Below are 57,671 nucleotides of genomic sequence, written 5' to 3'. Positions count from 1 at the left end.
CAAGCATTTAATGACTAGGGCAGGATTGAAAATGCATCACACGGAATCAAAAAATTGTGGTGGGAGAAATGCAAGAGGGAATTAAGTTTGCCTGAGCATTCTCTAAAATCGGCCATGTCCGAAGCCTAAAATAATCAGTTTTGAAAACCTTCCCCTAGGAAAATGTATTGCTCTTATTGCCTATTTTCACTTTTCATCATGTCAAGGAATCGCTCCATCATCAGGTCATCTCCCTTTTTGAAAGCCGAACGGACGGCGATATTCCCATGAACCGTTCGTAGGTTTTCAAGCAAGACTGGAGCATCCAAATTATTCGACAGGAGAAAATCACTTACCTCCTGCCCTCTCTTTCCCGCTTGGCTTCCTTCAAAAGCAAATGGAGCAGTCACTAAACATCTCAAGCTGTCCTCATTTTTGCGGTGACACAGTTTCCCCGCCAGGGAACGGCATAGGACAGAACCGCTGAATTTCCCAAGCCCTGCGATCAAAAGCACCATGCCTTTTTTTCCCTCCAAAAAATCAACAATCTCCAGATCCAATTCCCGATCCAACTGAAGTTCCGTTTTCAAAAACCTTTTTTCCTCAAAACAATCATAAACTTCCAAGGGAGGATAAAACGAAAAAAAACGTGCATTTTCCGGCATCTGATCAGGTTGTCGGTCAGAAATCAACGTTATCGAAGAAAGATTGTATCCTTGAAGGTGATCAGCCACCCAGCGGGAACCGACCGTCCCCAAACCCACGACATGGATTTCGCGGAGATTATGCTTGGATCTGCTCTTCCCAAATGCTGTCGCAGGAAAAGACAAAGTGAGGGCAAGGGCTTTGAGCAGGTTGCGTCGTTTCATGGTTTTTTGGTGATTTTGTTATTCATTGACAGTTGATCTTTCGAAATAAAAGGGCTGAACTGAAGTCCAAATTATCCAAAAGGACGGGGAAACAGAAGGAATCGAAATATATTGACACCAATTGGCAGAGAATTGATGATTTTGAAAATATGCCTTCCTGACCTATGAAAAAACCTGATGGTGAATGTCAAATTCGAGAGGTCAGGATTGGAGTAATTTTTGATAAATTTTAAGGGTTTTGGCAAAATCACGGGCTTTGGCAGCATTGCTAAAGCTGTACGCTTCCTTCAGGCCTGTTTTGCTTTTGATATTGATATTGCCGTAAAGACAAACCGGGATCTGGTAATTTTCTTTGAACCTTCGGTCGGGGCTGCCATCTTTGTTGGCCTTTGCCCATGATTTCCCAGTGATCTCCGCATCTTCAGGGATTTTTTCTTCTTCTAAAAATTTTTGGGAACTGTACTCAAAGTCAATTTCACGAAGATCCAACAAACCAAAATTCTTCTCAGAATCGACGATGGCCATAAAAAACGGATAAACATACAAATCACCCCCATTGGCATTTTCAAAATGCAAGGCTTCATATTTCGACTTAATGATTTCAAGGTTTCCAAAATCAAAATTCACCTCCACCCGAGTGACAGTTTGAGTTGCTGCAGAACGGCTTCCTGGAAAATTATTGGGAGAAAACGAGGTGATGTCCCAGATTTTAGCACAGGTCAAAAGAGAAGTATATCTGGAAAGCAGTGATGTATACGCCGATTCGATTTCTATGTCCGTTTGCATGTCAATGTTGACAAAGCAGCCAGCAAGTTGCTTTTCCAGGTCGGCTAAATATTCCATCTTTTCATCCCGATTATTTCTGAACCATTTGATAAAAAACCCGATAATCAAAAAGTAAGAAATGACCAAGAGTATTTTGCTCCACTTCAAGCTTGATCCCGCAATTTTGATTTCTTGAATCAATTCGTTTTTTTCTTCGTAACAGTTGACCAAAGTCTCCTGAAGCCTTTTTAACCCTTCCGTGGTGGTGGTGGATAGATTCTCGGCTAAGGGTTGTTGCTCCCCGCGCATTCCATTCCCATCCTCCAAAAAATTGTTTGAAAGATTTCGGCTTGCAGGCGAATGTGGAGTTGTTTTCCCACCGACTCTCTTTCGGTCATAGATCCCGGTACCGGGAATCCCCGTGTTCAAAAATGTTCCCTGCTTGTTAAAATTCAAGCTAGCACCCGGCACTCCGACGGTGGTACTGATTCCTGTCTTGCTAAAATTCAAGGTAACCCCCGGAAACAAGCGTACTCTTCTTCTAAACCTCATGGTCTTCAAGTTTAATGGTTGAAACAATTCCTCCCCAAACCGCCCCTCTCCCAAAATTGCTCAGGAAAAACCTACTGTGGCAAAACATCCGAGATAGGAGAGTATCAAACCAGAGACTGATTCTGAAATGCCCGCTCTACACCACAAGATAGACCGGGCAGGAGTATTTACCAGAGACAAAAGGTAGATGTTTTTTCTAAAACCAACCTTAAAAATCCTGAGGAACAAGTAAACGTGTTTGGCACGAGAAGCTAAAGCCTGTAGTTTTTTTCAGATGAAACTGAATCTTTCCAGAAAAAGGGAAAGAGTAAAATCGTTGGGAATAAGTGTTTTTGGCAGGGGATAAGTTTTGTGGGGACAATGTTAAAGCCAAATAAACATGATTGATCAAAAATGATGTATGGTGACGAATAAAAAACCCCACCTAAATTCTTAATGAGGGAGGAGTGGAAAACTACTTCTCGGGAAATTCCTGATCCGGACTGGGTTCTTTCACCCTATTGTGTGCATAGTCTTATTCAGCATCTTTGTCTTAAGCTTTTGTTCTCCTTTTCAAAATCTTCCCAAGTTTAGGGGACTAAGGGGATGACGGAGGCAATTGCTGTTATTGCGGTCACTATTAATTTTGAGCTCATCATTTTTTTAATTGAAACAAATAAAACAAATAAGATTGGATGAGACGCCTATACTCACTAAAGAATTAAAAATACACCATCCATCCCCTACCTTAAATTCTAGGCACCACTTTTGCAAGCGCAATAAAAAAATTATTCAACAGATTTATGAAGTTTAGAATTGTCTCTGTATTTGCCTTGGTCGCACTTATTTTTTCCTGCGAACAAAAACCCTCCCAAACAGAAATTGCCGAAGTCCTGGAATCCTTGATCGATGTTTCGAAAAATGATTCCAGCTTGGTTGATGCCTATCGTGAAAATGAGTTCCAACCTGTTTGGACCCAAAGCGGCGGGCTAAAGAAAGTAGCTGAAAATTACTTGGAGGCCTTGGATGAAGTGGTTTTTGATGGTTTGGAGAAAACCGACTACCTCACCGAAGAATTGGCTCAGCTTATTGAAGCTTCCAAGAAATCAAAGGATCCTATGGTTTTGGCCACTTTAGATCTTGCGATGAGCAAATCCTTCCTGACACTTGCCTCCGACCTGAACATCGGTAAAATAGATCCGGGAAAGCTCAACATCGAATGGAAAATGGATCGCAAAATCCCCACGGAAAAATACAGCGAGGTATTACTTGCCATCGCTGGTGGTGAATCGCCGGAAAAAAGCTTGGCCAATCTTAGACCCGACAATTCCGAGTACAACAAATTGCGTGAGCAATTGAGGAAATTAATCGCTGAGCCTTTGGTCGACTCCTTGCAAGTGAAAAACTTTGAAGGCAAAATCGAACAAGGCGATCAACATGAGGCCATACCTTCCATCCGGAAAAAACTGGCTTTTTGGCAGGAACTGAAATCCGAAGGGACCGGAAATGTCTATTCGGAAGATATGTTCAAAGCGGTAACCCATTTTCAGAAGCGCCACGGCTTGATCGATGATGGTGTCATCGGTGGGGATTTTATCGAAGCGATCAACTATGGCCAAGCGGATTTGATCACCAAAATCAAAGTGAATTTGGAACGTTGGAGATGGTTGCCTGATTTTACCGAAAACGACAAAGACAAGGTGATTGTCAATATCCCGGATTTTCGTCTTTTCTACATCCAAAAATCTGACACCATCTTGACCTCAAAAGTTATCGTTGGAAAAGATTACAGGCAAACCCCTGTGTTTAAATCAGACATGACCTACTTGGTACTTAGCCCAACATGGACACTTCCGGAAACCATCCTTTGGGAAGATGCAATTCCTTCCATCCAGAAGGATATCAGTTACTTGGACAAACACCAAATGAAAGTATTGGATTTTGACGGAAACGAAGTCAATGCAAAGAAAATCAATTGGAAAAGCCTGAAAAGCAAAGGAGATTTCCCTTATATGATCAGACAGTCACCCGGAAAACTGAACCCATTGGGTCAAGTGAAGTTCATGTTCCCAAATGATTACAGCATTTATATCCACGATTCCCCGGCTCAAAGCCTGTTTTCCCAAGACGAAAGGACTTTCAGTTCTGGCTGTATCCGAATGGAAAAACCCAAGGAATTTGCAGAGCTTTTGTTGGCGGAAACCGATGATTGGGATGCGTCCACGATTTCCGATTCCATGAATTTGGAGCAAGAGAAAAATGTTAGCTTAAAGAAGAGCCAAGAAGTCTGGATCCTTTATGTTTCTGTTTGGGACATCGCTGGAAATGTAGCCGTCAGAAAGGATGTCTATGAAATGGATAAAAAACTGGCCGCTGCCATGTCACTTCCTGTATCCACCTTCTTCTTATAAAATTTAATTCTTTAATTCTCCCTTTTGAAAACGGAGAATAACTGATTCCAAAATTTGATTGGCTTCTGGATATCGCTTTCAAGTGGTATCCAGAAGCCTTTTTTTGAATCAAATGGTACTCCTATTGCTTTTAGTATGCTTACTTTCCCCCTCTTTTTTAAGCGCTCCTTTTTTGGAAAATGCCCGGAAAGCAATTCAATTTTCAATATTTCTTATCCTCCAAATAACCCCGAACCCGACAAATAATTGTTTCCTTCATGGATGAATTTGCTTTCTCATGCAGGGAATTTGCTTTGTGAATTCTCCTTTTTGCTTCAAAATCGGGATTCATTTTTTGATTCCAGACATTTTTCAGCTTTCTTTCCAGAACAACCACGCACTTGAAAAAAGTTAATCCATTATCTCACATGCCAAACTCAAAATCAAACCACCTTTTGTTTGCACTATTAATGTCCATCACCTTACTGGCAAACCTATCGTGCTCATCCACTGCTGAAGAAAACGATTGGATTTCCCTTTTCAATGGCAAAGACTTTGACGATTGGACAGTGAAATTTCACCACCATGACGTGGGGGACAATTATGCCGAGACTTTCAGGGTTGTGGACGGTAACCTTCAAGTGAATTATGACGGTTATCAAAAATTTGAGAACAGATATGGCCATTTGTTTTACAATCAACCTTATGGTTCTTATCATTTCAGCCTTGAATACCGTTTTACCGACCAATGGATGGAGGATGCACCTGATTATACTTATAGAAACAGCGGGATCATGTTTCATTCCCAAGATCCAAAAACAATCCTGAAAGAGCAGGATTGGCCTATTTCTGTAGAATTTCAACTGTTGGCGGGTTTGGGTGACGGGAAACCCCGACCGACAGGCAATATGTGTTCTCCGGGTACTGAAGTGATTTTTGAGGGAAAGATGGATCCCCGACATTGCATTGACTCCTCCTCGGACACCTTTGAATGGGACCAATGGGTCAAGGCCGACCTGATTGTTTTTGGGGATTCCCTCGTAATTCATCTGATCAATGGAGATACGGTCTTAAGATACACACATCCTCAAATCGGTGGTGGTGTGGCCAACAACTATGATACGGCAATCAAGGAGGACGGAAAAATGTTAAAGGAAGGATTTATAGCAATTCAGGCGGAAGGACAAGGAATCGAATTTCGGGAAATAAAAATAAAAATATTAGAGTAATGTTTAACCCTTGTAACACTATCCCGAAAAGTTTGCAAATAGATTTTTGATTATCCAATATTTGCACTTTACCTTATTCTCCGAATAGTCTGATTTTCTTGCAGTTTCAACACCTATTCGGGAACCTAATGTGTATTTGGGTTAAATCATGAACACCCTTTCTATTTTAAGAATGCCACAGGCCAGATTTCTGTAGTTTCATTCGAGATCTACCCAAATCTGTCCAGAGGTCTTTTTGATTTGAGATCCCTTACGACCAAGACCCAGTCCTCCTCCAACTCCAGATACCCATAATCGAAACAGTAGATGTATTTTTTGCTTTGTGAATTCGTGAATTCATGTGTCCTGAATTTAAAATCATACCCTTGTCGAAGCAATCGGTCTTTCGGAATACGAACCGTCTCGACTCCATCCTCCAAGATGTTGTCTAAAATCTTCCAGTTGATATTCAATTGTCTGAGGTAAACTCCCTTTGATGAGTTTTCATCAAATTTTTTCAGGTTGTTGAAAGTATTCCTGCAATAATCATCACAATATTTTTTATCAGACCTTCCCCGGATGATTTTATTACAATTCAGGCAATTTTTATCTTCTATATACATAAAAATGTATTTTAAATAAATAAATTTAAAATGATCAAGTAAATAATGGATTAAATTTAATTGTTACATAAGTCAAAAAAAATACCCAATAGAGGGTATTTTTTAGTGTTTTTGCTGCTATTAAAGGAGATTTTTCTGGATAACTGCCAAAACACAAAAAATTCTCCCTCTTTCAATGAGGAAAATTGAAAAAATTCAAGCGTTAAGATTTTTGATCAATCTACGGCTTTTACTGGTTGGGGGATTTTCGAGACTTTCCCCTTTTCCAATGATTGGAGAATTGCACTGTTTTCAATAGTGGATCATTGACAGAATCTTTCATTTTTTAATGAAATTGAGTTGAAAAAATAAATTCATTGATATAAATCATTCTTTATATTATTACATTTTATTATTTTTATATCAATTTAAAATCAATTAATAAACCTAAAACCAATTTATTATGACCACTTTAATAAAAAGAAGAAACGGGCCGTTTTCCAGCATTCTTCCTGAAGTATTCAATACCGAAAGATTGTTTGGGCCAAGTCTTATGGATTTGGAAAGGACCTTCTGGGATACCGAGAAAAACTTTGATGTCCCTTCTGCAAATGTCAGGGAAACTCCAAAAGAATTTATGGTTGACGTCTCCGCACCAGGATTCGACAAGAAGGATTTCAAAATAGAGTTTTCCGAAGGCATGCTGACCATCCATGCCGAGAAGGAAGAAAAAACTGAAGAAACCAAAAAGGATTACATGCACAAGGAATTTTCCTATTCCTCCATTCGGCGCACCTTCAGCCTTCCCGAAAACATCAAAGAGGATAAAATAGAAGCCAAATACACGAATGGAATTCTACATCTTGTCCTTCCCAAAAAGGAAGAAGGTAGAAATAAAATAACCAAGGAAATCAAGATAGGTTAGCATCCAAAGTTTTCCCAAACGCCGACTTGGAACTGTATTCCAAGTCGGTTTTTTTTTCTTCGCCAAACAATAGCGTTCATCCTAAAAAAAATGAACTCGGTAAAGTTACAATGGCCGTGATTTGCTGAGTATATTTGGCAAATATTTAAACAGCCGCAAATGAAATTTTTAAAGGGTTTTCTTTACCTATTCTTCCCATTTTTTCTACTGAGCTGCAGTGGGCAGACCTTTAGGATTCTTGAAAAACCCATTCAATTCGATGAAGAAAGGGAACGATTGTCCCTAGAATACCTCAAAAACCGACATGGTATTGACAAAACACAAGCCACCATCGCTCCCACAATGGTCGTGGTCCATTGGACCGCGGTGAATACATTGGAAGCTACTTTTGACATCTTTAATCCCGTGAATTTGGGAGGGCGGCCAGAATTGACCACGGCGAGTAACCTGAATGTGTCTGCCCATTTTTTGGTGGACAGAGATGGTACCATTTTCAGATTGTTGCCGGACACTACCTTTGCAAGACATACAATTGGCTTGAATTATACTGCCATCGGCATTGAAAATATTGGGGGGCCGGATGCTCCACTGACCAAAGCACAGCTCGAGGCCAATGCAGCATTGATAAGATACCTGAGCAAAAAACACGCGTTGACTTATTTGATCGGACACCATGAATACCAAGGTTTTCAGGGATCTGCTATCTGGAAGGAAACCGATCCCAATTACCTTACCCAGAAAGTGGATCCCGGACCAAAGTTCATGAAAAGACTGAAAAGAAAATTGGAAGACCTCAACTTGAAAAGCAATCCCTGAAACTGAATGACGCCATTATTTTTGTCCAAATCGATCGTGAACAACAACTTACTAAAAGCCCTTATTCTGGGATTTATTTTCCTTGTATTGGGCGCCTGTGCCTCAAAGCAACCCATTGCAAAGACCGGTGGAGCAACAGCCACCAAACCGATTCCTGTTCCTGCAAAAGAGCCTGCCCCCATTCCTTTGCCTTCTCTTCCTGAAATCCCAAAGAATAAGGGGATTTTCAAGGTTTGGGAAGTCGATATGGTTCCTAGCAAACGGGAATTTCGCGGGATATGGATCGCTACGGTCGGCAACATCGATTGGCCAAGCTCCTCAAGGGATCCTTTTTCGAAACAAAAAACCGATTTTATTAACTTGTTGGATTATTACCAAAAAATGAATTTCAATGCCGTAATCGTCCAAATAAGGACTTCCGGTGATGCTTTTTACCCTTCCCGTTTGGCGCCTTGGTCAAAATACCTGACTGGAAAAGAGGGCCAAAAGCCGCTTACCGATGAGGATCCGCTGGCCTGGATGATCTTGGAAGCACACAAAAGAGGAATGGAATTTCATGCCTGGTTCAATCCCTATCGCGCAACCGTGGACTTGGACCTCAAAAAACTCAGTCCAGAACACGATTATTTCAAGCACCCCGAGTGGATGATCAAATATTCGAACAAGTATTATTACAACCCAGGACTTCCCGCCGTACAGCAGCACCTGACAGAGGTGATACGGGAAGTGGTCCAAAATTACGATGTGGATGCCGTCCATTTCGATGATTATTTTTACCCTTACAAAGTGGACAAACTTGTGTTTGACGATTTGGTCTCCTATAAAAAACATGCCACAACCGGACAGAAACTGGAAGATTGGAGACGGGAAAATGTGAATAAACTGATCAGCGCTGTTCACCAAGCCATCAAGTATGAAAAACCATGGGTCCAGTTTGGCGTAAGTCCATTTGGCGTTTGGAGAAACAATGACAAAGATCCCAATGGCTCCAAAACCAGGGCCACGTCCAATTTTGACGACCTCTATGCTGATCCAATCACTTGGATGAAAAATGGTTGGATTGATTATTTGATCCCACAGCTTTATTGGAGCATGGATTACAATCTGGCTTCCTACCGGGAGCTTGTCCAATGGTGGTCAAAAAATAATCACGCCACCAAAATCTATATCGGCAACAGCCCCTATAAAATTCGGGACAATGCAGACCAAGCCTGGAACGATCCCTTGGAAATCCCAAAACAAATTGACTTGACCAGAACCACCTCCAACATCTCTGGAAATGCTTATTTCAGTGCCAGATCGCTCTTTGTCATCAATAAAGATGTGGCCGAACACATCCGCATAAACCATTACAACAAACCCGCTTCACCTCCCCAATTCACGCCTAGAAACCGAATGCAACTAGAGGATCCCGAAACGCCCACCATCGTCCCGCACAAGGGTGGTTTTGCCCTGCAATACAACGCACGCATCAATGTTTCCTTCAGATATGCCCTCATTCATTCCGCCGCAAACCTCAAAACACTTTCTGAGAGATCGGCACTTATGGAAACAAAAAAAGTCTACCTTGGGTCGGACAACAGGACCTTGATCCCGCTGGAATCTGGGACAAACAAAAAATTTATTGCCATTAGCCTTGTCGATCATTTTGGCAGGGAAAGCACCCCTGCAGTATTTGAAATTTATTGAGTCTTCAAAACTCCCTGCCCAATATGCAAGACATGATCGTCCGATTGGTGGACCTTCCGGAAATCGGCAAAAATGAAAGTGCATTTGCACAGAAAAACATCCTTTTCAGAAGACCGATAGCTCCGGAAAAGTCCATGGTTCAGGACTGGGTTTTTGCAAATTTTGGTCAGTATTGGTCGAATGAGGTGGAAGTTGCTTTTTCCAACATGCCACCTACCTGTTTTATTGCTCAAAAAGAGGGTGAAATCTTGGGTTTCGCTTGCTATGAAACCAGCTCCAGGAATTTTTTTGGCCCCATGGGGACATCGGAATTCTTTAGAGGCCAAGGCATTGGGGAAGTGCTTTTGGTAAAAAGCCTTCTATCCATGAAAGAAATGGGCTATGCCTACGCCATCATCGGTGGAGTCGGACCAGCTGATTTTTATAAAAAGGCAGTTGGAGCGACTATAATAAAGGGTTCGGAAATCAGTATTTACCAACACCTCCTTCCCAAAAAATCATGAGTAAACCCATCAAAAACAATCCCTGGTATTGGGTTCCTCCACTTTACCTGACCGAAGGCATCCCCTATGTCCTGATCATCACGGTTTCTGTGATTATGTTCAAAAACTTGGGTGTGGACAATTCCGATATAGGCTTGTACACCAGTTTCCTATATCTCCCCTGGGTGATCAAACCCTTTTGGAGTCCCTTGGTGGATCTTTATGGGACCAAAAGGAAATGGTTTCTGGTCATGCAATTGATCCTTTCCATTACTTTTTTGGGTATTGGTTTGTCCTTGCCCACCAATTCTTTCTTTCTGCTCAGTTTGGCCTGTTTTTGGGTTGCCGCATTTGCTTCAGCGACCAATGATATTGCCTCCGATGGTTTTTATCTTTTGGCACTCAAGGAGGACCAGCAATCCTTTTTCATCGGCGTTCGCAGCACCTTTTACCGGGTTGCGATGGTCACTGGGCAGGGTTTGTTCGTGATTGTGGCAGGTTATCTCGAACAAAGACTTGGCGACAATACGCAAGCTTGGTCCATTACAATGGTGATGGTGGCAATTTTGATGCTGGTATTGACAGTAGTTAATCTATTGACGACCCCTAAAGTTGAATCACAGAAAGAATATGTGAAAGAGGAAGCGCTCACCTTTGGCAAGGTGTTCCTGAGCTTCTTTCAAAAAAAACAAATCGGAATTGCCTTGGCCTTCATTTTAATGTACCGATTGGGAGAATCCCAGCTGGTCAAGATGGCGGCTCCATTTTTATTGGATGCCCGAACGGAAGGAGGGCTCGCACTGACCACAAGTGAGGTGGGTTTGATTTACGGCACATTTGGCATCATCGCCCTTTCCGTTGGCGGCATCATCGGTGGCATCGTCATTTCCAGAGATGGATTGGGAAAATGGTTGCTCCCCATGATTTTAGCTCTAAACATCCCAAATTTCTTCTATTTTTTATTGGCCTATTGGCAACCCGAATCTGCCATCTTCCCGGCATTGATCGTGATTATTGAGCAATTGGGGTACGGGTTTGGATTTGCTGCCTTTATGATGTACCTGATTTATATCGCAGAAGGAGTTTCCAAAACAGCACATTACGCCATTGCCACAGGTTTTATGGCCCTTGGCATGATGCTTCCGGGAATGATCAGTGGTTTTGTCCAAGAATGGCTAGGCTATTCAGGCTTCTTTCTTTGGGTGGTCATCGCTGCTTTTCCGGGAATATTGCTGGTCAAGTTTGTCAAATTCCCCCAGGAATTTGGAAAGAAAAAACCAAGTCAGGCATCTTTGTAAAAAGATGCCTCCATGAATAAATCTGGATGCAGCGGTTAGAGAGACACTGTTTATCCTCTTATTTATTAAGGCTTTGCCATTTTAATTTTACCAACAACCCAACATATTGAGTGATGCCTTACACAAAACCGGAAAAAATCGGACAGCTTTTTTCACCCGCTGCATTTGTCCACGACAGCGAGGAGCATATTCAGGAAATGGAAAAACTGATTAGGGATTTTCATATTGGCGGCATCACATTTTTTCACAGCCGACAAAGTGCCGCAGCCAATTTCGAAAAAAGACAAGAGGTTCTCGATGTGGAAAACACCTACGAAAGAATGCTTGCATTGATTCACCGCTTTCAGAAAATTTCCAAAACCCCACTGTTGATCAGCATTGATGCGGAGTTTGGCTTGGCGATGCGCATCGAAAAAACGCCCCAATATCCTTATGCGATCTCTATGGGTGCCATTCCACAAACCGAAAAAAAGCTGGTATTCGAAACTGGCTTTAGGATTGGACAAGACCTCAAAAGATCTGGCATCCACATCAATTTCGCTCCTGTTGCAGACATCAATACCAATCCCGAAAACCCAGTGATCGGTTATCGGTCGTTTGGCCCTGACAAAGAAAAAGTGAGTGCATTCGCCTTGGCGATGTACCAAGGAATGGTTGCCGCGGGGATTGCTGCTTGCTACAAGCATTTTCCAGGACATGGCGATACACATGTGGATTCGCATTTGGGTCTGCCTATTATCCCAAAATCGAAGAGACAGCTTTTGGAGGAAGAATTGTACCCTTTTGTAAAAGGCATTGAAGCCGGAGTAGAAATGATCATGGTGGGACATTTGGCTGCCCCAGCACTTACGGGTGGAGAAAACATCCCTGCTTCCATCAGCCATGACATCATCACCGGATTGCTGAAGAATGAAATGGGATTTGAAGGAATCATCGTTTCCGATGCATTGAACATGAAAAGTGTTTCGGCTCTTTTCCCGATTCCCGGTCAGTTGGAGTGGGAAGCCTTCCATGCCGGAAATGATCTGCTGTGTTTCTCGGAAAACGTTCCGGAAGGTATACAATGGATTTCAGAGCGCAGCTCCCCAGAAAGATTGGAGGAAAGTTTTGGGAAGATCATAAAGCTCAAAAATAAATTGGGGATTGCAGAAAATACTCCCGTCCCCAAGCCTGAATTTGAATATGAAGAAATCAATTCCTTCAATATGACTCTGGCTCAAAACTACTTGACTGTCCTGAAAAATCCAGAACCTTTGTCCGCATTGGAAAATACCCAGAGGTCAAGCCAATTGGCAAAAGTGAGTCTGTTTTCCTCCAAGGAAAACGTTTTTTTCAATTCCATAGACCAAACCCTTTCGAGTGATTCCTTCAATGCAAATCAATTGGGATCGGATTGGACTTCCTCGCTGGAATCTTACAGCGAGATTTTGATTGCCATCTTTGTCCCTTCTGCCAAACCACTTAACCATTTCGGAATGGATACTGCCCAATTGGAGAAGTTGTCTGCATTGGCTGTTCAAAAAAACTGTCACCTCTATTTTTTCGGAAACCCTTTGGCAATCCGTAAAATAGAAAAACTGGAACATTTCAAAACAATCGTCTGTGCATTCCAAGGATTTGATGTTAGCCAAAAGGTAGCCGCAAAACAACTACTTGGAAAAATGAAAGCGATAGGGAAATTGCAGGGATCCTTTTAACCCGAATTCCAAGACTTGGAAAAAGTAACGTCATTTAGCTTACTTGAGATGGGTTTGATGGAACTATGCATTAGGGTTCCCAATTAAATTGGAACTAGTTGAAAATCAAATAGTTGGAAGAATGAATCGTCTAACCGATATTATGAATTCATAAACAGAGAACAAGATGCTGATTAAGGGATATTTATAGAACAGAATGGGATTGTTGTTGCATAACACGGGTTAAAATGACCTAGTCAAAACCCTAAATTGATCCATCACCCTGTATGTGGCACGCGTCAAGTCGGATTGAATGTCTGGAGATGTATAGTCGAAAGGTGCAGCGGTGTATCCCTGCCAAACAGTATTTCCTTTTTTATTGTCGATCACAAAAATCACGAGCATACCAGCATTTTGGGTGTATTTGACGTTGTTGTAGTTTTCTTCCTTGGTCCTTTTATCTGGATCCTTCTCCTCCTCTTCTTCTTCTCCCTCGGTTTTCTTTACGGTCTCAAAACCTTGTCGCTGCAGCCAGTTGTCAAAATTGGGTTGCTCATACCCCCTGTACTTCACCTCTTCGTAAAAAATCTTATAATTGACCAAAAGGTCTGGCTTTTCATCCTGAAACCTAAATCCCTGAGACCCCAATCTAGAACTGATGGTTCTTTCGATGGTTTTCAAAAATTGCGTGGAATCGGTGCTTGGATTTTCCACAAACCCGTAGGTTTTGTACCTTTTAAAACCAGCATTGTAGTTAAAATCATATTCAGCGACAAAATCCTTTTGGGTAAAACAACCAGAAACTGATACAACGAATACAATTAAGATGATCGGGGAAATTTTCATATCCTGACTCGATTAATTTTGAATGAAAGGCTTAAAACATTTTAAAATCGTTTGTTGACTTTTGAAAAGCAGAAGTTGCGATAAGCAAAATAAACAAGAAAGGGAGTATTTTGTTTTGACTATATGAATATACTAAACTGAACATCAAATAATTACAATATATTAAAAAAAACCTTAAAAAATTTCAATCCTGAATTCGGCCTCTTTTCAAGGGCTTTTTGCTGTTTTTTGCTTTGTGTTATTGATTAAATCCCATGATAATTATGGTTCAAAAAAATCAAAGGCCAAATAATGAAACTGGATTGAAAACAAAAGTAAAAGATGCACTTCAATCAAAACACACTTTTCCTCACTTCATTCTTTAAACAAAGTCCTCCCCTTTTTCCTTCGCATCGCTGACAAATTCCCTGAATTTTTTTTCGGCATCCAGTTTACAGATGAGGATTACATTCTCGGTCTCATTGATCAGGTAATTGGACAAGCCTTGAACCACTACCAGTTTTTGGGGAGAGACCTTGATGTAACAATCCTTGGTATCGTAAAGCAGGGCATTTGCCTCCACCACATTATTGTCGCTGTCTTTGTTTTGATTTTCATACAGACTCCTCCATGAGCCCAAATCCGACCAGCCAAAATCCCCTAAAATCACATAAACTTCATTCGATTTTTCCATGATTCCATAATCAATGGAAATGCTTTTGACCTGGGAATAGGCCTTTTTTAAAAATTCCTCTTCTTTTGGAGTATTGAAAAAAACTTCTCTTTCCTCAAATACCTCTGCCAATTCTGGCATGTGTTGCTCAAATGCCTTGAGAATGCTTTTGACTTTCCAAACAAACATGCCTGAATTCCAGACAAAATCCCCACTCTCCACAAAGGCTTTGGCAAGCTTAACATTGGGTTTTTCGGTAAAGGTCTTTACCTTTTTATCCAAGCCATTGGGATTGTCGAGGTATTGGATGTATCCAAATCCAGTTTCGGGGCGATTGGGTTGAATGCCTATGGTGATCAAATGGTCTTCAGTATCTGCTGCCTGAACCGCAGAATTGATTTTTTCCCTAAAGTTTTCTTCCTGAAGAATCAGCTGGTCCGAAGGCGTAACGATTATTTTGGCATCCGGGGATTTGAGGGCTATTTTGTAACTCGCATAGGCGACACATGTAGCTGTATTCCGCCGGAGAGGTTCCTTGAGGATTTGGTGTTCCGGCACATCCGGCAATTGTTCCCTGACCAGGTCATAATATTTTTTATAAGTCACTACATAAAACTGGCTTTTATCCGAAATCTTCAAAAACCTGTCATAGGTCATCTGCAAGAGGGTCCGGCCTGTACCCAGGATGTCTAAAAATTGCTTTGGTCTTTTGTTTCTACTATAAGGCCAAAAGCGAGAGCCTATACCTCCCGCCATGATTACAACATAGGGTTTATTGTTCATGTGCGTATTTTAAACGATTCCTTCTCTCATCAAATCATGAATATGGACAAATCCGGCGATATTTTCACCATCTAAAGCCACCAATTGCGTAATATTAAACTCTTTCATCCTATTGAGTGCCCTTATTGCAAACTCATCTTTGGAAATTGTCTTGGGTTGTCGCGTCATGATGTCACTCGCTTTTACATTTTGGATGTCCGTACGCACTTGGAGCATTCTCCTCAAATCCCCATCGGTAATGACCCCCAAAAGTTGGTTTTCTTCGTTTACCACCGCAGTGGCACCCATCCTTTTTCCGCTAATTTCCACAATCACTTCGGAAAGCGAAGCATTTTCCTTGACGAGGGGAATCATGTTTTTTGGAATCACGTCTTCCACAGTCAGATAAAGTTGTTTTCCCAATGATCCTCCCGGATGGTATTTTGCAAAGTCTTCACTGGTAAACCCCCTCGCTTCCAACAGGCAAACCGCAAGTGCATCTCCAAGGGCCATGTGCGCCGTGGTGCTCGTGGTAGGCGCCAGATTATTGGGGCAGGCCTCTGCTGCAATGGTCGCATTGAGAACAAAATCGGCATGCTCTGCAAGAAAACTCTCCATATTGCTGACAAGGGCGATCAATTTGGATCCGGATCTTTTCAGCAAGGGAACGAGGACTTTGATCTCAGGAGTATTCCCGCTTTTGGAGATACAAATGACAAAATCATCTTTTTGGATCATGCCCAGATCACCATGAATGGCATCGGCTGCATGCATGAAAATCGCCGGCGTTCCAGTCGAATTCATCGTGGCCACAATTTTATTAGCAATAATTGCACTCTTCCCGATTCCGGTGACCACCACCCTACCCGTGGATGCCAAAATGGCTTCCACACAGGCTTCAAATTCATCGTTTATAAAAAAAATAAGATTTTGGATGGCATCTGCCTCCGTTTGGAGAACTTTTATAGCACTTAATTTAATATTTTTCGTTACCTTCAAAATTACCGCGGTTAATCGTTAAATTTGTGTCAAAGGTAAATAAAGAATTCCTTTAATGTTAAGTGTTAACCCAAATGCGGAACATTAAAACCGTCAATGTAAAGTGGATCAAACCGTAAAAGAGAATCTCAAGCAAATATTTGGTTTCAGTCAATTCAGAGGGAACCAAGAGCTTATTGTAGACAACATATTAAGTGGCAGGAATACTTTCGTCATCATGCCTACAGGTGCCGGAAAATCGCTTTGTTACCAGCTTCCGGCTGTAATCAAAGAAGGAACTGCAATCGTCATATCCCCCTTGATTGCTTTGATGAAAAACCAGGTGGACCAGATGAATGCCTTCAACATTGAAGCCCATTTTCTGAATTCAACCTTGAATAAATCAGAGACAACAAAGGTCAAAAAAGGCGTTTTGTCAGGAAAAACCAAGTTGCTTTATGTAGCTCCGGAGTCCCTCACCAAAGATGAAAATGTGAAATTCCTCAAAGAGGCCAACATCAGTTTTGTGGCCATCGATGAAGCACATTGCATTTCGGAGTGGGGTCATGACTTCAGGCCCGAATACCGCAGGATCAAATCGATCATTGCCCAAATCGGGGAAAACCTTCCTATCATCGCACTGACAGCCACTGCCACCCCAAAAGTGCAGCAGGATATTCAGCGAAACTTGCAAATGGAAGAGGCGGACCTCTTCAAATCGTCCTTTAATCGAACCAACCTTTACTACGAAGTGCGGCCAAAGATTAAAAACGAAACCAAAAAGCAAATCATCAAATACATCAAATCCCAAAAAGGGAAATCAGGCATTATTTATTGTCTGAGCAGAAAGAAAGTTGAGGAAATCGCTGAATTGCTGAAAGTAAACGGCATCAATGCCGCTCCCTACCATGCAGGTTTGGACGGTCATGTGCGTGTGAAAAACCAAGATGATTTTCTCAATGAAGAAGTGGATGTCATCGTGGCAACCATCGCCTTTGGAATGGGAATCGACAAGCCGGACGTAAGGTATGTGATCCATTATGATGTGCCCAAATCCTTGGAAGGCTATTATCAGGAAACCGGAAGGGCTGGAAGAGATGGCCTTGAAGGACATTGTCTGATGTTCTATAAGTATGATGACATCGTCAAGTTGGAGAAGTTCAACAAGGACAAGCCGGTCACCGAAAGGGAAAATGCAAGGGTTTTGCTTCAAGAGATGGCTGCTTACGCAGAAAGCTCGGTTTGCAGAAGAAAAGTATTGTTGCATTACTTCGGTGAGTTTTTGGCAGAGGATTGCGGCCAGTGTGACAACTGCAAAAAGCCCAAGGAAAAATTCGAGGGCATGGACTATTTGCTTCTCGCAATAGAAGCCGTCAAAGTCACCAATCAAAGGTTCAATCTTGAGCACCTTGTCAAAGTATTGCGTGGGGAAGGCAACGAGTACATGGCAAGCTATGAACACGATCAACTCCCAGTATTTGGAAAGGGCAAGGATCTGGATGAGAAAACCTGGAGAACCATCATTCGCCAAGGCATGATCATGGGTTTCCTTGAAAAGGACATAGAAAATTATGGAGTTGTGAAAATGGCTGCTTTGGGAGAATCTTTCTTGACCGATCCTTTCTCTGTTCAGATCAGCAAAGACCACAATTTCGAGGAAATTGCCGAAAATGAAACTTTGGAAAATCTCTCCAACAGTGCGAAAGCCTACGACGAGAGACTATTTGAACTGCTGAAAGCAGAGCGAAAAAAGATGGCAAAGTCAAAGGGCTTGCCACCATATATCATTTTCCAAGATCCTTCACTGGAAGAAATGGCGACAGTATATCCCACCACAAGGGAAGAACTGGCCCAGATCAATGGTGTGGGAATGGGGAAAGTGGTGAAGTTCGGACTTCCTTTTATCAAACTGATTGAAAATTATGTAGAGGAAAATGATATCCTAACCGCATCTGATGTCGTGGTAAAAACCTCCGGCACCAGGTCAAAAGTGAAGATCTCTATCATTCAGCAGGTGGACCGAAAGGTGAATTTGGACGAAATCGCCGAAAACCTCAACATCTCCATGTCTGAATTGCTCCACGAAATTGAACAAATCATTTACAGCGGCACCAAACTCAACATCAATTATTACATAGAAAACATCATGGATGAGGACAGAGAAGATATTCTCCAAGACTACTTCATGACTTCGCATACCGACAACATCAAAGCAGCACTTCTGGAGCTGGAAAGTCAGGACTTTGCCGAAGAGGAAATCCGTGTGTATCGTGTGAAATTTATTTCTGAGAACGCCAACTAAAAAGAAATTCTTAGATGAATATATTATTGTTAGGTAGTGGAGGAAGGGAACATGCCTTCGCTTGGAAAATAGTACAAAATAAAAATTGTTCTCGTCTTTTTGTGGCTCCGGGAAATGCCGGAACAGCCGCCATAGCCACGAACGTGGCCATTTCAGTCATCGATTTCGAAGCCATTTCCAATTTTGTATTGGAAAATGATATCGCTTTGGTGGTGGTTGGTCCGGAAGAGCCTTTGGTAAGGGGTATTGTGGATTATTTTATTTCCAATCCCAAAATCTCCCATATACCGGTGATCGGACCTAGCCAGAAAGGCGCTTTGTTGGAAGGATCCAAGGAATTTTCCAAAATGTTTATGCAGCGGCATGGGGTACCGACTGCGGCGTATGGTACTTTTACCACCGAAAACATTGAAGAAGGTTTTGAATTTATCCAAAGCCAAGCCCTCCCGATTGTCCTGAAAGCCGACGGGTTGGCCGCCGGAAAAGGTGTTTTGATTTGCCTTTCCCACGAAGAAGCCATTCAATCTTTGAGGGAAATGTTGTTGGAAAGAAAGTTTGGAGAGGCATCCTCGAAGGTGGTCATCGAAGAATTCCTCGATGGAATCGAATTGTCGATTTTTGTGGCAACAGATGGTAAAAATTACAGGATTCTACCCGAAGCCAAGGATTATAAAAGAATAGGAGACGGAGACCTAGGCTTGAATACCGGTGGAATGGGAGCCGTCAGCCCAGTTCCTTTTGCAGATTCGGAATTTCTACGAAAAGTAGAGGAAAGAATCGTTATCCCAACAGTCAAAGGCTTGGAAAAAGAACAAATCCCGTATGTGGGATTTTTGTTTATCGGATTGATGAATATAGACGGTGAACCCTTTGTCATCGAATACAATGTGAGGATGGGAGATCCCGAAACCCAAGCGGTCCTTCCCCGGATCAAAAGTGATTTTCTTGACTTATTGATTGCGATGGGCAATCAAAAACTCGATGAATACACCCTGGAAATCGAACCCTTCACCAGCACTACGGTGGTCATGGTCGCAGGAGGGTATCCAGGAGATTACGAAAAAGGAAACAAAATTGAGGGTTTGGACGGACATTTGACCGACAACAAATCCTTCATTTTTCATGCTGGAACTTCCTTGGAAGCCAATTCTGAAGTCCGCACCAACGGGGGTCGTGTGTTGTCCGTTACAGGCATAGGAGAAGATGTGGAAGAAGCACTCCAAAATGCCTACAAGGGCGCGAGGAAAATATCCTGGAAGGATGTTTTTTACCGAAAAGATATCGGACAGGATATCTTGAAATTAGTGAAATAAAGTTTCATCAATCAAATTAACAAGGAGATTTTGCTCCTTTTGGATATATATAAATATGGCAGGATGTACTAGCTGCTCTACCGACACGGGCTCCAGCGGGGGTTGCCAAAATAACGGCACGTGCGGGACAAGCGATTGTAATAAAATGAATGCTTTCGATTGGTTGTCCCACATGGGGATACCTGAAGTTGACAAATTTGATATCGTAGAGGTTAAGTTCAAGGGTGGAAGAAAAGAATATTACAGAAATGTAGACCATATCCAACTGACCACCGGAGACCCAATCGTGGTGGATGTTCCCAGCGGCCATCACATTGGTTATGTCTCCCTTCAGGGAGAACTGGTAAGGCTTCAAATGCAAAAGAGGAAGATCAAAAACGACGACGATATCCTGAAAATCTATCGGGTCGCCAATCAAAAGGATCTTGAAAAATGGGAAGAGGCTAAAAACCGTGAGATCCCAACATTATACAGAACCAAGCAGATCATAGACGAATTCAAGCTTGAAATGAAACTCTCTGATGTAGAGTATCAGGCGGACAATTCGAAAGCTACTTTTTTTTACTCTGCCGAAAACCGTGTGGATTTCAGGGAATTGATCAAAACCCTTGCCGGAGATTTTAAAATCCGGGTTGAAATGAGACAAATCAGTCTACGCCAAGAAGCGGGTAGATTGGGTGGAATCGGAGTTTGTGGAAGAGAACTCTGCTGCTCCACATGGATCCATGATTTCAAAAGCGTGAGTACTTCGGCTGCACGGTATCAAAACCTTTCCCTGAATCCAAGCAAACTTTCCGGACAATGCGGCCGGCTTAAGTGCTGCCTCAATTATGAGCTGGACACCTACATGAATGCCTTGGAAGATATCCCAGCAGTGGAGAAGCCTTTGCAAACAGAGACCGGAAATGCAAAACTGCAAAAAACAGACATTTTCAGGAAACTGATGTGGTTTAGCTATAACAATGACAACAACTGGCATTCGATCAGCTGTGAACGTGTCAAGGAAATCCAGGAACTCAATGCAAAAGGAATCATCCCGAGTGATTTGACGAATAACCTTGGCAATGAATCAGAGGAGAGGATTTCAAAATCCAATTTGGAGTTGGAAATGCTGGACAAAAAATTCAGCACGGTCAAGAAGAAGAAAAAGAAGAACAAACCAAGACCTGCCGGAGAAAACCTTTCCAATACAGGAGCTGTAAAATCTGAAAAGAACATCACAGCCGCTCCGGGAAGGGAAAAATCTCAGGACAACACCGGAAGAAACAGGAATCCACGCAGAAATCCTGAGCAAAAAAACAAGCCTCTCCCAAAAGAGGATCAGACAAAAAAGCCACTTCCAAGGGCCTCTGATGACAAACCAGCGAATGACAAGCCTAGGGAAAACAAACCCAGAAGGAAAAAATTCCCCCCAAGATCCAAAGGAAACGACCAGAATAAAGGAGAGAAAAATGACTAAGCTTTTTTTCAACTCCTGTTTATTGTTTCTTTTGTTCGGGCTATTTTCCTGTGATCGAAGCCGGATTTTCGAGGAATATCGTGCCTTGGATTCGAAGACCTGGAATGTCCAAGACACAATCTCATTTGAGTTTCCCTATCCCATTGAGGATGGGGAAACCATTTTGGGGATCAGATACAACCAAGATTATGAATACCGAAATCTGTATGTGCGGTATTTCCTAAAAGACAGCTTGGGCAACAACATTGAAAATCAATTGCTGGAAATCCCTCTATTTGAAAGTATTTCCGGAAAACCGATCGGCAAAGGATATGGCAGTACTTTTACCAAATACGATACGATTCCTTTGGTCACTCAGGAAAAATTCCATTCCATCCAATTTCTACAATACATGCGGATCGATGATTTGGTCGGAATAGAGGCCGTTGGTGTCAAAAAGGTGAAGCGCTAATTGGAAATTGGATTCAACCCGTTTTATCCAGTATCAATTCAATCCCACCTCAAAATTGCCTTATAATCAGTCAATTGTTTACTGTTTTGGACTTCAAAGTCTTGGCAACACACCTTATTCTCCAACTAGCCTGATTTTCTTGCAGTTTCAACACCCATTGGGAATCCTACTGCATATTTCGGATTCAATGAAAGGGATAAAAAAATTTACCCAAAACGACAACAGGATCGCTACCATTTCCCCTCCGAATCATCCATTTTATTATTGCAAAACCCAAGATCAATTGGATTTCTTTTCTTGAAAAAATACCGAGGAGGGACTTCTATTTTTCTTTCGTAGCCTTTGCAATCAGCTTGTTTCCCATCCAATATTGGCGGCTGAAATAAAACCGATAAGGCCATCCTTTTTCTTTGAGTTGGAGAGGGTGGAAAACAAAAGCCTCCTTTGACCCAGTCGCATTATAAAGTCTATAATCATCGGTGAGGATTGCCTCTTTGTAGTCCTCTTTTTTCTTGACTGTCAGGTCCATCCAAGTGGATTGCGGATATTTTTCGACGGTTTTTTTCCCATGAGCCCCTTCCAAAACATTTCTTAGGTACCAAGAGACTTCAAAACCTTGGCTTGTTTTTTCTTCAATCACCACAGGAATGCCTTTGGTGACTTCTTCCACAAAATGCAGATAATCGCGTAGCATTTTGATTCCCTCATTCAGGAGCTGTTTTGGCTTAAAATCACGTGAAGTAAGACTTGTAACCAAGGTGATTTTTTTTCTTGACCTGGTGATCGCTACGTTGAGCCGGTTTATTCCACTTTTTTTGGACAGCATGCCAAAATTCGCGATTAATTTCCCGGCTTTATTGCTGGCATAACCGACAGAAAAAATCACCCAATCGTATTCATCTCCCTGTACATTTTCGATACTCTTCACTTCCAAATTCCGAAGGATAACATGCGGATCCTCCCCCACCATTTGGCGGATAAGTTCCATCTGAAAAAAATTGAACGTGATCACACCAATGGTATAATCCGGATATTCCGTTTGTATTCTTTTGATCAAAATCAAGACCTCGTCTGCTTCTGATGCATTGGTTTGGTTTTCCCAAATCCCCTCCACCTTTACCAATTCAAAGGGGATTTCTTTGCTATTGGCCAAGGCCAATTCAGGAAGCATCTGGAGTCGATTTTCATAGAAATGTTGGTTAGAAAAATGGATCAAAGGCAGTTGTGCACTCCGATAATGCCCTTGCAACCAAAATTTCTGAAAATAATTCGAGGCCAAATCCAGCAAGGATTCCGTTTCTACGGCTATACCCTCCTCATCGGATGCCAACCTCACTTGGTAAAGATCAAAGGGTTGCAATTGCTTGGAGTCTCCGGCAATGACCACTTGCTTTCCCCTGAGCATGGCAGGAATACCTCTTTCGACAAAGCATTGTGAGGATTCATCAAAAATGATCAAGTCGAAAGATTGTTTCAGAGGAAACAATGCGGAAACAGTTTCAGGGGAGGCCAGCCAACAGGGCACCAACCTAAAAATCTCCTCCTCGAATTCCTCAACCAGCTTTTTGATTGTCCAGAGTTTTTTCTTTTTGCTCACCTGATGGAGCAAATCCCGATAGGTCATTAGATTATTCAGTCTGTTGTATTCTAGATTTTGAAAGGTTTTCTCCCTGAGCCTTAGCTCTGCGATAAATCGCGACAGTCTCCACTTTTCCTTTACGGCAGCCATCAATTCTTGCTGGATATTGACAGACTTGGCGGTGCTTACCTCCTTTAAAACTGGGTATTTGGATTCGATATGCTCTATCCAACTCAATTGTAATCCAGTGGTAAAAGCTGATTTTAAACCATCAAAATCCCTGTCTGGATAACTGTCCAACAATCTATTCATCACCGTCAAATCCACTGGCCTCAATCGATGAATCAGGCTGTCGAAAGCGACCAATTCGTCGAAGACAAAGGGCACCTGCTCCTTGAGTGAAACTATTCCATTCTGAATGTTTTGCGTGACTAGGTGCTGGATCTGGATCTTGCTGAGATAAAGACTCCAGTAATTCATTTGTTCCTCCAATTGGGTCACGTGGGAAAGAATTTCATTAATTGAATCCAAAGTCCTCTCACCATTATGGAAAAGCTTCAATAGGAATTTTCCGGAGGCCCCCATTTCACCTAAGGCCAAACATGCCTTTACCGCATCCAAAAGAGACGAGACAGAATGGTTAAAACCAATGAAATCGAAGGGCTTTGCAGGTAAATCAATCCAGGATTTTCCAGTCAATAGCGTATATTGATGGTTGAGATTCAATCGGTTTTCCAATTTCTCCACCAGTTTTTGCACACCTTGATCGCTTTTTTTCAAACCGTTTTTTTCCAAAAGTGCGAGGATGGGATCAAATCGATTTTTTTTCCAAGGAAGATGAATGGAATGCCACCAGCCTTTTCCCTGATTGGAATATTGAATGGCCAATTGGGCAAAATGTTCTACCTCTTCATTTGGAGCATGCCATTCGACACCTTCTCCCGAAAGCAGTGATTTCACGGTTTCTATCTTATGCTCCAGCCAGAGCAAATCGAATTCGGCGGGATCTAGGTCTTTGATAGAATCAAAGCTGGCCATGGAATCGGACAAATGCAGCAAATGCTTCAATTCTAGCAGTTTACTTTTTTGCTCCAAAAAAGAAAAAAGGAAGGAAATATCAAAATCAGCCGCTTGTCCAAACGAGGAGTGGAATTGGTTTTTGCATTCCTCCACCTCCATCAGCACTTCCTGAAGCCGCTTCGATGCGCTGCTGCCAAGACCACTGAAATCCACACGGTGCAGCCAAAAGGATTCAGGTTTTTGATACTCCCGATAGTATTCGGAATATTCCTTCAAATCCCTGAAAAAACCCTCAAGCTTATCCCATAAGAACTCACGGTAATATTGATTCATATCCAAACCTTCCTCCGAAAGCTTGGAAACCATGTACAATTCCTTGACGGGGATCCCACATTCTTCGGTATTGAAAAGCCCTTTTTTCAATTCATCGAAATAATCCACGTGGGAATCGATCAGTCTCGACAGTTTGATGAATTGACGTTCCAGTTGTATGGCATCAATTGTCCTGTTCAGATCCTGATACTTTTCCAAGGAATTGATCTGTTCTTGGATGTTTTTGAAAAGTTCTTTTTTGTCCGACCTAAAATCATGGACCAAGGAGAGAAAATCACCAAACCCCGCTTTTTCCAATCTTTTGTAAACCACATCCAATGCTGCCCTTTTTTGGGAAACCACGAGGACTTTTTTGCCCCTGGCAATATAATCAATGGCAAGATTGCTGATCAATTGGGACTTTCCCGTCCCTGGAGGTCCTTCCACGACGCAGGACTTCCCCATGCGCACCGCCTTCAAAACCTCCTCCTGACTTGCATCCAAGGGGAAAACCGGATACATCTGATCTTCCCTTGGCGAATTCATTTCTACTTCTTCTGGCGCAAACCATTTGAAAAACAAGTGCTCCAGATCCGGAAACTCCTCCCCTTGAAGCAGCTGTTCATAATCTTGGATCAAAAAGCTGGTTTTTTGTGAGTACTGACCCAAAACTGCAAAGGGCTTGAGCTTCAATTTACCAGTATCAAAATCGCTTTCATCTTGGCCTTTGGAAGAATCCGGAAAACTCAGGATTTTATCTTCAAAAAGTTCATGGGTAAAGTTGAGGGAAAGCTCATTTTCCAAATAGCGGTAAAGCTCGGTCCTGAAAGCAACCGAATCCTTGGAAAAATCCTCCAATGCATTTTCGGCCCCGTTTTTTTCAAAGGGTTTTCCATACGCTTGGGTATATGCCAAAAGAAAAGCCTTGTTGAGAAAAGGAGGATTGCCCTCCTGCTTTTTAAGTTGCCACGAATTATTTTCCTTTACCAAATCCACCGGAAAGAGAATGAGAGGGCACCGGATGACTTGATCATTGATCAGCTTTCCTTCTACATAAGGCCAACCAACAAACAGGCTTTTTTCACCCGTTTCATTTTCTGCAAGCTGCACAAGATGTTTGATTCTATTGAGTCTTTGGGAAAGGAGATTGATATTTTTGTCCCGGGGATCGGATACCGGAATGAGAGGGATTAGGTTTTTTCGCTTGAGGAGCAATTCAATGTACTCAAAACTAGGGTGCTGATTAAGGAAATGAAATTCATTCAGGTCTATCATTTGGGAAGGAACCAACTTGGATAGGTAAACTGACCTGTTCCTACTGGAAAGGTCCACCAACCTATTGAGATATACCTGAAAGATGTCTTTGAGCATGCTGGATTATTTGAACGGGGAATCTTTCTCTTTGGCCATGTGCTTGTACACAATCCCGTCCATGATACCGGGTATCCATTTGTTCAGGAAAACAGCCATTCTCCCTTGTTGGGTCAACACCAAATCCCGCTTTCTTTTCAGGGTTGCCTTCAAAATCTCATGTGCCACTTCATCCGCAGTCATCAACTCCCCCTCTTCCCTTGGGGATTCTCCTTGTAAAGTCCCATCGGCTCTGAGTGCATTTTTACGGATATTCGAGGCCGTGAATCCAGGGCAGGCTACCAATACATGAACTCCTCTTTTCATTACCTCAGTTCTTAAGGATTCAAAAAATCCATTCATGGCAAATTTACTCGCCGTATAGGCTGTTCTTGCAGGTGTGCCACGATAGCCATTGATGGAAGAGATCCCGATGATGGAACCTTTGTTTTTGAGGATTTCGGGCAAGCAAAATTTAGTGGCGTACACTGTACCCCAAAAATTGGTATCCATGACTTTCCTAAAAACCTCCAAGTCCAAGTCCTCAAAAAGAGAGCGCATCGAAATCCCAGCGTTATTGATCAAGATATCGATTTTTCCAAAACGCTGAATGGAGGCAAAAGCGATACTTTTATTGTCTTCTTCCGAGGCTGCGTCCGCTAGTATACCGAAAGCCTCAATCCCAGCTTGCTGCAATCTGACCAAGCTATTGTCCAGATTGATTTGACTGCGTCCGGTGATGACCACTTTTGCGCCTTCCTTACCAAAAACCAAAGCGCAAGCCTCCCCTATGCCTGAGGTGGCGCCGGTCACGATTACAACTTTGTCCTTTAATTTCATTGGTATTCAATTTGGGTTTAAAGATAAAAATTTCAGATGGTCAATGGATGATTTTTCGGATTTCATTTCATCCTCCCAAAAGCAATGGTCAGCAAAAAAAGAATGAAAATCCTTCACTGTCCTCGATAAACCAAAAAAAACTAAATCATCTTCATTTTTTCCTTAATTTTGCGCCCATGTCGAGAAAGATGAAGAATAAGGTCATACAAAACCTTAGGATAGAAAGAATAGCCTCTGAAGGCAAATGCGTTGGCCATTATGAGGAAAAAGTGGTTTTTGTCCAAAATGTAGCACCCGGAGACCTGGTTGACGTGAGGATTACCCGAGGCAAAAGCTCTTTTATGGAAGGTGAAGCCATTTTTTTCCATGAATATTCCAAAGACCGTGTCGAACCTTTTTGCCAACATTTTGGCACCTGTGGCGGATGCAAATGGCAGCATATCAATTACGATTTACAGAAAACGTATAAACGGCAGCAGGTAGTGGATCAATTCCAACGTATCGGAAAATTACCTATTCCGGAAGTCATGCCCATCATTGGATCTGCCAATACCCAATATTACCGCAACAAATTGGACTTCACTTTTTCCAACAACCGCTGGCTGACAAAAGAAGAAATCGCATCGGAGGCAACCTTCGAAAGAAGTGCTTTGGGATTTCATATCCCAAAAATGTTTGATAAAATCGTCGATATCGAACATTGCTATCTACAGGGAAATATCTCAAATGAAGTAAGAAATTCTCTTCGAAACTTTGCTCTTGAAAACCATCTTTCCTTTTACGATATCAGAAATCAGGTTGGTTTGCTCCGAAATCTGATCATCCGGAGCACCTCGACAGGCGAAAGTATGGTCATCGTGCAGTTTGGTGCCGATGATGCAGAAGGCATTGAAAAGGTAATGCAGCATTTGAACGGTGCTTTTCCACAAATCACCGCCTTGCTTTACATCATCAACCTGAAAAAAAACGAAACATTCAATGATCTTGATGTGGTTACTTTTTCGGGAAAAGATTATATTGAGGAAGAAATGGAGGGCTTGAAGTTTAGAATCGGTCCAAAATCTTTTTATCAAACCAATTCTGACCAAGCTTACGAACTTTATAAGGTCACAAGGGATTTTGCAGACCTTCAAGGAGATGAGGTCGTTTACGATCTTTATACCGGTACGGGAACCATCGCCAATTTTGTCGCGAAAAAAGCCAAGCAAGTCATCGGTATCGAATATGTGGAAGATGCCATTGCGGATGCCAAATTAAATGCAAAGGTAAACGGCTTGGACAATACGCTTTTTTATGCCGGAGACATGAAGGACATGCTCAATGAAGAATTCATTGCCAAACATGCTGCCCCTGATGTCATCATCACAGATCCTCCGAGAGTGGGAATGCATGAAGACGTAGTCAAAATGCTGCTTCAATTGGCCGCACCGAAAATCGTCTATGTAAGCTGTAACCCAGCTACTCAGGCTCGAGATGTAGCCTTGTTGGGCGAAAAATACCAAGTGGACAAAATTCAGCCTGTGGACATGTTTCCCCAGACTTATCATGTGGAAAATGTTGTACTTTTAACGCTAAAGCCATGATTTCAGACGCCAACGATCCCGAATTGAACGGGAAATACATCGGGACCATCACCAAGGATTTCATCAAGGTTTCGGACATCCTGAAAGAAGCCGCTTACCAGGTCCGCTCCAGAAAATTTTCGGAATTTCCTATTTTCCCCATGTCCAAGGAAGCCCAGCCGATTGGCCAGATGCTTTTGGGTAAGGAGGAAAAAAACCTGGATTGGAATTATTACATCACCTATCTGGATGAATTTATCCAAAGGAAACTGATCGCAGAAGACTTGATGGAAGAATTCCAAAAGGCCTATAAAGATCCCGATGAATTTTGCTGTCTTTTTGTGATGGACAATGATTTCACGAAATTTGTCTATATCCCTTATCCTGAAGATTGATTTGACACATTGATTGAAAACTGCTGGTTTTTGAGGACAATGGCTACTGCTGTTGCTAAAAAAATCAGCGGTTATTTTTGTTTGGCCAACCAAGAAAAAATCAACAGGATTATAATAGATGCAATGAAACACTTTTTGATATTGGGATCCTCCCAAAAAGCCAATTTTCTCAGGTTCAACCCGTGTTATGCATTACCAATTCAACTTAACCCACTAATTGATCAATAATCAATTAGTGGGTTGCTGTTTTAACTTCACCATATGGGGAATATACCATAATCTTCGAAAAGGCTGATTTTCTTGCCGTTTCAATCCCAATATGAAATCCAATGGATATTTCGGGTTGAACAATCAATTCAAAAAAATTTGATTGAGAGTCACCGTTAAAATCATTCATTTTTTAACGGTGACCTCTGAAAACACCAATCAAAAATGTTTCCACCCTTGAGCCTTTAACTGTGCGGTTGTCCCACTTTTGGTGACCAGATATTTCCCTTCCTCCGCGTTGGTCACATGACCGATAAAATGGATGTCGGGATGTTTTTCAAGTTTTTCGTAGTCTTTTTGATCAATGGTAAACAGCAATTCGTAATCCTCTCCTCCATTCAATACACAGGTGATGGGATCAAGTCCCAATTCGACAGCGGTATCAAATGTCTGTTTGTCGATGGGAAGTTTGTCCTCATAAATGGTGACACCGACACCAGAAGATTTGCAAATGTGAAAGAGCTCAGAAGCCAAGCCATCAGAAATATCAATCATACTGGAAGGGACGATTTCCAAATCCCGCATTTCATGGATGATGTCCATTCTTGCATCAGGTTTAAGCTGGCGACCTGTTACATAAGTAAAGTTCTCCAATTGTGGTTTCATGTCCGGGTTAGCGATAAAAACCTGTTTCTCCCGCTCCAAAATCTGCAAGCCCACCAATGCGGCCCCGAGGTCACCCGTCACACAGACAATGTCATTGACTTTGGCACCTGAGCGGTAACTGATTTGTTCTTTTTTTGCTTCGCCAATGGCGGTGATGGAAATTACCAAACCAGAATGGGAAGCCGTGGTATCTCCACCGATTACATCCACTCCATAATGTTCGGCCGCGGCGTTAATTCCTGCATACAAAGCGTCCACTGCCTCCACCGAAAACCTGTTGGACAATGCAATACTGACCGTAATCTGCTTTGGGATGGCATTCATGGCTGCGACATCCGATACATTCACCGCAACGGCCTTGAATCCGACATGGTGCAATGGGGCGTAAGAAAGGTCAAAATGAACACCTTCCAGTAACAAATCCGTCGTCACTACCTTCACCGTTTCTCCGGAATCAATCACGGCAGCATCATCGCCGATTCCCTTGAGGGTAGATGCATTTTTGATTTTTATGCTTTCATTCAGATGATCGATAAGGGCAAACTCACCCAATTCACTGATTTCAGTTCTTTTTTCGGACATTTTTCTACTTTTTATTTCTTGCTTGGAAATGCAAAGATACTTCTAATTCCCAATTGCGTCATACCCTCCGTGTTTGTTGGAAAAAATGGATTGGCATTGAAGGTAGGGACGATCAATAAAGCATTCTTATCACCCAACTTGAACTCCTTGCCAAAACCCAATGAGAATCCAAGACGAAAAAGTCCGAAAGATTCTCTACTTGCTTGGGATAAATTGGGTCCAAATTGCAATAAGAACCTATTGGGGAGATAAAGCCTGAAATTGGCAGGGATTATCCATTGATTCATGGAAGAGATATATGAAGGATTGGGTGTCCCAGGGGGAAAGTTTGGGGTTACCTTAAATTGATTGTTGGAATATACCAAGCCCGTCTCAAATCCCCATTTATTCGAAATGGGTTTTAGGAAAAGGAATCCGATGTCAAAAAAAAATTTTCCATCATAGCTCGGAGCCCCATCAGCGTAGCTAGGTATATAATAAGGGCTACCATAAGAAACCTGCAATCCAAACCTGCTTCCCCTATCCCCCTGAGCGTAGGAATGGTGGCAGGAAAAAAACAAAAAAACAAATACCGAAAAGATGTAAAGAATCTTCATAAGTTAAAAGCTAATTGTTCTTGTTTTGACACAACTCCACGAGCACGCCATTTGTGGACCGGGGATGCAAAAAAACGACTAATTTATTGTCAGCACCGTCTTTTGGGGTTTCATTTAGGATATCGAAACCGGCGGCTTTCAGCCTCAAGACTTCAGCATGGATATCTTCCACATCAAAGGCTATGTGATGGATTCCTTCAGATTTTTTCTCAATGAATTTAGAGATTGGACTGTCCTCTCGAGAAGCCTCCAAGAGTTCTATTTTGGTTTCCCCAACCTGAAAGAAGGAAGTATTGACTCCTTCGCCGGCAACTTCCTCTTCCTTATAATGTTCCGATCCCAATAATCTTTTGAATAGTGCATTGGAAGTTTTGAGATCTTTTACAGCTATTCCAATATGCTCGATTTTTCTCATTTTATTATTTTGTATATTTGTTACTGAATCTTTTCAAAAGTAAGGTTGTTTAATAAATCACTTGAGACGAGTCCATTAAATAATAAAGATATGATAATAGTTTCCGAAAAAGCAAAAGAAAGAATAATTGCATTGAGGCAAGAAGAGGGGCATAAGGAAAATGAAAATATACGGGTTTCTGTTAAAGGAGGTGGATGTTCGGGTCTTATGTATGATTTGGGCTTTGATTCCTCTTTGGTAGAAACGGATCATGTGTTTGAAGACAAAGGCGTGAAAATCATCGTAGACAGAAAAAGTCTGCTTTATCTGGCAGGAACTGTTTTGGAATTTTCTGATGGGCTGAACGGAAAAGGTTTTCAATTTGTGAATCCAAATGCCTCCAGAACATGTGGATGCGGAGAGAGTTTCTCTGTCTAGTCCAAAATAAATCGATCAAATGAAAACGGCAGAATCCTTAAAGGATTCTGCCGTTTTTTTTTCCTCCAGCGGATCAGAAAAGGGAGCCAAAGATCACCCCCATTTTTAAACCCGAATGCTAAGACACCAAAAAAGTAACGTAAAGCATCTCACTTGATTAAGTTAGATGGAATATGGAATAGGTTTCCAAATGGGATTGAAACTGAAAGAAAATCAGGCTATTCGGAGAATAAGGCAAAGAATCAATTTGGTGAAGTCAAAAACTGGAAACGAATACTGAATATCATTCAATTTCAGACTGGAATACAATTGGGAATGCCTTACACGGGTTAATTCAATTTTCTCCATCTCTTTTATTTTTTAAATCAATCATAAAACCTTAAATTGTATACTCTTACTTTTTATAATATTCACTTATTTTTTAATTATTTTAAATCATTTATTCATTTAAATTATTGAAATAATTATGAAAAAAAATTTACTAAGTGTATTGGCGATATTGGTTCTTTTTTGCACCACGTCCTTTTCACAAACCCGTCAAGTGACCGGGGTGGTACTTTCAGGAGAAGATAACTTACCCCTTCCGGGAGTAAATATCCTGATCAAAGGAACCACCCGAGGCGTCATTTCAGATTTGGATGGCTTCTATACCATTCAGGCAAATTCGACTGAAACCCTTGTGTTTTCATTTGTGGGCTTTGTTGCCCAAGAGGTTCTGGTGGGTTCCAAATCTACCATTGACATCCTGCTGATTCCAGATGCAAAAGTTTTGGGAGAAGTAGTCGTCGTCGGTTATGGAAGCACCACCAGAGGAGATCTAACTGGGAATATTGCTTCCCTAAAAGGAACGGATCTGGCATCCATTCCGGTACCCAATTTTCAGGAGGCCCTTCAGGGGAGAATGGCTGGTGTATTCGTGGAATCTTCCAGTGGAAAACTTGGTGGGGGGGTGAAAATCCGTGTCAGAGGCACGACTTCCATTTCGGGAGGAAATGAACCCTTGTATGTGATCGACGGCATTCCCATGACTTCCTCGGGTGCAATAGGTTTATACAATCCAATGTCGGATATCAATTTCAATGACATTGAATCATTTGATGTGTTGAAAGATGCTTCTGCAGCAGCCATTTACGGTGCCAGAGCAGCCAACGGTGTGGTCCTGATCACCACCAAATCAGGAGCGAAAGGAAAAACAAAATTCAATGTAGGCATCCAAAGAGGGATATCCGAACCAACACGAAAAAGGGAATTTCTCGACGCCGCCGAATTTGTGGAATTGATGCGAGAATCGGGCTACAACAATGACCTCAGGGCTGGAACCGATCCGATCAACAATCCTTCAGATTATGCTGGATCGGATTTGGAATTTGTGGAAGGCCGACTGGACAGGTACTCCGGATGGTCCGACTGGAGAAATCTTGAAACCAATACCAATTGGCAAGAGGAGGCATTCAATGGAAGTGCCGGCACGACCAATGTCAACTTTTCGGCTGCCGGTGGGGATGAGAAAACAAGGTTCTATTTCAGTGGTGCTTATGATAAGCAAACTGGAATCATGATCAGAAATGATTTTGAAAGGGTTTCAGCGAGATTAAACCTTGACCATTCCGTTTCTGACAAATTCACCATAGGGGCCAATTTTGGCTTGAGCAGGACTGAAAATAACCGCTTGTCAGATGACAATCAATTCAACAATCCGATCCAATTGGTCGCTCTGGCGCCCATCACCCCGATCAGGGACCTCAATGGCCAACTTTATGACAGGCCCACCACCACCTACTATAACAATTTGATCGATTCGGAAAACGCTTCTTGGTTGAATACTTCTTTCAGAAATATCACCAATGTCTTTGGGGAATATAAATTCAACGCGAATTTGAAATTCAGGACAGAATTCGGCGTGGATATCCTCAACCAAAACGAGGAACAATATTTCGGTTCTCGTACCAATACAGGACTTTCAACCAATGGATATGGCCGTTCGAGATGGCTGAGAATCTTCAATTACAATACCAACAATTATTTCACTTATACAAAAATATTTGCCGAAAAGCACAATTTGGAGGCCATCGCAGGAATGTCATTCCAAAGGTCAGATGAAAACTTTACTTCCGTGGAAGGGCAAGAATTTCCTCTGGATGACTTGAAAACCTTGGCTTCCGCTGCTGAAATTGTTGGGGGAACCTCCACGCTGACCAACTTTTCCTTTCTTTCTTATTTCACGAGGGTCAATTACAAGTATGCCAACAAATATTTAGCAACCCTAAGTGCGAGGATCGATGGTTCGTCGAGATTTGGAGAAAACAACAAATATGGATTTTTCCCAGCTGCCTCTTTGGGATGGGTTTTGACAGAGGAGAGTTTTTTGAAGGGCAATGAAAATTTAAGTCTCCTGAAGCTTCGGGCTTCCTTTGGTTTGACCGGAAATGCCGAAATCGGGAATTTTGACCATTTGGGATTGTTTGGTCCGGCGGCCTATGCTTTAATCCCGGGACTGATTCCTTCCCAGATACCCAATCCAGATTTAACTTGGGAAAAAACAGCCCAGATTGATATCGGTGTAGAATTTGCCTTTCTAAGAGATCGAATCACAGGTGAAATTGATTATTATAACAAAAACACCACTGATCTTTTGCTGAACGTCCCAATCCCTGCCACTTCAGGTTTCCTGATACAGCGGCAAAATATCGGAAGGATGCAGAATAGCGGCGTCGAGATTGTCTTGAACTCGGCTAATGTGAGCAGGCAGAAATTTTCTTGGAATACGTCGATCAACTTTGCCAGAAACATCAACAAAGTCAAGGAACTTGCCCCTGGACAGGAATCCATCCCACCCTCCTCTTCACGATTTCTCAACAGTATATTCATAGGAGAGCCCATCGGCGTGTTCTATGGGCCAAAATTCGCTGGTGTAGATCCTGAAAATGGGGATGCGCTTTATTATGCAAATGAGGAATTGAGTGAAACCACTAACGACTACAATGCTGCCACGAGAATGGTCGTCGGTGATCCTAATCCCAAATTTATAGGTGGAATCACCAATAGCCTCACCTTTGGTGCTTTCGACTTGAACATCCTCTTTCAAGGGGTATTTGGAAATGACATCTACGATGGAGGTGGCGGTTTTTTTGCAGCCAACGGAGACTGGTTTGACAATTCTACCCGTGACCAATTGGCGAGATGGCAAAATCCGGGTGACATCACGGACATCCCGCAAGCCAGACTCGGGGAATGTAACGGGTGTAATGCGTCAAGCAGGTACCTCTCAGATGGCAGTTATGTACGTTTGAAGACCTTAACCATTGGATATTCCCCTCCCTCCAGCTTATTGGAAAGAATGAAGGTGACCAGTTTCAGGATATTCTTTACAGGACAAAACCTTTTGACTTTTACCAACTACAATGGTTGGGATCCTGAGGTTAGCGCAGATTCCTTGACTGGGAATATCCTCCAAGGCAATGACTTTTATTCTGCTCCACAGGCAAGAACGTATTCAATCGGTATCAATGTTGGATTTTAATTTATCAGGAGATGAAAAAACATATCGTATCAGGATTGATGGTTTTAGCTGTCCTATTCAGCAGTTGCGACAATGAATTGTCGTTAACGCCACAACAAAGTATCGATCAGGAGCTCGCACTGAATACGGATGCCAATGTGAAAAGTGTCTTACTGGGTGCATATTCCGAAATAAGAAACGTGAATTTATACGGTGGTAGGCTTCATCTTTATTCCGAGATGCTTGGGGCAAACCGCGAAGTAAGATGGGAAGGGACCTTTAACCAACCCAGGGAAATGTTCAACAAAACCATTTTTGTCAACAATTCCTTTGTAGAAGGAACCTGGGCAGCCGCCTATCGCGCCATCAATGTCAGCAACAACGTATTGTCAGCCTTGAACATCGTCAATGAGGAAGATAGACCAAGAGTGGAAGGAGAAGCACTTTTTATCAGAGGCTCCATGTATTTTGAGCTGATCAAGCTGTATGCCCTTCCCTACGCTGCTGGCAATACCGGAACCAATCCGGGTGTGCCTCTGGTATTGGAACCAACAAGAGCCATTGTAGAAACGAGTTTTGTTAGTCGAAATACAGTGGAAGAGGTATACCAACAAATCCTCACTGACCTGAGAAGAGCCGAATCCATCCTTCCACCAGTCAATGGATTTTTGGCCAGGTCATATGTTGCCTCCGCCCAATTGTCACGGGTATATTTACAAATGGAGCGATATGCAGAAGCCAGAGATGCAGCCAACAGGGCAATTGAAGTGGCTCTTGCGAATGGGAAATCGTTGATTGGCACCGCCTATATGGATGCGTTCAACAATGACGCGGACACCAATGAAGACCTTTTCACGATCCAGGTAAATCCACAAGATGCAGACAATGACATGTTCCTGTTCTATTCTCTTCCGGAATTTGGAGCCAGGGGAGGTGATGTTGCCATTTTGCAAGCCCACTTAAACCTATATGAATCCGGAGATGAGAGGTTGACTCAATTCTTTACAGCTGCCGGAGAATTAAGGACCGCAAAATGGAGGGATCAATTCAAAAACGTCAAGGTTTTCAGATTGTCCGAAATGTACCTCACGCGGGCAGAGACAAACTTCAGAGAAGGAACAGCAGTGGGATCCACGCCGATTGGGGATTTGAACAGAATCAGAAGGAGGGTGAAATTACCGGAATTCAATCCACTTTCCACTCCCACATTGCCGACTTTGGCCGATATACTTAAAGAAAGGAAACTGGAATTGGCCCATGAAGGACAGGCCATCCATGACATCAAAAGAACCAAAGGTTCGGTTCTGGACAATATCTCTATTACTGTCTTTGCATTTGATGATCCAAGACTCGTCTTCCCAATCCCACAAAGGGAAATCGATGCCAATCCCAACTTGGTGCAGAATCCCGGCTATGGCGGTTGATTGACAAATGAATTAAGAAATAAAAGGCCTCTTCAATAAAGTGGCCTTTTTTTGTTCAATGGCATAAATAGTTCCTATCATTTCTTAACTTTGCGGTCAGAAAAATAAACCCTTAGAATGGAAAATATCATCAAAAAAGTTACTTTAAACGACCTTCACGAAGCTCTTGGTGGAAAAATGGTTCCCTTTGCTGGATATTTCATGCCAGTAAGATATTCTTCAGATCTTGATGAGCACAACACTGTTCGGGAAAGTGTCGGAGTTTTTGATGTTTCCCACATGGGGGAATTCATGGTGAAAGGCCCAAACGCCTTGGCGCTGATCCAGAAAGTCACCTCAAACGATGCCTCAAAGTTGGTTGTTGGTCAAGCACAATATTCTTGTTTTCCCAACGAAAAAGGGGGAATTGTAGATGACTTAATCGTCTATAAAATGGCCGAAGAAGAATACATGTTGGTCGTAAATGCCTCCAATATCGAAAAGGATTGGAACTGGATCAACCAGCACAATGTATTTGGTGCTGAATTGACAAACCTATCGGATGGGATGTCACTTTTTGCTGTACAGGGGCCAAAAGCAACAGAAGCCCTGCAGCCGCTGACTCCTGTGGATTTGTCCGCAATCAAGTTCTATCATTTCACAGTCGGTGAATTTGCAGGTGTCCAAGATGTGATCATTTCAGGTACTGGCTATACAGGAGCAGGTGGATTTGAGATCTATGTGAAAAATGAATATGCACAAAAAGTATGGGATGCTATTTTTGAATCGGGAAAAGACCTTGGCATCAAGCCTATTGGATTGGGCGCAAGGGATACATTGAGGTTGGAAATGGGATACTGTCTCTACGGAAATGATCTGAATGACGAAACTTCACCGATCGAAGCGGGGTTGGGTTGGATCACAAAATTCACCAAGGACTTTATCAATTCTGAAAATTTGAAGAAGCAAAAAGAAGAAGGTGTCTCAAAAAAACTGGTTGGATTCATCTTGAAGGAAAAAGGAATTCCAAGAGCACACTACCCTATTGTCAACCTTCATGGTGAAGTAATTGGAGAGGTGACTTCTGGCAGTATTTCTCCCACTATGGGTCTGGGAATAGGCTTGGGTTATGTCCAAACCGAATACGCCATTCCTGGAACGGGGATTGCCATTACCGTCAGAAATAAAAACCTTGAGGCAGTGATCGAAAAACTGCCTTTGTTGCAGAAAAAATAATTTTATAACCAAGAAGTAAAATATCGGTTTCCTTTTTTTTGAAGGTATCAAAAAAAGGGAAACTGTATTTTTTTAGCATTCACGTTTACCCATTAATGAAAAAATTAGAAATTTGCTTTAGTCCCGAATTGATTCATCTTCACGATTTGAGTCAAAAAAACATCGTGGTGGTGGATATTTTTAGGGCAACTTCTACCATGGTCACAGCCTTGGCAAATGGAGTGAAATCCATTACACCCGTTGCTGATTTGGAGACTTGCAGAGAAATGTCCAAAGAAGGATTTGTCATTGCAGGAGAAAGGAATGGTTTTTTGGCAGATGGATTTGAATTGGGCAATTCGCCACTGGCCTATCTTCATGGGAAATATGCTGGAAAAAAAATAGCAATGACCACAACCAATGGTACCCTGGCCATTGAAAAATCAAAATTGGGCTCAAATGAAATTCTGATTGGCGCATTTCTGAATCTTGACACTACGGCGAAATATCTGGCTGCCCAAGATCAAGATATTTTGATCCATTGTGCTGGCTGGAAGGGTAAATTCAATCTGGAAGACTCCCTTTACGCCGGTGCTCTGGTGAGTTTTTTAGCCGATCAATTTGAATGGGAATGCGATGGCGCAATCGCAATGAAAAACCTATACGAACAAAATGCGGGTCAGTTGAAATCCTTTCTCAACCAAGCTGCTCACGCAAAAAGGCTCCAAAACCAAAACATCGAAGCTGACATTGACTTCTGCCTGGCCATGAACCAATATGAAATTGTTGGGAAGCTGGTTGGCCAAGAACTATTGGCATTCTAGAAATAGCCAAAAATTGGATTTAACTCCCCTAAAATTTCATATTTATCTTGTAAAATCCCCAAACAAAAACAAACTGTTTGGGTTAATCCAACGCTGTATTTTAAACTAAACCAAATATAATAAACGATGAAAAAAATTTTACTATTGGCTATGGCTTTGTTATTCAACATAAGCTATTCGGCTATCGCGCAGACCAATCAGGTCTCGGGCACCGTCATCTCCGGGGAGGATAAGCTTCCCCTACCAGGTGTGAGTGTCTTGATAAAAGGCACTTTCGGTGGGGTTGCGACTGACCTTGATGGGAAATTCAATTTAGACAATGTTGGCCCAAATACAGTTTTGGTATTTTCCTTTATCGGATTTGAAACCCAAGAACAGACTGTAGGAAACAGATCTGTAATCGACGTGACTCTAAAAACAGATTCAAAGTTATTGGGTGAGGTAATCGTAACTGGATACAAAACCCAAAATAGCAGAGAAGTAGCGGGGTCTATCAACACCGTTTCAGCGGAACAAATCAGGGAAGTCCCCATTGCATCTTTTGACCAGGCATTGCAGGGAAGAGCGCCGGGGGTCTTGATCCAAGCCAACTCAGGCCAACCAGGAGCAGCTGCAGCAGTGACCATCAGAGGAAAAGGATCCATCAACGGATCAAATGCTCCTTTGTTTGTGTTGGACGGAATCCAAATTTCGGCAGCTGATTTTGCGACTTTAAATCCGAATGATTTTGAATCGTTCACCATTCTGAAAGATGCTGCTTCCACCTCTATCTATGGTTCAAGAGGAGCAAACGGTGTTATCGTCATTACATCCAAAAGAGGAAAGTCAGGTGTCACCAGAGTAAACTATGACTTTCAATACGGAGTATCTGAAGCTCCAAGCCACCCACAGTTGGTCATGAATGGAAATCAGAAATTAGATTATGAATTGGCCAACGGAAACCTTTACGGCTGGACAGATGCTGAACTTGCTGGATTGAGACAAATAAACACCAATTGGGAGGATGTACTCTTCAGGACTGGAAATACACAAAGTCATCAGCTTTCTGCCTCAGGTGGAAGCGACAAAACCACTTTCTTCCTTTCAGGATCTGTTTTCGATCAAACAGGTACTGTTCCCAATACTGATTTGAGACGATATACTGGTCGAGCCAATGTGGAAACCCAAGCCGGGAATTTCAGATTCGGATTGAATACCTCCATTGGTTTTTCCAAATTCAACAATACGCTGGAAGGTGATTCATTCATCGGAAGCCCTTTGAATGCAGTAAGATGGTTGAATCCTTACGAAAGACCTTATGATGAAAATGGTGATTATACCCAGATCGTATCAGGTCAGCCCAATGCACTTCAAGAGCTCCTGGAGAATCAGACTTCCAGGGACCAAATCAAAGGAGTGGGAATCGCATTTGTGGAATACAAAGCACCATTCTTAGAAGGCTTAACAATGAGAACCAATTGGGGCATCGACTACACCCAAAATGAATTTCAAACCTATTTGGACAGAACGACATATAGAGGATCTATCGCACAAGGCGGCAATGGTAGTTTGGGGAGAGCGTTGGAAAGGAATTTCAGATACACAGGTACCACCTCCATTAGTTATACCAAAAGATTCAATGTAGACAACGAACTTACGGTTGCAGTTTTCAATGAAGTTGTGAAAAATGATGAGAGAGGATTTGGATTTACTGGATTTGGTCTTGTGGGCCCATTCCAAAATGAAGCCGGAATCACGCCAGGTACTCCTTTGAATGGATACATCCCTGGAGTTAGAGGTTTTGGAGGACAAAACTCTCTTGTTTCCTACTTTATTGATGCTACTTATGGATTCAAGGATAGGTATTTTATCAATGCGGGTCTTAGAAGAGATGGCTCATCAAGATTTGGTGAGGACAACAGGTATGCAAACTTCGGATCAATTGGATTGAGCTGGATTGTGAGTGACGAAGCATTTATGCAAAATCTCAAAGGTAACTTCTTCAATGAATTGAAATTCAAAGGAAGCTATGGAGCTGTAGGTAACCAAGAAGGAATTGGCAATTTTGATTCCAGAGAACTTTTTGGCAGATCCATCTATAACGGAATTGGAGGGATTGCTTTGACCAATCTTCCAAATCAATTTTTAAGATGGGAAAGAAAAGAAATGTTGAACGCAGGAGTTGAGTTTGTTCTCCTTCAAGGAAGATTGAATGGTATTTTTGAATACTACAACAACGTTACTGACGATCTTTTCCTAAACCGTCAATTGACCAGAACTTCAGGTTTCACTTCTCAAAACACCAATATTGGAAGCCTGAGGAACCGCGGTTATGAAATCTCATTTATCGGAAAAGTAATAGACAATGCCAATTTTAAATGGGAGTTGAATGCAAACTTCACCTATAACAAAAATGAGGTGTTAAGTTTGGTTGGCGATCAAACTGAAATCATCGAAGGTGACTATATCACCAAAATTGGAGAGCCAATCAACAGCTTGTATTTGGTAAGATATGCAGGTGTCAATCCTGAAAACGGAAATGCCCAATATTTAACAAATGAGAATGAACTGACCGAAAGTTATGACCCCAATGACAGGGCAATCTTAGGCACCTCGGACGCACCTTATTTCGGTGGTTTTGGAACTTCATTTTCATACAAAAGTCTCAGTTTGGATGTATTGTTTACCTATGTATTCGGAAACAACCTTTACAACAATGACAGAAACAATATTGAAAATCCGGCTTATTTATTTGACAACCTATCTGTAGACCTTCTTAACGAATGGAGAACTCCTGGTCAAATTACCAATATCCCAAGAGCTGATAATGCATTCTTTTCGGGTACAAGCAGATTTGTGGAGTCAGGGGATTACTTGAGATTGAGAAATATCAATCTTTCTTACAACTTGCCCGCAAAAACAATCGCAAACCTAAAGATTGCTTCCGCCAGAGTGTTTGTCCAAGGTCAAAACCTGTTGACATTCACGCAATTCCGAGGATTCGACCCAGAATTGTCTGACAGATTATTGGTTGGCTCTCAATACCCAGCATTGAGAACTGTCACGATGGGTGTTAGCGTTGGATTTTAATCAAATTTTAAGGGGAGTGTTGGTGTAAAACCACAAGTAAGGACCATTAAATATAAAACTGAAATGAATTTAAAACATATAATATTAGGATTCGCCATCGCAGGATCTGCCATGGTAGCAGGTTGCAATAGCGTCATTGACATTGAGCCGGAATTTGTTCTCGATGGTAGCCAAAGGTTCAAAAGTCTGGCAGATTACGAGTTTTCTCTCACTGGAACGTATGCACTCTTCAGGTCTACTTCCTACTTCGGCAATGCATCAGGGCCAGCCGCGGCATTCTCCACCATGCCGGATATGATGTCAGACAACTTAACAGAAACCCAAGAATCCTTGGCGAATTACAGACAGTTGGTCAATTGGGATTATGCAGCTGACAACGGGGCAATCGAAGGATTGTGGACTGCAGCCTATAGAATTATTGCACAAGCCAATATCACTTTGAGAGATATTGATACATTTGCTGATGAGGATCGAGGAAGATATAATCGGATAAAAGGCCAAGCTTTGGCCATTAGGGCTTATGTTCATTTTGATTTGCTCAGGTATTTTGCTACTGATCTAACCAGAAGTTCAACCGCTCTAGGGATACCCTATAAGTTATCCTTCAACACTGACAATATTGCAAGATCAACCGTAGCACAAAGTTGGGATGGGATATTTACAGATTTGGCAGAGGCCAAAATGCTATTGGAAGATACCGACAAAACCATCAATGCTTCTGCGAATTACACAAACAGATCAAACATCGATGCCATCACAATCGACGCGATCCTAGCGAGAGCTTATCTGTATTCAGGTCAATATACCGAAGCAGCAACAGCAGCTACCAGTGTCATCGAGGAAATCCCTCTGGCATCAAGGACAGCTTTTCAGGGAATTTGGAGAGATGAAAATATCGGTCGTTCGGAAGTAATCTGGTCTATTCCTTTCAATGCAGGCGAAGGAACTCCAGGAACAAACGTATATTTTCCTAATGGAAACAGATCCTCCTTCAGACCTTCTATGGAGGTTTTGGGACAGTTTGATCCAGTGGAGGATGTTCGGTATACTTCCTATTTCCAAACTGTAGGCAATCGCTTGGTGGTCTCTAAATACTTGGGAAAAGGAAATTTGAGAGATGGAATCGTCAATTTCAAGGTGATTAGGGTGGCTGAAATGTACCTGATCAGAGCCGAAGCCAATGCAAATCAATCCGGAGGAGATATTAATGCTTTGACTGATCTCAACGCATTGCGCTTGGCCAGAATCAACGGTTATCTACCTGTTATATTGGCAGGTGATAATCTAAAAGCAGCAATTGCTGAAGAAAGAAGGAAGGAGCTTTTCGTGGAAGGACACAGATTCTTTGACTTAAAGAGAACCGACAGGGCGTTGGAAAGATCGGATTGTGGAACAGCTTTCACAAGTTGTGCATTGGCTCCAGATAATAGGGCTTGGGCATGGCCCATTCCTATTAACGAAATCAGCGCAAATGACCTAATCAATCAAGAAAATCAAAACCCTGGTTATTGATCTACCCCATGGTGATATAAATTAAACTGAATAGGCTGTCCCAAAAGGGATGGCCTATTTTTTTTTGAGTTTCTCAAACCTTTTCTAGTGGAGAATCAGTAGGGGGCGACGTGCAGATTTTTTTTGCGAATCTGGTTAAAGAACCAAAAGAAATAATGCATTGGATGACAACAACTTTAGTTAAATTGATTCGCAGGAAATGTGGGAAATCCTCTATTGCTCGCAGAAATTTGGGTGCAGGCTCCTACCCTATTGAAAATCTAACTCCAAGACAGCCTTTTGAACTAGAAATATGCATTGGTTTCGGAATAGGAATTGAAACTACAAGAAAATCAGACTATTTGGATAAATAAGTAGGCGATCGATAGGGTGAAGTCAAAGGCAGCAAACAACAGAACGATTGTTAGATAATTATAGGCTGAAATTGAATTGGTTATGCATGAATCGGCTTGAATACTGCAACTACTGAATTAGAAACTGGCATGGAGTGTGTTTTTTAAATCCGGAAAACCTGAAGTGCTTAAACCCGAAATATGCATTAAGTTTCCAAATGAGATCGAAGCTGTGGGAAAATCAGACTATTGGGAGACCAATTGCCGACACCAATAGAGTGAAGTCAAAACCAATAAACATCTAATTGAATATCAGTTAATTATAATATTGAATTGAGTTCGTAATGCATAAAAGGGGTTAAAACTAAGATTGGGTACCAGAGAGCGTTCAAACTATAATTCAAGAAAAATCAAACAAAACAGCGTCTTTGAAAAAGGATTAAAAAAACACGATTGGGCATTCGATCCAATAAATTTGAAAGAGGGTTTGAACGCACAATTATTAGCTCAGAATTTTGTTAAGAAAATCAGGCCTGCTCCGACTTTTATACTTCAAACCCTAATGCCGAAAAAAACAGAAATTGATGAATTTAGGAATTAATATGGGATTAGTATGCATTGTCATTATTGGCCAATAAGCATTTGACAGTCAAAAACATGACTTTAAAATCAAGAAACACACTCCAATTTTTGATATAGAACAAATCATATTTCAATCTCGTGTTGATGTCAAATTCATCCATTATTTCTCCCCTAAATCCTTTTGCTTGGGCAAGGCCGGTAATCCCAGGCTTTACCATGTGCCTACACATAAAATATTGGATTTTATCTGCAAATTCCTTGTTCATGGTGATGGCGTGTGGTCTTGGACCGACGATGGACATTTGACCCATCAAGACATTAATGATTTGTGGCAATTCATCTATACTGGTTTTCCGCAAGAATAAACCGACCCTCGTAATTCTTGGATCATTTTTACTGGCTTGTTTGAAATGTCCATTTGGGCTGAATTTCATGCTGCGAAACTTGTAGCAAAAAAAAGGGACATTGTTTTTACCATGTCGCATTTGCTTGAAAAACACTGGACCATTTGATTCCATCCTGATGGCAAGGGCAATCAGGGGAAATAACCAAACAGCAATGAATAATATGAAAAAAATTGAAAACACAACATCGAATATTCTTTTGGTACCTATCTGCGAAGAATCCAGTAGATTAGTGGAGTACCTGTTGATGATGAATTCAGCCTCTGCGGAAAAACCAGGTATGTTTTTGTATTTTGAAATAATAGTGGACATTGTGAAAATATTTTTTAAAACCAGTATTTTTGAGATTGTAGAACCCTAATTTTATTTGATTAAAATTTAGATTTTTATTTTTCAAATATAACCAAATATTTTCTTTTATGTTTTAAGATTCTTTTTTTAATATTCAAACATCATTTTTTTAGTATTAAAATACCTATACTAATGTTTAAATTCTATATTTTAATGAACAAATTGCTCATTATCCTTAAAACAGGTAATATCACCTAAACCCTTTTTATTTTGTTTTTCAAACATTGTTTTAATAAGGAAAATAGGACCATAAAAGAAATATCTTTTCCACATCCTCCTAGGTTCTCTAACAAACCTGCCAAACCATTCCATGCCTAACATAATCCAAATTTTACCTGGTCTTTGAATTGTCCCTGCGTAGAAATCAAACACAGCACCAATTGAACATATAATTGTTGAGTCAAGTAGATGTTTGTGTTTATTTACCCATTTCTCTTGTTTTGGCGCTGTCATACCAACGAACAAAACATCTGGTTTAAAACTATTCACCTGATTGATCATTTCTTCACTTTCTTCGTCTGAAAATTCACTTTTATAAGGGGGGGAATATGATTCAAAACTGATATTGGGGTATTCAGAATTGATTTTATTTCTTATTTTATCAAGTGTTGATACCGAAGCTCCTAAGTAAAAACATTTACCATGCTTTTTATTAAGATTCTCCAAAAGGTAATCATGAATATCAGCTCCAGCAATCTTCTTAATCTTACTTCTATTCAAGATCAAGTTAGACCAAACTACTGCTATACCATCTGGAAGAAGAATATCTGACTCCACAAGTGCTCTCTTGAAATTAACATCTTCTTCTGCAATACAAAAGGAATACTGATTGATAGTATTAATTACCAATTGACCTTGCTCAAAAATATTGTTGAGACTACCGCTAAATAACTTATAATCGAAGTAAGGTGTATTTTGAAAATTCATATAGAGAAATTGTTGTTAACTTTTTTTTTAGACATACAACATGTATTATCTTAATAATAATCAACTATTGAAGAATTAATTATATATAATCATTGAGTACGATTGAAATATAAAGACTCAACGGGTTGGACCACCAAATTAATTATGTCTATTCAATATTATAAAATATAAATATCAGAAAGATAATGATTTATTTAAAATCCTATTGGGCGGGGTGACAGCGTGTTTAATCGTTTCAAGCCAAGCATGTAACGCAAGTGATTCTGGAAGGTCAACATCACTAAAGGAAATAATTTGACCAGGATCTATATTGTCTTTCAATCGTGCATGACTCAACAATCCAATTGGAACATGGTCAACATTTTCTGAGAATTTCACACACTCACCGCGCACTTCGAAACTTCCGATGCCTTTTTCAATAACATCCCCAGCTTTCAGTGCCTTTTTTGCAATTGCTGCCACACTTACTGTTGGAAATCTACCATTGTTAAGAAGGACATTCTTCTGATAGAAAAGATTTTTCAAATCTCTGAAAATTTCAAATAAGCATAGGTGTACAGGTTTATACAAAAGGTAAAAAGGTCCTTTCCCCATTTTATAGGTAGCCAATTCTTCAGCCAAATCTTCATGGTGTGTAGCTACTATAAATACACCTGGAGGTGATTCCTTAGACACCAAATAATCACTTAAAACTGTGTTCATTTTTTTGGCTTCAGCAGCTAAAGCAAAGGCTCCTTCTTTAAAATTTTCGGTTTGAACTCCTATCAAACCCCTCTGGGCAATATTGGCGTTCAATCCATTGGCGACGAGGCACTGTTCGATTTGAAGCTTGGTACCGTCCGTAAATGAGGTGACAGAATTCAAGCTAAAACCCTGCTTTTTCGCCCAAAACATCATGTCTTCCTTGGACGGATTAAGGTTTTGGTAACCTTTTATATTCCCATAGACCAAAGGTTGAAAACCCATTTCCACTATTTCATTTTTCAGAACCGCCAAACAGCCGGGCTGATCTCCATTACCTTCTGACAAGAGTCCTCTTTCTGAAAGCCAGCTGCCTGTTAAAACCTGGGTATCTGCATCCATGGTCAATACTGGGATATTGTATTTAAAAGCCTGGAAAATAACTTCCGTACTGTAGATAGGATCACCCGTGCTCACGATTATCAAATCCGAATTGTCAAAAAGTTCCAAAGGATTTGTGGTAAGATAAGATTGATCAACCCCCAGTCCTTCTACAAAACCTTGCCTTCTCGTCAAAATTTTAGAGATAACCATATCAACACGCTTTGGAATTAATTTACTAAGACCCCTAGCGATCATCCCTGTACCAACCAAACCAATTCTAATCGGATTTTTAAGACTGTTCCTCATCTTATTAAAAATTTAATGTTCGATGATATAAAAATAAAAATTTTTAATTTATAAACCAAATATTTGTATTTGAAAAACACTTTTTATTATTTAATTTTCATTTTTAACCAAATTAAATTTTAATTAAAAAATTATTTTTTATTCTTTTTTTTATATTTTGTAAATAAAAATTAATTTAAAATCAATTTTTATTTACAAAACGTGACAAAAATATGAGTGAAGATGTAGATAAAATAATAGGACCTTTTGATTTGATGATTTTAGGTCCAAATTCAACACACAGAGAAAGTGGTTTCTTAAGTGGTTCGTTCAAAGTTGTTTTTTTGAATCCTAAAAGCATGGAAACACTTGGAGATTTATCGCTAACCTTAAGGGGTTGGAGTATAGAAAAAAATATTGCTGAACAAAAACAAATCATAAAAAAGAACTTTTAAGCAGATTATGCATGATTTAGAGTTCAAATACTTTAAATTAAATAGAAAGTGATCAGGATAAAAACAGGTAGCATTGATACTTTATTTAATGCTCCTTGTCTTTCAAAGGTGGAGGAGAAAAACAGAGTATTTAACCCCTATAGCAATGGGGGCTCCGAAAATTTAATATTCTTTTCCTCAAAACGGAAATTCCCACTTCATACCAAAGCCTATTCAAAAAAAACTTTCAAAAAGACCTACAAAAAACGTACAAAATCATGCATTTCTCCAAAACAGGATTGATTTTTGAAGCGCAAGTCAAGTGGGATAAACGGGAATATTACCAGTTTCGACCTCCTACACCACCTTACGTAACGACCAATTTACGGTGGTTCCTTATTTTGACACCGATGGTAATATAGGTGATATTGTCCATCCCTCAAAACTATTGTTACTCTTATTAATTTATTCCTAAATCCTTAATTTTATATTTACACTAATACACAATAAAACATTGATATATAGCATATTATTACGAAAATGCCATTAGGTATCATTCACTAATCTTTTGAAAATCTCAGCACTTTCCAAACCAACTGTTTAGGCAATTAACCTCGGCTGACTCCTCACTGCTTTTGTTAGCCACATCAGATTTAACATTCGCAGGTCTATCAGACATCTCCTGTTTAGGGTAACAACTCTCATCCCATCCACCTGCTGCATTAACATCAGAGAATCCTGACAGTAGGGACTTTGATTCGCAAACTCAGTAATTTTTAATAGGCCTTAAATATAGTTCCTGTCCTTCAGGCTGGGATTTTTCTGCAGACTTCCTGAAAAACTCACCTGATGGCAGTGAGATTCCACCTCATGATAGGCACTCTTTCCTAAAGGGAACACTTCCTAATACCAAGCGTGCTCAAAACTCTAGCCAAGTACTTACCGACCATGCCACGGACAAAAAAAAGTCCTCTAAAAAGGTTTTAGAAAACTTTTTTTAACCTTCTTGGTTAGAACGCTAAGGGTAAAATGTTTTTTTTAATAAGCATTTTTGTTATTGAAAATTAAACTTAGAATAGTCCAATAAATAATTTTAACGTCAAAAAATAAACTCCAATTTTTTATGTAAAACAAATCATATTTTAGCCTATTATTCATGTCAGATATATCTGTGATTTCACCTCTAAAACCTTTGGCTTGGGCTAAGCCGGTTATGCCAGGTTTAACTAAATGCCGACACATAAAATTTTGCATTTTGTCAGCAAATTCCTTATTCATTGGGATGGCATGTGGCCTAGGACCAACTATTGACATATTTCCCAAAAGAACATTAAAAATCTGAGGCAATTCATCCAAACTTGTCTTTCTTAAAAAGGAGCCAATTTTGGTAATTCTGGGATCGCATTTTGAAGCTTGTTTGAATTGACCATTTGGATCAAATTTCATACTTCTGAATTTAAAACAAATAAATGGCACATTATTTTTACCATGTCTAGGTTGTTTATAAAAAATTGGCCCATCAGATTCCAATTTTATCAGCAAAGCGACAATTGGAAACAACCAACTTCCAACTAAAATCAAAAAAACAAGTATCAAAAAAACTTCAAAAAATCTTTTCAAAAAGATCTGAGAACGATCCAAGAGATTTATTGAATACCTATTAAGAATGAAGTCCGTATCGATGGTAAAAGTTTGTGTGTTCCTAATTTTGGAAATTGTAATAGCCATAATACAATTGTTTATTTTTTTTATTCCTTGCTTCCCGAAAAGAATTGAAATATGTGAAATATGATCAAACCTTTCGACACCATAAATTTAGAAAAAAAAATAGAGACAAAACAAACAAATTACATTTTTTTTTATTTGAATTGCATTTTTGTGCATCTTTTAGTAAAAAACGGATTTTAAAGTGAAGCCAAAAGCCCCAAAAAAAAGCAAAAAACATTGCCTTTACAGCATTATTTTGGAAAGTCTGAAAAAATTTTATTCGATAATTTTTAAGACTCATAGCTTGTTCAAAGAAACGCTTAAAAGCGCGGCTTCCGGCAAATTTGTATATCCAAATATATCCAGGATCTCCTTATCACATCAGACTCCTTCCAGATATTCGAGAAAGTTAGCACCGCACTCCGGCCAGAAAACTGATTATTAATTACTGAGTAGAATATTCCCGGACAGACCCAGGTTGGGTCAGATCCAGTATGATAACGACCGAATCAAAATATATGGAATTAAGCCTCTTTAAGAAAAAAGCATCTGCCATTTAGGGATTCTCTTCTCTGACTGTGAATTCAATTTTTTAAGATATCATAGGAAAAAGAAATTCTTCCGAGAAAAGAAATAAAAATCACTTCTGTAAAGGCCTTTAAAATACTCAATTTGAACTATTTATAGCCTGCTGAAAAACTCAACCATAAAAATGCTTGCCCTGATAATTTGACTAGCTTGAGCACTAGGAGGATTGAGGTAATCCACGACTGACTGTATTTTTGAGTCTAACCCTGATCCGGTTTATGTAGAATCCATTTTTTGCCCGCTCAAACTTGTCGTCTATCGGATTTCTCCCCCCCTAACTTATGTGGTTTCACTCCCTTGGCGGATGGCCAGCCAAAGGCTTTGGCCGCTCATTTGATTTTCATTATCTTCAGCCAGTGCCTGTTTTGACGGGTACTGTATCGCTTATCTGCCAATACTTATGCAGGATAAAACACAAAACGTTTCAGGTTCTTTTTTACAAAATATTCAAAGCGAATTCACGCATTGAGCGTTCCAGGACAAGGTATCCAAAAAAGAAAATCCAACCATCAGACTCAGTTAGATCTTAACCCCAAACTTAGTATTTGCACCTGCCTTCCCCTGCACGATTGGAGCAAATGAGATAGAAGAATATTGAGTATGCGGTCTGCCACCTCCCTCAAACATATTCAGTTGTTGAAATGGTCTAGATTGATCCAGTACGTCCTCCTCAACCGGTACGGAAGGGAGAAAACAGCGAAGCCTTCGAGCAGTTTTGGAATCGACTTGAAGTTTTTTTTAGATACTGATGCTAGAATTTGATCCCTTTGAGGATCAAATTTTTTGAAGAATTTTAGTTTTGGACAACTTCAGATAAACTTTCTAGATTATTTTTCGGTATGTCCTTGGCTACTTTACCTGATGGCATTCAGGATTAGCTCATAGATGAATCCCTCCGTAATTTCTCTGGTTTTGTTGAGCAAGCCTAAATCGGTCGGATTGACAATTCCCTATGAACAGATGCTCGCTTCATAAATCCACTCCCGATTTGTTTTCACCCCTCCTTAAGGGGCTAATCTGTGTCCTTACCACTTTTATAATTTTTATTTAACGGTTCTGTCCATAAAAAACTCATGGAACTTTTGGTTCATCTTCGCAACCAACTCCTGACCCAGCCGCTTCCTGATATCCACAAACATTGAAAAATAAAAAGTGGGCTAGCTTTATATAGGCACTTTATCCTAAAAAGTATTGCAGTACCTGTCCCGAATTACAGCATACATGTTTTTTGTAATCTGGGTGACAGTTTCCCGACCATCCAGATTGAACATATTCTTGTTGTTCACCGCCCAGATCAAGATTCAGGTCGGAACTTCTGGTGTATTTCTGCGGGGTATCTTGTTATAACAGATAAACCAAATGGTCCCAAGAAATCTAGGCACTAAACACCACCCAACGGTTAGATGAATCATGCTGATTGTAAAATGATGTCTCAAATTCGAAAAAAGCCTGCTGGCTCTAGTTTGCATATTTGTCGCGTGGCGAACTCCTTTTAGAGATCTTTCGCAATGTTACTTGTCCTCTAATATAATCTAAAGAATCGCTCTCAATCTCTCTAAAACATCACTTTTTTATTTTCTTGGAAGACCCTAGCAAATTAAGTGAGCTATTAAAAATAGTTGGATCGTTCTAAAACATGGACTAAATAAAAATCACTATATCCATAGGTATCAGTTTTCGTCTATTTATCTCCCTAATTATTCAGGAATCAGCTTTGGCCTACGAACCAATCTGAAGCATCAAATGTAGCATGTCCACTTTGGTAGTTTTATCCGCTTGAACACTTTGAATTCCTTCTACTTTGGGTCGGTTCTGGCCCTCTTTCAAGTTAGCGAATGGAATAGCTTTACTCTTTTTCTCAAGCTTGAATGTGTCAGTAATTTTTAGTTCTTCCTCCAAAATTTGAAATCATTAACCTTAGAGCATGGTAGAAGATAGAACTCTTGCAGATGGCTATTCTGGGTAGAATTTTGAAGGATTCACACCAAATCGTATTCAGCGAAGAAAAATCGATTCTAAAAATCAATTACTTTAAAGCGGTTTGTCCGCTATTCTTTCCCCAAAACAACACTAACCTCAGGGAGCAATTTGCAGCACTGAAAAAAGGTCAATCTGAGCGCTTTATTTATTTAACTATATTTACCCATTAAAATCATACCCTTTAAAACCAATAGTTGAAAAAATTTTCCTTTTTAAAATCCATGCAAACATTCTATAAAAATGTTTCCTTTCTGATTCTCTGTCCTTAATAATAAAAGGTGGATGGTTTAATGGGAAATTCAATTTCTGCACCCTTGTTTCAGAAAAATTATTATTGTCACTAAAAGTATGAGTAGCATCTGCCCCAAACCCTATGTTGCTCACCAAGTTATTTTTCGGCATTATGGTTAGGCCGGAATTTATTAATCTAGTAAATTCCCATTGATAATCCCATACCCCCTTTATTTTTCCTGTATACGTTTCGGAAAATTTCCTTATCATGTACTTCCTTATTAAATAATTGGGATATAAATCATTAAAATAATTTTTAACTCCAACCTCATTAAATCTTTTCATTTCATAGTCAAAAAGTTTCCAAGCCCTTCCCCAAGTTGCCCATCCCCACATGTGCCCTATTTGGGAAAAGAAATATGAATAATCATGATCCCGAACAAACGTTGGATTATGATTTGTACCTGCGATATGCATAATCCTTGAATCATCCTTATATTTTTTCAGTAGCTCGTCACAGAAAAAGAAAAAGCTTCTATCAGGTACGCAATCATCTTCCAAAATAATCCCATACTCCTCGTGACTGAAAAGCCAAGATATCGAATCTGAGGGGCCTTTCCCACATCCTAAATTCTCGTCTCGAAAAAGAGTTTTTAGTTGGCAGGACCAATCTATTTGTTTTATGATTTCTCTTGTCTGCTTGCACCTATCCAAATCTAAGGGATTAGATTCTCTTGGTCCATCGGCAGCAATATATAAATTGGAAGGTTGAATCAATTTTAAGGCATCAAAAACCTTTTGGGTATGATCTGGTCTATTAAATATTATTAATAATACTGGTGTATCAAATACCATTATATAAGAATTAAGATAAATGTTTGTTGAAATGTTATAACCATATTCTCAAATAATTTATACCAAAATTATAAAATCAAATATCCAACATATGGTTTATTATGTTTTCCTAAGTTTTCGTCGATAAGTGAAAAACATGAGCAAATGCATCTTTCAGTGTTTAGAATTACCCTAGTAAATTTATTTTTCAAAGAAAAAAGATTGGACTTACAGAACATCAAAGTTATAGGTTTTGATGGACATTTCATGTTTTTTTATTGGAGATTCTCCCTGAAATTTGGTGGGAGGTGCTTGGATTACAATTTTGTCAAGAATAGCATTTATAATGGTGTAATCTAAGGTGGTTTCATTCCATGGACTGACGGAAACTGGGAGGTGAGAATGGCAGACTTTTTTACATGACGGACCTTCAGGGGCTTCATCAGCAGGATTCTTATCTAAATTTGCAAAAGATAAATCTACAAGTCATCTAAATTGGGGGCATATAGTCTTTCGAGAGAGTCAAAACCTGATACCTTTCAGAATTACTTGATTATCTTAAAAAAATCTCTCCTATTTTAAGAAATCTTCAAAGTCAAAAATGGATTTATTTTACAGATGGCAGGAATTTGTTTAGTACTAATAAATCAGTTTTATTGCTGTTAAAACGGGAATCTTTGATTAAAATAATTGTAGTAAATCAAGGAAATTTATTCAAAAACAAATTACTTGTATCCGACTAATTTCCAAAACTTGGGGAAAAGCTTTCTGGCTCTCTAATTAAAGAATGGTTTTTTGATTTTGAAAAACACGTCCCTGATTCAAACTGAACAATTCAAATTGTATTATTTTTAGATCTCTGTCCAAGTCTCATAACCACCCTAATCTAACAAGCTATATCATCGAAATGTTGGAGCACAAGTTCATTGGCACCATGTTTACGATGGTTACAAACGGCTCAGCTTCTTTGCAGCACTGCCTGTGAATTACCGAAAACAATAAATTGGCTATCAAAGTAATCCAAACCTCTGTTTTGAGCCCTTCCAAGGTGTCCGTGTAAAAATACCCCAATTCAAAGTTTTGTTTCAATTGCTTGAACAGAACCTAGATGCTCCATCTGTATTTGTAAAGCAGAATTACTGTACTGTCACTGTAATCAAACATATTGGATACAAACTCCAGTACCCTACCGCTGCCCGGGTCTTTGTAAATGATCAATCTTACCCATAAAGAGTCTTTTGATAGGTTTAGCATGATTATCTGATCAGAAACAACACTGCCATCACCATAATCACTGATTTAGTTTAGCTGTCCTTCCAAAACCTGATATTCTGCATTGTCATTGAGCCGGCTTACAAAAAAGCACCCATTTTCAGTCCATTCTTTCCAATTTTGATGCTTGACGTATCCTTTGTCAAAGACATAAATTGCTCCTTTTTCTGCTTCCAGCTGTCTGAGAAAAGATTCATCGTTACATGCTGCTTCTGTGATATCAATCAGGAAAGGTGCGAAGCCGCCTAACGTCATCTTTGCATGTGTTTCCAGCCCGTCTTTCTTTTTGTCCATCACCTTTGAATACATCTACAAACAATGAAATTGTAGAAGAATCAACGATCATGACTTTTTCTGTATCCACTTGCCCGGAAAGAAAGCTACATTGTACCGGTCTCAATTCTTTTTTTAATAATCAAAAAGTTGCTAATAAATCGATTCAAATACCCTACTGTTCCGGTTTATATTGGGATCGATTAGCGTGCTGACGGTAGGAAGTCTGTTAATACCCGGATGTGTAAGGCGATCTTCGAGGAAAAGTCATTTTTTAAAAAGGCTGTTGAGCGAACAGTACTTTGTGACAACTGCATACAGCATAAATACCAGTTGCTTCCGGCCAGTAATGGTATTATATCACCGATCACTCTGGTATTCTGACACACTGGAGGCAACAATTTGACGGGGAAGAAAAGAAAGTAGCTGACAAATTACTGGTTGACCGGCAAGATTCGTATTTTTGCCATAATCCTTTTTAGTGCGGTAACTTCAAACATCATAAATTTTAGCAAGATGAAAAAATCTCGCTATTATATTTTTTTTAAGAATATAAAAAAAACATGCAATGTCTTTGTCGGATGAGAGTAAAAACATATTATTATTCTTCACCATCAATCTCTGTTAACGAGTCATCAAATTCATGAAAAAAACATCTGCCAATCTGATTAAGGCCACTTTTTTCTCCTTCCTATTCTTAATTTGTTTGGTCGCTTACCCAACCACCTTTCATTTCTCTTCTTCTCTTGGCGATGATGCGCGCAGTATTGCTCAAGCTCAAAATGAAAACACACCCTGGAAGAGTATTCAAAAACTAAACTCAATTTTCAATATCCTTCGGCCCGGTGATAAAATTCTGTTCAAAAATGGTGATGCGTTTTACGGAACCCTCTCCATCACCAAATCAGGTACCGCAGGTGCCCCAATTTCATTCGGAAGTTATGGTTCAGGTGTAAAACCGATAATTACCTCGCTTGTCACGGTTTCAAACTGGATTTCCAAAGGGGGAAATATTTACGAAGCCAATGTGGAGGTTGAAGATGCTTTGAATATTGTCCTTCTCGATGGGAAAGCTCAGGCAATGGGTCGTTTTCCAAATCCGGACGCAATCAGAAAAGGGTATTTGACTATCAGTTCCACCAGCGGGGGAAATATTGTCAGCCCAGACCTTCAGGCACCCGTCAATTTTACCGGTGGTGAGATCGTCATCAGGAAAAACAATTGGATTATTGACAGACACTACATCGATCAACATTCCGGAACAAGTATCAACTACAATACGACAGGAAGTAATTATAGCCCAAAGGTGGGTTTCGGCTTTTTTATCCAAAATCACCCCGGCACCTTGGATCAAAACGGAGAATGGTTTTTCAACAAAAAGAATAAAACCCTGCAAATCTATTATGACAGAGGTGATCTCTCCTCTGCCAATATTCAGGTTGCTTTAAACAATCAGGTGATTGATATCAAGCAAGGCATCAGCAATATAACTTTTTCGAACCTGTCCATTCTTGGGGCCAATGAAAATCTGGTCAGCTTATCTAGTTCCTCAAATATTTCCTTTACCTCAAGTGAATTGAAATTTGCCGGTAAAAACGGCATCCATGCAGTAGTCACAACAAATTTTATCATCCAAAATTCCTTGGTGGAAGACATGCATAACAGCGGTCTGTTTTTCCAATGGCAGGATGTAAATATGAAAATCCTCAACAACACCTTCAATCGCACCCATTTTTTTCCCGGCATGGGCAGAAACGGTGATATGAACGGAAACACCATTTACATGAGTGAAACATCCGGCAACGGGCTTGTTGAAAACAATAAAATTTTAAATTCGGGATACCAAGGCATAAATTTCAACGGAAACAACACCATCATTAAAAATAATCTAGTTGATATGTTCTGCTTTGTAAAGGATGATGGAGCAGGTATTTATACCCACACAGGTTCAGCCAATACAACTTTGACCAATAGAAAAGTAATTAACAATATCGTAATTAACGGTATCGGAGCTGTAGATGGAACAAAACCCTATGGGCCAAAGGATTTCCCATATGTTGAAGGCATTTACATGGATGATAACTCTACAGGTGTCGAAATAAGTGGGAATACAGTTGCAAATGTAGCCTCAAGCGGTATTTATATACATAATTCCCGAAGCATTGACATTTTTCAAAACAACATTTACAATGTTGGGAATTCCATCCTTTTTGCGCACGACAACCTCGGAGATGCAAACAGGAACATCAACATGAAGAACAACAAGTTCCTTGCAAAAGACACAAATCAATCCCACATTTTTGTTCGATCAAAATTAAATGATGTGGCGCTGATGGGAACATTTGACCAAAATGTTTTCGCAAGACCTGTCAATGAAAGTAATACCATCACTCTTCAGACTCCGGCAAAAAATGGACTGATTGACCTGCAAACCTGGAAGGACAGTTACGGACTGGATAAAAACTCCACCAAGAGCCCGGTAGCTTTTGATCCCAATAAAATGGACATCGAAGAATTCATCCTCTTTGATTATAATTATTCCAATAGCGTCAAATCACTTCCTCTGTCAGGGACATATGTGGATCTAAGGGGTCAGATACTTTCCGGAAGTGTTTCTATACCCGCATATTCCTCAGTAATGCTCTTGAAAAGCCAAAAAGATTCGCCACTTGAAAATGTGGCTCCAACGGTAACCATCTCCTCTCCTTCTCAGAATGCATCCTTCTTTATAGGAGAAAACATCAGCATCACCGCAGATGCTTCCGACGCTGACGGAAATATTGCAAAAGTGGAGTTTTACTACGGTAACACCCTTTTGGGAACAGACACCACTTTGCCTTACAGCTTCACTTGGGCAAATCTGCCAATGGGATCATTTGCTTTGACCGCCAAGGCAACAGACAACAAGGGAACTTCCACCGTTTCTTCGGTGGTCAATATCAATGTGGTC

General features: G+C 40.5%; 42 protein-coding genes. 24 read left to right on the top strand and 18 right to left on the bottom strand.

The features are described from left to right. Positions 1–173: 173 nt before the first annotated feature. Both Q7J63_RS03355 and Q7J63_RS03350 read right to left on the bottom strand, forming a co-directional pair. Positions 174–848, bottom strand: coding sequence for a hypothetical protein (locus Q7J63_RS03355; protein ID WP_304883965.1), 675 nt, complete (start codon positions 846–848; stop codon positions 174–176). A 201-nt stretch (positions 849–1,049) separates the two neighbouring features. Then, positions 1,050–2,165 (bottom strand): DUF4236 domain-containing protein, encoded by a 1,116-nt coding sequence (locus tag Q7J63_RS03350; protein WP_304883964.1) that lies wholly within the window; start codon positions 2,163–2,165, stop codon positions 1,050–1,052. A 782-nt stretch (positions 2,166–2,947) separates the two neighbouring features. Between Q7J63_RS03350 and Q7J63_RS03345 the strand changes: the two genes are divergently transcribed. Next, complete coding sequence (locus tag Q7J63_RS03345) at positions 2,948–4,555, top strand: murein L,D-transpeptidase (RefSeq protein WP_019599076.1); 1,608 nt, start codon at positions 2,948–2,950, stop codon at positions 4,553–4,555. A 449-nt stretch (positions 4,556–5,004) separates the two neighbouring features. Continuing rightward, entirely contained in the window at positions 5,005–5,763 is a 759-nt protein-coding gene (locus Q7J63_RS03340) for a DUF1080 domain-containing protein (protein WP_304884005.1), read from the top strand. Between the two features lie 209 nt (positions 5,764–5,972). On the opposite strand, the gene Q7J63_RS03335 is transcribed toward Q7J63_RS03340, so the two are convergent. Next, positions 5,973–6,365 carry a hypothetical protein gene (locus tag Q7J63_RS03335; RefSeq protein WP_019599072.1) on the bottom strand — a complete coding sequence of 131 codons (393 nt, stop codon included), beginning with the start codon at positions 6,363–6,365 and terminating at the stop codon, positions 5,973–5,975. Between the two features lie 442 nt (positions 6,366–6,807). Here Q7J63_RS03335 and Q7J63_RS03330 point away from each other — a divergent pair, with 442 nt between their 5' ends. The 6 genes from Q7J63_RS03330 to Q7J63_RS03305 all read left to right on the top strand — a co-directional run bounded on the left by Q7J63_RS03330 (position 6,808) and on the right by Q7J63_RS03305 (position 13,251). Beyond that, positions 6,808–7,269, top strand: coding sequence for an Hsp20/alpha crystallin family protein (locus tag Q7J63_RS03330; RefSeq protein ID WP_019599070.1), 462 nt, complete (start codon positions 6,808–6,810; stop codon positions 7,267–7,269). Positions 7,270–7,428: 159 nt separating this feature from the next. Continuing rightward, on the top strand, positions 7,429–8,085 hold the full coding sequence (locus Q7J63_RS03325; RefSeq protein ID WP_304883963.1) for an N-acetylmuramoyl-L-alanine amidase: 657 nt from the start codon (positions 7,429–7,431) through the stop codon (positions 8,083–8,085). A gap of 6 nt (positions 8,086–8,091) precedes the next feature. Then, on the top strand, positions 8,092–9,774 hold the full coding sequence (locus tag Q7J63_RS03320) for a glycoside hydrolase family 10 protein (protein WP_304883962.1): 1,683 nt from the start codon (positions 8,092–8,094) through the stop codon (positions 9,772–9,774). Then, positions 9,771–10,277, top strand: a complete 507-nt coding sequence (locus Q7J63_RS03315) for a GNAT family N-acetyltransferase (RefSeq protein WP_304883961.1) — start codon at positions 9,771–9,773, stop codon at positions 10,275–10,277. Before Q7J63_RS03320 ends, Q7J63_RS03315 begins: the two co-directional genes overlap by 4 nt. Then, complete coding sequence (locus Q7J63_RS03310; RefSeq protein ID WP_304883960.1) at positions 10,274–11,554, top strand: MFS transporter; 1,281 nt, start codon at positions 10,274–10,276, stop codon at positions 11,552–11,554. The genes Q7J63_RS03315 and Q7J63_RS03310 overlap by 4 nt, the downstream gene beginning before the upstream one ends. A 113-nt stretch (positions 11,555–11,667) precedes the next feature. Next, complete coding sequence (locus Q7J63_RS03305) at positions 11,668–13,251, top strand: glycoside hydrolase family 3 protein (protein WP_304883959.1); 1,584 nt, start codon at positions 11,668–11,670, stop codon at positions 13,249–13,251. Between the two features lie 222 nt (positions 13,252–13,473). On the opposite strand, the gene Q7J63_RS03300 is transcribed toward Q7J63_RS03305, so the two are convergent. From Q7J63_RS03300 to Q7J63_RS03290, 3 genes are all read right to left on the bottom strand, one after another. Continuing rightward, on the bottom strand, positions 13,474–14,076 hold the full coding sequence (locus Q7J63_RS03300; RefSeq protein WP_304883958.1) for a DUF4136 domain-containing protein: 603 nt from the start codon (positions 14,074–14,076) through the stop codon (positions 13,474–13,476). 361 nt (positions 14,077–14,437) lie between these two features. Next, entirely contained in the window at positions 14,438–15,511 is a 1,074-nt protein-coding gene (locus tag Q7J63_RS03295; RefSeq protein ID WP_304883957.1) for a mannose-1-phosphate guanylyltransferase, read from the bottom strand. 9 nt (positions 15,512–15,520) lie between these two features. Beyond that, a complete protein-coding gene (locus Q7J63_RS03290; protein ID WP_019599062.1) occupies positions 15,521–16,489 on the bottom strand; it encodes an SIS domain-containing protein in 969 nt (322 codons plus the stop codon). 103 nt (positions 16,490–16,592) lie between these two features. Here Q7J63_RS03290 and recQ point away from each other — a divergent pair, with 103 nt between their 5' ends. The 4 genes from recQ (at position 16,593) to Q7J63_RS03270 (ending at position 21,993) form a co-directional block, all read left to right on the top strand. Continuing rightward, on the top strand, positions 16,593–18,770 hold the full coding sequence (recQ, locus tag Q7J63_RS03285; protein ID WP_019599061.1) for a DNA helicase RecQ: 2,178 nt from the start codon (positions 16,593–16,595) through the stop codon (positions 18,768–18,770). A 14-nt stretch (positions 18,771–18,784) separates the two neighbouring features. After that, on the top strand, positions 18,785–20,083 hold the full coding sequence (purD, locus tag Q7J63_RS03280; RefSeq protein WP_304883956.1) for a phosphoribosylamine--glycine ligase: 1,299 nt from the start codon (positions 18,785–18,787) through the stop codon (positions 20,081–20,083). Positions 20,084–20,228: 145 nt separating this feature from the next. Beyond that, positions 20,229–21,542, top strand: a complete 1,314-nt coding sequence (locus Q7J63_RS03275) for a regulatory iron-sulfur-containing complex subunit RicT (protein WP_033405393.1) — start codon at positions 20,229–20,231, stop codon at positions 21,540–21,542. Beyond that, positions 21,535–21,993: a gliding motility lipoprotein GldH gene (locus Q7J63_RS03270; RefSeq protein ID WP_304883955.1), complete on the top strand. Its 459-nt coding sequence runs from the start codon at positions 21,535–21,537 to the stop codon at positions 21,991–21,993. The genes Q7J63_RS03275 and Q7J63_RS03270 overlap by 8 nt, the downstream gene beginning before the upstream one ends. A gap of 322 nt (positions 21,994–22,315) precedes the next feature. On the opposite strand, the gene Q7J63_RS03265 is transcribed toward Q7J63_RS03270, so the two are convergent. Next, a complete protein-coding gene (locus tag Q7J63_RS03265; RefSeq protein ID WP_304883954.1) occupies positions 22,316–26,275 on the bottom strand; it encodes an AAA domain-containing protein in 3,960 nt (1,319 codons plus the stop codon). Positions 26,276–26,281: 6 nt separating this feature from the next. Continuing rightward, on the bottom strand, positions 26,282–27,094 hold the full coding sequence (locus Q7J63_RS03260; protein WP_304883953.1) for an SDR family oxidoreductase: 813 nt from the start codon (positions 27,092–27,094) through the stop codon (positions 26,282–26,284). Between the two features lie 176 nt (positions 27,095–27,270). On the opposite strand from Q7J63_RS03260, the gene rlmD reads away from it, so the two are divergent. Both rlmD and Q7J63_RS03250 read left to right on the top strand, forming a co-directional pair. Further along, the gene (gene rlmD, locus Q7J63_RS03255) at positions 27,271–28,677 is read left to right on the top strand and encodes a 23S rRNA (uracil(1939)-C(5))-methyltransferase RlmD (RefSeq protein ID WP_026333766.1); all 1,407 of its coding nucleotides are present in this window, start codon (positions 27,271–27,273) and stop codon (positions 28,675–28,677) included. Next, entirely contained in the window at positions 28,674–29,051 is a 378-nt protein-coding gene (locus Q7J63_RS03250) for a hypothetical protein (RefSeq protein ID WP_019599052.1), read from the top strand. The genes rlmD and Q7J63_RS03250 overlap by 4 nt, the downstream gene beginning before the upstream one ends. Before the next feature lie 426 nt (positions 29,052–29,477). Here the strand turns inward: Q7J63_RS03250 and thiL are convergent, their stop codons facing one another. Genes thiL through mce form a run of 3 tightly spaced genes read right to left on the bottom strand, consistent with a single transcriptional unit; the run spans position 29,478 to position 31,517 of the window. Further along, complete coding sequence (thiL, locus tag Q7J63_RS03245) at positions 29,478–30,506, bottom strand: thiamine-phosphate kinase (protein ID WP_019599049.1); 1,029 nt, start codon at positions 30,504–30,506, stop codon at positions 29,478–29,480. A gap of 11 nt (positions 30,507–30,517) precedes the next feature. Then, positions 30,518–31,102: a hypothetical protein gene (locus Q7J63_RS03240; protein WP_304883952.1), complete on the bottom strand. Its 585-nt coding sequence runs from the start codon at positions 31,100–31,102 to the stop codon at positions 30,518–30,520. Between the two features lie 10 nt (positions 31,103–31,112). Beyond that, entirely contained in the window at positions 31,113–31,517 is a 405-nt protein-coding gene (gene mce / locus Q7J63_RS03235) for a methylmalonyl-CoA epimerase (protein ID WP_304883951.1), read from the bottom strand. A 90-nt stretch (positions 31,518–31,607) separates the two neighbouring features. Between mce and Q7J63_RS03230 the strand changes: the two genes are divergently transcribed. From Q7J63_RS03230 to Q7J63_RS03195, 8 genes are all read left to right on the top strand, one after another. Further along, positions 31,608–31,934, top strand: a complete 327-nt coding sequence (locus Q7J63_RS03230) for an iron-sulfur cluster assembly accessory protein (RefSeq protein WP_019599046.1) — start codon at positions 31,608–31,610, stop codon at positions 31,932–31,934. A gap of 466 nt (positions 31,935–32,400) precedes the next feature. After that, complete coding sequence (locus Q7J63_RS03225; RefSeq protein ID WP_304883950.1) at positions 32,401–35,454, top strand: TonB-dependent receptor; 3,054 nt, start codon at positions 32,401–32,403, stop codon at positions 35,452–35,454. 11 nt (positions 35,455–35,465) lie between these two features. Beyond that, positions 35,466–36,857 (top strand): RagB/SusD family nutrient uptake outer membrane protein, encoded by a 1,392-nt coding sequence (locus Q7J63_RS03220; RefSeq protein ID WP_304883949.1) that lies wholly within the window; start codon positions 35,466–35,468, stop codon positions 36,855–36,857. Positions 36,858–36,974: 117 nt separating this feature from the next. Continuing rightward, positions 36,975–38,072 (top strand): glycine cleavage system aminomethyltransferase GcvT, encoded by a 1,098-nt coding sequence (gcvT, locus tag Q7J63_RS03215; RefSeq protein ID WP_304883948.1) that lies wholly within the window; start codon positions 36,975–36,977, stop codon positions 38,070–38,072. A gap of 95 nt (positions 38,073–38,167) precedes the next feature. Then, complete coding sequence (locus Q7J63_RS03210) at positions 38,168–38,875, top strand: 2-phosphosulfolactate phosphatase (RefSeq protein WP_019599040.1); 708 nt, start codon at positions 38,168–38,170, stop codon at positions 38,873–38,875. A 126-nt stretch (positions 38,876–39,001) separates the two neighbouring features. Next, positions 39,002–41,944 carry a TonB-dependent receptor gene (locus tag Q7J63_RS03205; protein ID WP_304883947.1) on the top strand — a complete coding sequence of 981 codons (2,943 nt, stop codon included), beginning with the start codon at positions 39,002–39,004 and terminating at the stop codon, positions 41,942–41,944. 63 nt (positions 41,945–42,007) lie between these two features. Next, positions 42,008–43,456 carry a RagB/SusD family nutrient uptake outer membrane protein gene (locus tag Q7J63_RS03200; protein ID WP_304883946.1) on the top strand — a complete coding sequence of 483 codons (1,449 nt, stop codon included), beginning with the start codon at positions 42,008–42,010 and terminating at the stop codon, positions 43,454–43,456. Positions 43,457–44,158: 702 nt separating this feature from the next. Further along, positions 44,159–44,389 carry a hypothetical protein gene (locus tag Q7J63_RS03195; RefSeq protein WP_304883945.1) on the top strand — a complete coding sequence of 77 codons (231 nt, stop codon included), beginning with the start codon at positions 44,159–44,161 and terminating at the stop codon, positions 44,387–44,389. Between the two features lie 7 nt (positions 44,390–44,396). Here the strand turns inward: Q7J63_RS03195 and Q7J63_RS03190 are convergent, their stop codons facing one another. The 3 genes from Q7J63_RS03190 to Q7J63_RS03180 form a co-directional block, all read right to left on the bottom strand. Then, positions 44,397–45,086, bottom strand: coding sequence for a sugar transferase (locus tag Q7J63_RS03190; protein ID WP_304883944.1), 690 nt, complete (start codon positions 45,084–45,086; stop codon positions 44,397–44,399). Positions 45,087–45,275: 189 nt separating this feature from the next. Continuing rightward, positions 45,276–46,052: a WecB/TagA/CpsF family glycosyltransferase gene (locus Q7J63_RS03185; RefSeq protein ID WP_304883943.1), complete on the bottom strand. Its 777-nt coding sequence runs from the start codon at positions 46,050–46,052 to the stop codon at positions 45,276–45,278. A 174-nt stretch (positions 46,053–46,226) separates the two neighbouring features. Then, positions 46,227–47,387, bottom strand: coding sequence for an NAD(P)-dependent oxidoreductase (locus Q7J63_RS03180; RefSeq protein ID WP_304883942.1), 1,161 nt, complete (start codon positions 47,385–47,387; stop codon positions 46,227–46,229). A 248-nt stretch (positions 47,388–47,635) separates the two neighbouring features. On the opposite strand from Q7J63_RS03180, the gene Q7J63_RS03175 reads away from it, so the two are divergent. Then, entirely contained in the window at positions 47,636–47,857 is a 222-nt protein-coding gene (locus Q7J63_RS03175) for a hypothetical protein (protein WP_304883941.1), read from the top strand. A gap of 1,017 nt (positions 47,858–48,874) precedes the next feature. On the opposite strand, the gene Q7J63_RS03170 is transcribed toward Q7J63_RS03175, so the two are convergent. The 4 genes from Q7J63_RS03170 to Q7J63_RS03155 all read right to left on the bottom strand — a co-directional run bounded on the left by Q7J63_RS03170 (position 48,875) and on the right by Q7J63_RS03155 (position 54,742). Then, positions 48,875–49,564: a sugar transferase gene (locus Q7J63_RS03170; RefSeq protein WP_304883940.1), complete on the bottom strand. Its 690-nt coding sequence runs from the start codon at positions 49,562–49,564 to the stop codon at positions 48,875–48,877. A gap of 2,706 nt (positions 49,565–52,270) precedes the next feature. Next, a complete protein-coding gene (locus Q7J63_RS03165; RefSeq protein WP_304883939.1) occupies positions 52,271–53,197 on the bottom strand; it encodes a nucleotide-diphospho-sugar transferase in 927 nt (308 codons plus the stop codon). A 1,083-nt stretch (positions 53,198–54,280) separates the two neighbouring features. After that, entirely contained in the window at positions 54,281–54,430 is a 150-nt protein-coding gene (locus Q7J63_RS03160; RefSeq protein WP_304883938.1) for a hypothetical protein, read from the bottom strand. Between the two features lie 45 nt (positions 54,431–54,475). After that, positions 54,476–54,742 carry a transposase gene (locus Q7J63_RS03155; protein WP_304883937.1) on the bottom strand — a complete coding sequence of 89 codons (267 nt, stop codon included), beginning with the start codon at positions 54,740–54,742 and terminating at the stop codon, positions 54,476–54,478. A 622-nt stretch (positions 54,743–55,364) separates the two neighbouring features. Between Q7J63_RS03155 and Q7J63_RS03150 the strand changes: the two genes are divergently transcribed. Continuing rightward, positions 55,365–57,671, top strand: a 2,307-nt coding sequence (locus Q7J63_RS03150) for an Ig-like domain-containing protein (RefSeq protein ID WP_304883936.1), incomplete at its 3' end; no start/stop codon positions are given.

It is taken from the genome of Rhodonellum sp. (assembly GCF_030656585.1).
GTDB lineage: Bacteria > Bacteroidota > Bacteroidia > Cytophagales > Cyclobacteriaceae > Rhodonellum > Rhodonellum psychrophilum.
Note: the sequence above shows the minus strand (reverse complement) of the source record. Positions and strands in the feature narration are given on the sequence as shown.

Excerpts from the sequence above, each read along its gene's own strand:
- Q7J63_RS03355 (WP_304883965.1), bottom strand. The coding sequence starts at position 848 with ATGAAACGACGCAACCTGCTCAAAGCCCTTGCCCTCACTTTGTCTTTT.
- Q7J63_RS03350 (WP_304883964.1), bottom strand. The coding sequence starts at position 2,165 with ATGAGGTTTAGAAGAAGAGTACGCTTGTTTCCGGGGGTTACCTTGAAT.
- Q7J63_RS03345 (WP_019599076.1), top strand. The coding sequence starts at position 2,948 with ATGAAGTTTAGAATTGTCTCTGTATTTGCCTTGGTCGCACTTATTTTT.
- Q7J63_RS03340 (WP_304884005.1), top strand. The coding sequence starts at position 5,005 with ATGTCCATCACCTTACTGGCAAACCTATCGTGCTCATCCACTGCTGAA.
- Q7J63_RS03335 (WP_019599072.1), bottom strand. The coding sequence starts at position 6,365 with ATGTATATAGAAGATAAAAATTGCCTGAATTGTAATAAAATCATCCGG.
- Q7J63_RS03330 (WP_019599070.1), top strand. The coding sequence starts at position 6,808 with ATGACCACTTTAATAAAAAGAAGAAACGGGCCGTTTTCCAGCATTCTT.
- Q7J63_RS03325 (WP_304883963.1), top strand. The coding sequence starts at position 7,429 with ATGAAATTTTTAAAGGGTTTTCTTTACCTATTCTTCCCATTTTTTCTA.
- Q7J63_RS03320 (WP_304883962.1), top strand. The coding sequence starts at position 8,092 with ATGACGCCATTATTTTTGTCCAAATCGATCGTGAACAACAACTTACTA.
- Q7J63_RS03310 (WP_304883960.1), top strand. The coding sequence starts at position 10,274 with ATGAGTAAACCCATCAAAAACAATCCCTGGTATTGGGTTCCTCCACTT.
- Q7J63_RS03305 (WP_304883959.1), top strand. The coding sequence starts at position 11,668 with ATGCCTTACACAAAACCGGAAAAAATCGGACAGCTTTTTTCACCCGCT.
- Q7J63_RS03300 (WP_304883958.1), bottom strand. The coding sequence starts at position 14,076 with ATGAAAATTTCCCCGATCATCTTAATTGTATTCGTTGTATCAGTTTCT.
- Q7J63_RS03295 (WP_304883957.1), bottom strand. The coding sequence starts at position 15,511 with ATGAACAATAAACCCTATGTTGTAATCATGGCGGGAGGTATAGGCTCT.
- purD (WP_304883956.1), top strand. The coding sequence starts at position 18,785 with ATGAATATATTATTGTTAGGTAGTGGAGGAAGGGAACATGCCTTCGCT.
- Q7J63_RS03275 (WP_033405393.1), top strand. The coding sequence starts at position 20,229 with ATGAATGCTTTCGATTGGTTGTCCCACATGGGGATACCTGAAGTTGAC.
- Q7J63_RS03270 (WP_304883955.1), top strand. The coding sequence starts at position 21,535 with ATGACTAAGCTTTTTTTCAACTCCTGTTTATTGTTTCTTTTGTTCGGG.
- Q7J63_RS03265 (WP_304883954.1), bottom strand. The coding sequence starts at position 26,275 with ATGCTCAAAGACATCTTTCAGGTATATCTCAATAGGTTGGTGGACCTT.
- Q7J63_RS03260 (WP_304883953.1), bottom strand. The coding sequence starts at position 27,094 with ATGAAATTAAAGGACAAAGTTGTAATCGTGACCGGCGCCACCTCAGGC.
- rlmD (WP_026333766.1), top strand. The coding sequence starts at position 27,271 with ATGTCGAGAAAGATGAAGAATAAGGTCATACAAAACCTTAGGATAGAA.
- Q7J63_RS03250 (WP_019599052.1), top strand. The coding sequence starts at position 28,674 with ATGATTTCAGACGCCAACGATCCCGAATTGAACGGGAAATACATCGGG.
- thiL (WP_019599049.1), bottom strand. The coding sequence starts at position 30,506 with ATGTCCGAAAAAAGAACTGAAATCAGTGAATTGGGTGAGTTTGCCCTT.
- Q7J63_RS03240 (WP_304883952.1), bottom strand. The coding sequence starts at position 31,102 with ATGAAGATTCTTTACATCTTTTCGGTATTTGTTTTTTTGTTTTTTTCC.
- mce (WP_304883951.1), bottom strand. The coding sequence starts at position 31,517 with ATGAGAAAAATCGAGCATATTGGAATAGCTGTAAAAGATCTCAAAACT.
- Q7J63_RS03230 (WP_019599046.1), top strand. The coding sequence starts at position 31,608 with ATGATAATAGTTTCCGAAAAAGCAAAAGAAAGAATAATTGCATTGAGG.
- Q7J63_RS03225 (WP_304883950.1), top strand. The coding sequence starts at position 32,401 with ATGAAAAAAAATTTACTAAGTGTATTGGCGATATTGGTTCTTTTTTGC.
- Q7J63_RS03220 (WP_304883949.1), top strand. The coding sequence starts at position 35,466 with ATGAAAAAACATATCGTATCAGGATTGATGGTTTTAGCTGTCCTATTC.
- gcvT (WP_304883948.1), top strand. The coding sequence starts at position 36,975 with ATGGAAAATATCATCAAAAAAGTTACTTTAAACGACCTTCACGAAGCT.
- Q7J63_RS03210 (WP_019599040.1), top strand. The coding sequence starts at position 38,168 with ATGAAAAAATTAGAAATTTGCTTTAGTCCCGAATTGATTCATCTTCAC.
- Q7J63_RS03205 (WP_304883947.1), top strand. The coding sequence starts at position 39,002 with ATGAAAAAAATTTTACTATTGGCTATGGCTTTGTTATTCAACATAAGC.
- Q7J63_RS03200 (WP_304883946.1), top strand. The coding sequence starts at position 42,008 with ATGAATTTAAAACATATAATATTAGGATTCGCCATCGCAGGATCTGCC.
- Q7J63_RS03190 (WP_304883944.1), bottom strand. The coding sequence starts at position 45,086 with ATGTCCACTATTATTTCAAAATACAAAAACATACCTGGTTTTTCCGCA.
- Q7J63_RS03185 (WP_304883943.1), bottom strand. The coding sequence starts at position 46,052 with ATGAATTTTCAAAATACACCTTACTTCGATTATAAGTTATTTAGCGGT.
- Q7J63_RS03175 (WP_304883941.1), top strand. The coding sequence starts at position 47,636 with ATGAGTGAAGATGTAGATAAAATAATAGGACCTTTTGATTTGATGATT.
- Q7J63_RS03170 (WP_304883940.1), bottom strand. The coding sequence starts at position 49,564 with ATGGCTATTACAATTTCCAAAATTAGGAACACACAAACTTTTACCATC.
- Q7J63_RS03165 (WP_304883939.1), bottom strand. The coding sequence starts at position 53,197 with ATGGTATTTGATACACCAGTATTATTAATAATATTTAATAGACCAGAT.
- Q7J63_RS03160 (WP_304883938.1), bottom strand. The coding sequence starts at position 54,430 with ATGCTAAACCTATCAAAAGACTCTTTATGGGTAAGATTGATCATTTAC.
- Q7J63_RS03155 (WP_304883937.1), bottom strand. The coding sequence starts at position 54,742 with ATGGACAAAAAGAAAGACGGGCTGGAAACACATGCAAAGATGACGTTA.